This window comes from Ruegeria sp. CDSA034 (assembly GCF_059612275.1).
In genome coordinates, this window is record NZ_JBXWQH010000008.1 from 111968 (window position 1) to 166308 (window position 54341).

Annotated in this window: 59 protein-coding genes (2 of these 59 running past the window's edge); 26 read left to right on the forward strand and 33 right to left on the reverse strand. The window is 58.0% G+C overall.

Annotated elements, in window-relative coordinates; translation table 11 throughout:
• Positions 1–627, reverse strand: partial view of a YggS family pyridoxal phosphate-dependent enzyme gene (locus AC2FLJ_RS14380; RefSeq protein WP_496706413.1) — the 5' portion only. It extends 33 nt beyond the left edge of the window; the window shows 627 of its 660 coding nt (coding positions 1–627); its start codon is at positions 625–627; the stop codon falls past the left edge of the window.
• A 101-nt stretch (positions 628–728) separates the two neighbouring features.
• The gene (locus tag AC2FLJ_RS14385; RefSeq protein ID WP_496706414.1) at positions 729–1754 is read right to left on the reverse strand and encodes a porin; all 1026 of its coding nucleotides are present in this window, start codon (positions 1752–1754) and stop codon (positions 729–731) included.
• A 283-nt stretch (positions 1755–2037) separates the two neighbouring features.
• On the opposite strand from AC2FLJ_RS14385, the gene AC2FLJ_RS14390 reads away from it, so the two are divergent.
• The 4 genes from AC2FLJ_RS14390 (at position 2038) to holA (ending at position 6654) form a co-directional block, all read left to right on the forward strand.
• On the forward strand, positions 2038–2526 hold the full coding sequence (locus AC2FLJ_RS14390; protein ID WP_108861114.1) for a DUF3576 domain-containing protein: 489 nt from the start codon (positions 2038–2040) through the stop codon (positions 2524–2526).
• A 72-nt stretch (positions 2527–2598) separates the two neighbouring features.
• Positions 2599–5151, forward strand: a complete 2553-nt coding sequence (leuS, locus tag AC2FLJ_RS14395; protein ID WP_496706415.1) for a leucine--tRNA ligase — start codon at positions 2599–2601, stop codon at positions 5149–5151.
• Complete coding sequence (gene lptE / locus AC2FLJ_RS14400) at positions 5138–5629, forward strand: LPS assembly lipoprotein LptE (RefSeq protein WP_108861112.1); 492 nt, start codon at positions 5138–5140, stop codon at positions 5627–5629. Before leuS ends, lptE begins: the two co-directional genes overlap by 14 nt.
• The gene (holA, locus tag AC2FLJ_RS14405) at positions 5626–6654 is read left to right on the forward strand and encodes a DNA polymerase III subunit delta (RefSeq protein ID WP_496706416.1); all 1029 of its coding nucleotides are present in this window, start codon (positions 5626–5628) and stop codon (positions 6652–6654) included. Before lptE ends, holA begins: the two co-directional genes overlap by 4 nt.
• Here holA and AC2FLJ_RS14410 read toward each other — a convergent pair.
• Positions 6651–7835 carry a TIGR03862 family flavoprotein gene (locus tag AC2FLJ_RS14410; protein ID WP_496706417.1) on the reverse strand — a complete coding sequence of 395 codons (1185 nt, stop codon included), beginning with the start codon at positions 7833–7835 and terminating at the stop codon, positions 6651–6653. The two genes, holA and AC2FLJ_RS14410, sit on opposite strands and share 4 nt — an antisense overlap.
• Positions 7836–7883: 48 nt before the next feature.
• Here AC2FLJ_RS14410 and AC2FLJ_RS14415 point away from each other — a divergent pair, with 48 nt between their 5' ends.
• Positions 7884–8180, forward strand: coding sequence for an HNH endonuclease (locus AC2FLJ_RS14415; protein ID WP_282120326.1), 297 nt, complete (start codon positions 7884–7886; stop codon positions 8178–8180).
• On the opposite strand, the gene AC2FLJ_RS14420 is transcribed toward AC2FLJ_RS14415, so the two are convergent.
• From AC2FLJ_RS14420 to AC2FLJ_RS14430, 3 genes are read right to left on the reverse strand one after another with little or no spacing between them, the layout of a single operon-like run.
• Positions 8181–8918 (reverse strand): VOC family protein, encoded by a 738-nt coding sequence (locus AC2FLJ_RS14420; RefSeq protein ID WP_496699409.1) that lies wholly within the window; start codon positions 8916–8918, stop codon positions 8181–8183.
• Positions 8915–9523: an enoyl-CoA hydratase/isomerase family protein gene (locus tag AC2FLJ_RS14425; RefSeq protein ID WP_496699411.1), complete on the reverse strand. Its 609-nt coding sequence runs from the start codon at positions 9521–9523 to the stop codon at positions 8915–8917. Before AC2FLJ_RS14425 ends, AC2FLJ_RS14420 begins: the two co-directional genes overlap by 4 nt.
• Complete coding sequence (locus AC2FLJ_RS14430; protein ID WP_496699413.1) at positions 9520–10263, reverse strand: SDR family oxidoreductase; 744 nt, start codon at positions 10261–10263, stop codon at positions 9520–9522. Before AC2FLJ_RS14430 ends, AC2FLJ_RS14425 begins: the two co-directional genes overlap by 4 nt.
• 138 nt (positions 10264–10401) lie before the next feature.
• On the opposite strand from AC2FLJ_RS14430, the gene AC2FLJ_RS14435 reads away from it, so the two are divergent.
• The 5 genes from AC2FLJ_RS14435 to lpxK all read left to right on the forward strand — a co-directional run bounded on the left by AC2FLJ_RS14435 (position 10402) and on the right by lpxK (position 16451).
• Positions 10402–11925, forward strand: a complete 1524-nt coding sequence (locus AC2FLJ_RS14435; protein WP_496706420.1) for a DUF2125 domain-containing protein — start codon at positions 10402–10404, stop codon at positions 11923–11925.
• A 175-nt stretch (positions 11926–12100) separates the two neighbouring features.
• The gene (locus AC2FLJ_RS14440) at positions 12101–13447 is read left to right on the forward strand and encodes a TldD/PmbA family protein (protein ID WP_496706422.1); all 1347 of its coding nucleotides are present in this window, start codon (positions 12101–12103) and stop codon (positions 13445–13447) included.
• Entirely contained in the window at positions 13434–14234 is an 801-nt protein-coding gene (locus AC2FLJ_RS14445; protein WP_496699419.1) for a 3'(2'),5'-bisphosphate nucleotidase CysQ, read from the forward strand. The genes AC2FLJ_RS14440 and AC2FLJ_RS14445 overlap by 14 nt, the downstream gene beginning before the upstream one ends.
• Complete coding sequence (locus AC2FLJ_RS14450; protein ID WP_496699421.1) at positions 14231–15466, forward strand: 3-deoxy-D-manno-octulosonic acid transferase; 1236 nt, start codon at positions 14231–14233, stop codon at positions 15464–15466. The genes AC2FLJ_RS14445 and AC2FLJ_RS14450 overlap by 4 nt, the downstream gene beginning before the upstream one ends.
• Positions 15453–16451 (forward strand): tetraacyldisaccharide 4'-kinase, encoded by a 999-nt coding sequence (gene lpxK, locus AC2FLJ_RS14455; RefSeq protein ID WP_496699423.1) that lies wholly within the window; start codon positions 15453–15455, stop codon positions 16449–16451. The genes AC2FLJ_RS14450 and lpxK overlap by 14 nt, the downstream gene beginning before the upstream one ends.
• 38 nt (positions 16452–16489) lie before the next feature.
• On the opposite strand, the gene AC2FLJ_RS14460 is transcribed toward lpxK, so the two are convergent.
• Both AC2FLJ_RS14460 and AC2FLJ_RS14465 read right to left on the reverse strand, forming a co-directional pair.
• A complete protein-coding gene (locus tag AC2FLJ_RS14460) occupies positions 16490–17152 on the reverse strand; it encodes a DsbA family protein (protein ID WP_496699425.1) in 663 nt (220 codons plus the stop codon).
• Between the two features lie 14 nt (positions 17153–17166).
• Complete coding sequence (locus AC2FLJ_RS14465) at positions 17167–17673, reverse strand: DUF721 domain-containing protein (RefSeq protein ID WP_496699430.1); 507 nt, start codon at positions 17671–17673, stop codon at positions 17167–17169.
• 81 nt (positions 17674–17754) lie between these two features.
• On the opposite strand from AC2FLJ_RS14465, the gene mutY reads away from it, so the two are divergent.
• Both mutY and AC2FLJ_RS14475 read left to right on the forward strand, forming a co-directional pair.
• Entirely contained in the window at positions 17755–18810 is a 1056-nt protein-coding gene (gene mutY, locus AC2FLJ_RS14470) for an A/G-specific adenine glycosylase (protein ID WP_496699432.1), read from the forward strand.
• 59 nt (positions 18811–18869) lie between these two features.
• Complete coding sequence (locus AC2FLJ_RS14475) at positions 18870–20006, forward strand: alkane 1-monooxygenase (RefSeq protein ID WP_282170513.1); 1137 nt, start codon at positions 18870–18872, stop codon at positions 20004–20006.
• Positions 20007–20090: 84 nt separating this feature from the next.
• Here AC2FLJ_RS14475 and AC2FLJ_RS14480 read toward each other — a convergent pair whose 3' ends face one another.
• The 4 genes from AC2FLJ_RS14480 to AC2FLJ_RS14495 all read right to left on the reverse strand — a co-directional run bounded on the left by AC2FLJ_RS14480 (position 20091) and on the right by AC2FLJ_RS14495 (position 24024).
• Positions 20091–21473: an adenylate/guanylate cyclase domain-containing protein gene (locus AC2FLJ_RS14480; protein ID WP_496699435.1), complete on the reverse strand. Its 1383-nt coding sequence runs from the start codon at positions 21471–21473 to the stop codon at positions 20091–20093.
• Positions 21474–21617: 144 nt separating this feature from the next.
• Entirely contained in the window at positions 21618–22721 is a 1104-nt protein-coding gene (locus AC2FLJ_RS14485; RefSeq protein WP_496706426.1) for a site-specific DNA-methyltransferase, read from the reverse strand.
• A 106-nt stretch (positions 22722–22827) separates the two neighbouring features.
• Entirely contained in the window at positions 22828–23445 is a 618-nt protein-coding gene (gene rnhB / locus AC2FLJ_RS14490; RefSeq protein ID WP_496706428.1) for a ribonuclease HII, read from the reverse strand.
• A 111-nt stretch (positions 23446–23556) separates the two neighbouring features.
• The gene (locus AC2FLJ_RS14495; protein WP_113791791.1) at positions 23557–24024 is read right to left on the reverse strand and encodes a hypothetical protein; all 468 of its coding nucleotides are present in this window, start codon (positions 24022–24024) and stop codon (positions 23557–23559) included.
• Positions 24025–24201: 177 nt separating this feature from the next.
• Between AC2FLJ_RS14495 and AC2FLJ_RS14500 the strand changes: the two genes are divergently transcribed.
• The 3 genes from AC2FLJ_RS14500 (at position 24202) to AC2FLJ_RS14510 (ending at position 26838) form a co-directional block, all read left to right on the forward strand.
• On the forward strand, positions 24202–24486 hold the full coding sequence (locus AC2FLJ_RS14500) for a hypothetical protein (protein ID WP_058272591.1): 285 nt from the start codon (positions 24202–24204) through the stop codon (positions 24484–24486).
• Positions 24458–25159: a winged helix-turn-helix domain-containing protein gene (locus tag AC2FLJ_RS14505; protein ID WP_496699438.1), complete on the forward strand. Its 702-nt coding sequence runs from the start codon at positions 24458–24460 to the stop codon at positions 25157–25159. Before AC2FLJ_RS14500 ends, AC2FLJ_RS14505 begins: the two co-directional genes overlap by 29 nt.
• A gap of 107 nt (positions 25160–25266) precedes the next feature.
• Positions 25267–26838 (forward strand): DUF427 domain-containing protein, encoded by a 1572-nt coding sequence (locus tag AC2FLJ_RS14510; protein ID WP_496699440.1) that lies wholly within the window; start codon positions 25267–25269, stop codon positions 26836–26838.
• Positions 26839–26925: 87 nt separating this feature from the next.
• Here AC2FLJ_RS14510 and AC2FLJ_RS14515 read toward each other — a convergent pair whose 3' ends face one another.
• From AC2FLJ_RS14515 to AC2FLJ_RS14540, 6 genes are all read right to left on the reverse strand, one after another.
• Positions 26926–27717: a DUF1217 domain-containing protein gene (locus AC2FLJ_RS14515; protein WP_496706431.1), complete on the reverse strand. Its 792-nt coding sequence runs from the start codon at positions 27715–27717 to the stop codon at positions 26926–26928.
• Complete coding sequence (gene flbT / locus AC2FLJ_RS14520; protein ID WP_109310643.1) at positions 27717–28115, reverse strand: flagellar biosynthesis repressor FlbT; 399 nt, start codon at positions 28113–28115, stop codon at positions 27717–27719. The genes AC2FLJ_RS14515 and flbT overlap by 1 nt, the downstream gene beginning before the upstream one ends.
• The gene (gene flaF, locus AC2FLJ_RS14525; protein WP_496699444.1) at positions 28115–28489 is read right to left on the reverse strand and encodes a flagellar biosynthesis regulator FlaF; all 375 of its coding nucleotides are present in this window, start codon (positions 28487–28489) and stop codon (positions 28115–28117) included. The genes flbT and flaF overlap by 1 nt, the downstream gene beginning before the upstream one ends.
• Positions 28490–28566: 77 nt before the next feature.
• Positions 28567–29778, reverse strand: a complete 1212-nt coding sequence (locus AC2FLJ_RS14530) for a flagellin N-terminal helical domain-containing protein (RefSeq protein ID WP_282120390.1) — start codon at positions 29776–29778, stop codon at positions 28567–28569.
• A gap of 211 nt (positions 29779–29989) precedes the next feature.
• Complete coding sequence (locus tag AC2FLJ_RS14535; RefSeq protein WP_282120342.1) at positions 29990–30349, reverse strand: flagellar biosynthesis protein FlgN; 360 nt, start codon at positions 30347–30349, stop codon at positions 29990–29992.
• Positions 30333–30614, reverse strand: coding sequence for a rod-binding protein (locus AC2FLJ_RS14540; RefSeq protein WP_282170519.1), 282 nt, complete (start codon positions 30612–30614; stop codon positions 30333–30335). Before AC2FLJ_RS14540 ends, AC2FLJ_RS14535 begins: the two co-directional genes overlap by 17 nt.
• Positions 30615–30725: 111 nt before the next feature.
• Here AC2FLJ_RS14540 and AC2FLJ_RS14545 point away from each other — a divergent pair, with 111 nt between their 5' ends.
• From AC2FLJ_RS14545 to AC2FLJ_RS14555, 3 genes are read left to right on the forward strand one after another with little or no spacing between them, the layout of a single operon-like run.
• A complete protein-coding gene (locus tag AC2FLJ_RS14545; protein WP_496699447.1) occupies positions 30726–31937 on the forward strand; it encodes a flagellar hook-length control protein FliK in 1212 nt (403 codons plus the stop codon).
• Positions 31934–32605 carry a flagellar hook capping FlgD N-terminal domain-containing protein gene (locus AC2FLJ_RS14550; RefSeq protein ID WP_496699449.1) on the forward strand — a complete coding sequence of 224 codons (672 nt, stop codon included), beginning with the start codon at positions 31934–31936 and terminating at the stop codon, positions 32603–32605. Before AC2FLJ_RS14545 ends, AC2FLJ_RS14550 begins: the two co-directional genes overlap by 4 nt.
• Positions 32606–32659: 54 nt before the next feature.
• Complete coding sequence (locus AC2FLJ_RS14555) at positions 32660–33526, forward strand: phosphotransferase (protein ID WP_496699451.1); 867 nt, start codon at positions 32660–32662, stop codon at positions 33524–33526.
• Here the strand turns inward: AC2FLJ_RS14555 and AC2FLJ_RS14560 are convergent.
• From AC2FLJ_RS14560 to AC2FLJ_RS14580, 5 genes are all read right to left on the reverse strand, one after another.
• Positions 33523–34833, reverse strand: coding sequence for an NAD(P)/FAD-dependent oxidoreductase (locus AC2FLJ_RS14560; protein WP_496706435.1), 1311 nt, complete (start codon positions 34831–34833; stop codon positions 33523–33525). The genes AC2FLJ_RS14555 and AC2FLJ_RS14560 overlap by 4 nt on opposite strands.
• Positions 34830–35648, reverse strand: a complete 819-nt coding sequence (locus AC2FLJ_RS14565) for an ABC transporter permease (RefSeq protein ID WP_058272596.1) — start codon at positions 35646–35648, stop codon at positions 34830–34832. The genes AC2FLJ_RS14560 and AC2FLJ_RS14565 overlap by 4 nt, the downstream gene beginning before the upstream one ends.
• On the reverse strand, positions 35645–36535 hold the full coding sequence (locus AC2FLJ_RS14570) for an ABC transporter permease subunit (protein ID WP_108861206.1): 891 nt from the start codon (positions 36533–36535) through the stop codon (positions 35645–35647). Before AC2FLJ_RS14570 ends, AC2FLJ_RS14565 begins: the two co-directional genes overlap by 4 nt.
• Positions 36535–37662: an ABC transporter ATP-binding protein gene (locus AC2FLJ_RS14575; protein ID WP_109310740.1), complete on the reverse strand. Its 1128-nt coding sequence runs from the start codon at positions 37660–37662 to the stop codon at positions 36535–36537. Before AC2FLJ_RS14575 ends, AC2FLJ_RS14570 begins: the two co-directional genes overlap by 1 nt.
• Positions 37663–37731: 69 nt before the next feature.
• Complete coding sequence (locus AC2FLJ_RS14580) at positions 37732–38817, reverse strand: polyamine ABC transporter substrate-binding protein (protein ID WP_113791802.1); 1086 nt, start codon at positions 38815–38817, stop codon at positions 37732–37734.
• Positions 38818–38957: 140 nt separating this feature from the next.
• On the opposite strand from AC2FLJ_RS14580, the gene AC2FLJ_RS14585 reads away from it, so the two are divergent.
• On the forward strand, positions 38958–39641 hold the full coding sequence (locus AC2FLJ_RS14585) for a GntR family transcriptional regulator (protein ID WP_496699456.1): 684 nt from the start codon (positions 38958–38960) through the stop codon (positions 39639–39641).
• A gap of 76 nt (positions 39642–39717) precedes the next feature.
• Positions 39718–41115 carry an aspartate aminotransferase family protein gene (locus AC2FLJ_RS14590; protein WP_496706438.1) on the forward strand — a complete coding sequence of 466 codons (1398 nt, stop codon included), beginning with the start codon at positions 39718–39720 and terminating at the stop codon, positions 41113–41115.
• Between the two features lie 390 nt (positions 41116–41505).
• Here the strand turns inward: AC2FLJ_RS14590 and AC2FLJ_RS14595 are convergent, their stop codons facing one another.
• The 3 genes from AC2FLJ_RS14595 to AC2FLJ_RS14605 form a co-directional block, all read right to left on the reverse strand.
• Complete coding sequence (locus tag AC2FLJ_RS14595) at positions 41506–42690, reverse strand: lytic murein transglycosylase (RefSeq protein WP_496706492.1); 1185 nt, start codon at positions 42688–42690, stop codon at positions 41506–41508.
• The gene (locus AC2FLJ_RS14600; RefSeq protein WP_233493530.1) at positions 42650–42796 is read right to left on the reverse strand and encodes a hypothetical protein; all 147 of its coding nucleotides are present in this window, start codon (positions 42794–42796) and stop codon (positions 42650–42652) included. The genes AC2FLJ_RS14595 and AC2FLJ_RS14600 overlap by 41 nt, the downstream gene beginning before the upstream one ends.
• 71 nt (positions 42797–42867) lie before the next feature.
• Positions 42868–43581, reverse strand: coding sequence for a helix-turn-helix transcriptional regulator (locus tag AC2FLJ_RS14605; RefSeq protein WP_496706440.1), 714 nt, complete (start codon positions 43579–43581; stop codon positions 42868–42870).
• Between the two features lie 82 nt (positions 43582–43663).
• Between AC2FLJ_RS14605 and AC2FLJ_RS14610 the strand changes: the two genes are divergently transcribed.
• Together AC2FLJ_RS14610 and AC2FLJ_RS14615 are read left to right on the forward strand one after the other, a co-directional pair.
• Positions 43664–44362 carry a glutathione S-transferase family protein gene (locus AC2FLJ_RS14610; protein ID WP_496706442.1) on the forward strand — a complete coding sequence of 233 codons (699 nt, stop codon included), beginning with the start codon at positions 43664–43666 and terminating at the stop codon, positions 44360–44362.
• The gene (locus AC2FLJ_RS14615; protein WP_496706444.1) at positions 44359–44745 is read left to right on the forward strand and encodes a DUF1801 domain-containing protein; all 387 of its coding nucleotides are present in this window, start codon (positions 44359–44361) and stop codon (positions 44743–44745) included. Before AC2FLJ_RS14610 ends, AC2FLJ_RS14615 begins: the two co-directional genes overlap by 4 nt.
• On the opposite strand, the gene rnr is transcribed toward AC2FLJ_RS14615, so the two are convergent.
• From rnr to dapE, 3 genes are read right to left on the reverse strand one after another with little or no spacing between them, the layout of a single operon-like run.
• Positions 44736–46997 carry a ribonuclease R gene (rnr, locus tag AC2FLJ_RS14620; protein ID WP_496706446.1) on the reverse strand — a complete coding sequence of 754 codons (2262 nt, stop codon included), beginning with the start codon at positions 46995–46997 and terminating at the stop codon, positions 44736–44738. The two genes, AC2FLJ_RS14615 and rnr, sit on opposite strands and share 10 nt — an antisense overlap.
• Positions 46998–47043: 46 nt before the next feature.
• Positions 47044–47619: a TIGR04282 family arsenosugar biosynthesis glycosyltransferase gene (locus AC2FLJ_RS14625; RefSeq protein ID WP_282152933.1), complete on the reverse strand. Its 576-nt coding sequence runs from the start codon at positions 47617–47619 to the stop codon at positions 47044–47046.
• A gap of 3 nt (positions 47620–47622) precedes the next feature.
• Complete coding sequence (gene dapE / locus AC2FLJ_RS14630; RefSeq protein WP_496699463.1) at positions 47623–48762, reverse strand: succinyl-diaminopimelate desuccinylase; 1140 nt, start codon at positions 48760–48762, stop codon at positions 47623–47625.
• Positions 48763–48971: 209 nt separating this feature from the next.
• Between dapE and AC2FLJ_RS14635 the strand changes: the two genes are divergently transcribed.
• Positions 48972–50030, forward strand: a complete 1059-nt coding sequence (locus tag AC2FLJ_RS14635) for a transporter substrate-binding domain-containing protein (protein ID WP_496699465.1) — start codon at positions 48972–48974, stop codon at positions 50028–50030.
• Here the strand turns inward: AC2FLJ_RS14635 and AC2FLJ_RS14640 are convergent.
• Positions 50027–50371, reverse strand: a complete 345-nt coding sequence (locus tag AC2FLJ_RS14640) for a DUF8846 family protein (RefSeq protein WP_058279829.1) — start codon at positions 50369–50371, stop codon at positions 50027–50029. The genes AC2FLJ_RS14635 and AC2FLJ_RS14640 overlap by 4 nt on opposite strands.
• 114 nt (positions 50372–50485) lie before the next feature.
• On the opposite strand from AC2FLJ_RS14640, the gene AC2FLJ_RS14645 reads away from it, so the two are divergent.
• Positions 50486–50821, forward strand: a complete 336-nt coding sequence (locus tag AC2FLJ_RS14645) for a cupin domain-containing protein (protein ID WP_109310629.1) — start codon at positions 50486–50488, stop codon at positions 50819–50821.
• Positions 50822–50878: 57 nt separating this feature from the next.
• Here the strand turns inward: AC2FLJ_RS14645 and dapD are convergent, their stop codons facing one another.
• From dapD to AC2FLJ_RS14660, 3 genes are all read right to left on the reverse strand, one after another.
• Entirely contained in the window at positions 50879–51706 is an 828-nt protein-coding gene (dapD, locus tag AC2FLJ_RS14650) for a 2,3,4,5-tetrahydropyridine-2,6-dicarboxylate N-succinyltransferase (RefSeq protein ID WP_496699468.1), read from the reverse strand.
• A 109-nt stretch (positions 51707–51815) separates the two neighbouring features.
• Positions 51816–52415 (reverse strand): GntR family transcriptional regulator, encoded by a 600-nt coding sequence (locus AC2FLJ_RS14655; protein WP_058279708.1) that lies wholly within the window; start codon positions 52413–52415, stop codon positions 51816–51818.
• A 44-nt stretch (positions 52416–52459) separates the two neighbouring features.
• Positions 52460–53377 carry a threonine/serine dehydratase gene (locus tag AC2FLJ_RS14660; RefSeq protein WP_496699470.1) on the reverse strand — a complete coding sequence of 306 codons (918 nt, stop codon included), beginning with the start codon at positions 53375–53377 and terminating at the stop codon, positions 52460–52462.
• Between the two features lie 79 nt (positions 53378–53456).
• Between AC2FLJ_RS14660 and AC2FLJ_RS14665 the strand changes: the two genes are divergently transcribed.
• Entirely contained in the window at positions 53457–54299 is an 843-nt protein-coding gene (locus tag AC2FLJ_RS14665; RefSeq protein WP_496706450.1) for an LOG family protein, read from the forward strand.
• Positions 54300–54302: 3 nt separating this feature from the next.
• Positions 54303–54341, forward strand: partial view of a cystathionine gamma-lyase gene (locus AC2FLJ_RS14670; protein ID WP_496706452.1) — the beginning only. Its footprint extends 1062 nt past the window's final position; 39 of the gene's 1101 nt are visible here — the first part of the coding sequence; it begins with the start codon at positions 54303–54305; its stop codon lies off the right edge, out of view.

The window sequence follows — 54341 nt, forward strand, 5'->3', positions numbered from 1 at the left end:
CGCGGACCCCACGCGCACATGGGTGGCCCCCAACGCGATCGCCTGCTCGAAGTCACCGCTCATCCCCATCGAGAGCCCTTCTAAACCGTTGCGTTCGGCGATCTTGGCCAGCAACGCAAAATGCAGCGAGGGTTCCTCTTCAACCGGCGGGATTGCCATCAGACCCTGAACCGGCAAATCCAGTTCGCGGCACTCGGCGATGAAGGCGTCCGCATCAACCGGCATGATCCCTGCTTTTTGCTCTTCTTCTCCGGTATTGACCTGAATGAACAGATCCGGGCAGTGGCCAACCTCTTGCGCCAACCGTGCCAGCGTTTTGGCAAGCTTGGGCCGATCCACCGAGTGAATCGCGTTGAACAGTTCAATTGCCTGCCGGGCCTTGTTGGTTTGCAGCGGTCCGATCAGATGCAGGTCTATCCCTGAGAATTGCTCCTTAAAGCCCGGCCACTTTTCGGCCGCTTCCTGCACGCGGTTTTCCCCAAAACAGCGGTGGCCTTGGCTCAGCACAGCCTCAACACGTTCATTCGGCTGGACCTTTGAAACCGCGATCAGCTTTGTCGAACCCGCAAGTCGTCCGGCGGCGGATTCGGCCTTGGTGATGCGGGCAGTGATGTCGTGCAGCGACATGGATTTCCTCTCTCTGCTTTGGGGCAGGAAAACACCAAGTCCGCGCAAAAGAAAAGGGCAGGTCCGAAGACCTGCCCTTAAACTTTGTGGTTTAGCTCAACTTAGAAGTTGAACTGAGCACCGAAGTCGGCACGTACACGGCTGTCGCCGTCGCCGCGCTTCTCTTGGCCGAGACCACCGCGCAGCGATGCACCGCCGCCCAGGTCGTACTTAACGCCGATACCATACTGCTGCAGGTCGTCGTCCGCCGAACCGTCACCGTAAGCAGCGGTCAGAGTGGTTGCCGCGCCCAGGTTGTAGGCCAGCGACAGACCGTATGCGGTGCCGTTGCGATCGTCGTTTACAACGTCATCGTCAGCTACAAACAGAGTACCCGAGAAGTCACCGAATTCTGCACCCAGGGTCAGAACGGTCAGCGACTGCTTTTCGCTCGCGCTGTTCACGTTCGCCTTGGTCTGACCATAGGCCAGTGCAGCGGTGATGTTGTTGAAGTTGTAAGTTGCGCTGATGTCCCAGCGGTCTGCGTCCTGCGCAACACCGTCAAAAGCAATAGTTGCTTGGTCATATGACGCGCCGAATGCGAAATCGCCAACTGCGTACTGGAAGAACACAGCGTTCGAACCCGAACCGGTCGACGAGTAACCCAGGAAGCTATAGTCAACGCCCGAGTACTGGCCGATGAAGGATTCCAGGCCAGGCTCGTTACCGTAGTAGTTTGCCAGGTTGTCGAAGGAACCAGCAACGTTGCCAGCGTCAACACGCAGACCACCGTAGATGACCGAGAAACGTGCGCCGTTCAGGCCAGCCGAGTTGGCTTCGCCGTTGCCGGCATTTTCGTCAGCCTGCAGACGAACACGAGCCGAGAACTCAACGCCGCCATCGGTTTCTGCGGTGCCGTCGATGTTCAGACGGAAGCGCGAGACCAGGATGGTGTTGTCGGTGTCGACAGTCGCGGTGCCATCAGCAATGATGTCGCCGTTTGCATCTGTGGTGAAGTTGTTAACAGTACCGGTACGATCTTCGTAGTAGCCAATACCAAAACGACCGTAGCCGCTGAATTTAACGTCGGCCGCTGCAACACTTGCGGTTGCGATCAGAGCGGTCGATGCGAAGAGAACTTTTTTCATCTTGTTTCCCTCGGTTTCAAAAGTTTTTCTACTCGACACATGCCTCAGCACATGTCTCAGCACGGGAACCGTTTCGCTCGAATTACCCCCTTCACGCAAGCTTGCCTTAAATGTGAAGGGTGCATTGGCCCCAAATTGGTGCAAGGATGCCACAGTCGATAATCGGGGGCTAATCTGCCGTCCACACTGACATGTGTAACAAGAATAGGGTTGTTGCTGAACTGGACCTTGTCTAGGAGTAACACGTAATAGAGTAGACCAAGTGAAACAGGACCAGTCGACAATGCGCCTGCAGACGATTTTCGGTTTGATCATAATGACTGCTGCCGTGTCGGCCTGCGGACAGAATCAGAGTGCGGCTCCGAATCCCGCGTTGCTGTATACAGATAGCACACGCACAGAAGAACGAGAGCTGAACGATCCAGAACGCACGACAATCTGGGACGTGTTCAACCGCGGGAATGCTGAACAGATCGTCAATGTGAACCGGTATTTGTGGGCGGCCTCACTGGATGTACTGAATTTCCTCCCAATTCAGGAAGTTGATCCATTTACTGGCGTGATCGTAACAGGTTACGGCACGCCGCCTGGTGGCGGGCGTTCTTATCGCGCGACCGTGCATATAAGTGACCCGGCCCTGGCGGCGCGGTCGCTTTCGGTGGCACTGCAAAGCAGCGGAGGCGCTCCGGTCAGCGCTGCAACGGCCCGGGCGGTCGAGGATGCGATCCTGAACCGCGCACGCCAGTTGCGCATTGCGGACAACAAACTCTAGCCACCCGCCGAAAATCACAATATTACCACGCCGGGTTCACGCCCGGCGTTTTCATTCACGAAGGACCGCACAATGTCGCGCTACTCGGCCACCGAAATCGAAGCAAAATGGCAAGAGGCCTGGGACAGGGCCGGGATCTTCACCGCCGACCATAAGGCGGACAAGCCAAAATACTATGTGCTTGAGATGTTCCCCTACCCGTCAGGGCGAATCCATATGGGGCATGTGCGCAACTATACGATGGGCGACGTCATTGCGCGTCACAAGCTCGCGACGGGGCATAACGTGCTGCACCCGATGGGCTGGGATGCCTTCGGGATGCCCGCAGAGAACGCCGCCATGGCCATTGGCGGCCACCCGAAAGACTGGACCTATAGCAACATCGCCGACATGCGCGGACAGATGAAGCCACTGGGCCTGTCGATTGACTGGTCCCGCGAGTTCGCCACCTGTGACCCCGAATATTATGGCCAGCAACAGGCTCTGTTCCTCGATATGCTCGATACTGGGTTGGTTTACCGCAAGAACGCCGTGGTGAACTGGGACCCGGTCGACATGACCGTTCTGGCCAATGAACAGGTGGAAAATGGACGTGGCTGGCGCTCGGGCGCGCTGGTGGAACGGCGCGAGCTGACCCAGTGGTTCTTCAAAATCTCGGACTATTCCGAAGAATTGCTGGATGCGCTTGATACGCTGGAGAACTGGCCCGCCAAAGTGCGGCTGATGCAGGAAAACTGGATCGGCAAGTCGCGCGGCCTGCAATTTGGCTTCGAACGTACTGATGGTGGTGAGCCCATCACCGTCTATACGACTCGGCCCGATACGCTGTTGGGCGCGTCCTTTGTTGGTATTTCGCCGGATCACCCGATTGCCAAGCAGCTTGAGGCCGAAAACCCCGAAGTTGCTGAGTTTGTTGCCGAATGCCGCAAGGGTGGCACCACGGAAGAGGCCATCGAGACGGCCGAAAAGCTGGGCTACGACACCGGCATTCGCGTGCGTCACCCGCTGGACCCGAATTGGGAACTGCCTGTCTGGATCGCCAATTTCATCCTGATGGATTACGGAACTGGCGCGATCTTTGCCTGCCCCGCGCATGACCAGCGTGATCTTGATTTCTGCCGCAAGTATGGCCTGCCGGTCATCGACACCTTCTTTGCACTGGATGACGATAAGCCGGTCGACAAGATCGCCTTTGTGCCGCCGAAAACTGAAAAAGTCCGCTGGGTGGACCACTTCGCAGGCCTGACCGAGGCCACGGGGGATGAGGCGATCAACGCCACCGTCGATTTCGCGGAAAAAGCAGGTTGGGGTGAAGGCGTCACCAAATATCGCCTGCGCGATTGGGGGCTCAGCCGTCAACGCTATTGGGGTTGCCCGATTCCGGTCGTGCATTGCGACAAATGTGGCACCGTGCCCGAGAAGAAAGAGAATCTGCCGATCGAATTGCCTTACGACGATGGCAATGGCAAACCCATCGACTTCTCGATCCCCGGCAACCCGTTGGACCGCCATGCCAATTGGCGTGACACCCCTTGCCCGTCTTGCGGCGCGCCTGCCAAACGCGAAACCGACACGATGGACACCTTCGTCGATTCGTCGTGGTATTTCGCCCGTTTCACCGCACCACGCGCTGACACACCCACCGATCTGGCCGAGGCCGAATACTGGATGAATGTCGACCAGTATATCGGCGGGATCGAGCACGCAATTCTGCACCTGCTATATTCGCGCTTCTTCGCGCGGGCGATGAACATCACGGGTCACCTGCCTAAGAAAGCCATCGAGCCGTTCAATGCGTTGTTCACGCAAGGCATGGTCACGCATGAGATCTATCAGACACGCGACGCCAACGGTCGCCCGGTTTATCACCTACCCGAAGATGTGACCGACGGAAAACTGGCCGACGGCACCGAGGTTGAGATCATCCCTTCGGCCAAGATGTCTAAATCCAAGAAAAACGTGGTTGACCCGGTCAGCATAATCTCGGCCTTCGGCGCGGATACTGCGCGTTGGTTCGTCCTGTCCGATTCGCCGCCTGAACGGGATGTGGAATGGACCGCATCCGGGGCCGAGGCTGCGTTCAAGCACCTCAGCCGTGTGCATCGGATCGCGACGGAAATCGCCGAATCGGATGTTCCGGCCAATGCCGAGGATGAAACCCTGCTGCGTGAGATGCACAAAGCCATCCATGACGTCACAGGCGGTGTCGAGTCTTTCGGTTTCAACGCCTCAATCGCCAAGCTTTATGCTTTCACCAACACGCTGGCCAAATCCAAGGCGGGCACCGCAGCCAAGCGCGAGGCCGCCAAAACGCTGGCACAGCTGATGTCGCCGATGACCCCACACCTGTCCGAGGAGCTTTGGCAGCTGCTGGGTGGCGAAGGACTGGTTGCCACGGCACCATGGCCTGTTGCGGATGCAGCTATGCTGGTGGACGACACCGTCACCCTGCCGATCCAGATCAACGGCAAGCGCCGCGCGGAAATCAGCGTGGCCAAAGATATGCCCAAGGACGAGGTTGAAAAAGTCGCGCTGAGCACCGAAGCTGTGCAAAAGGCGCTAGATGGCGCCACACCCAAGAAAGTGATCGTTGTACCGGGCCGGATTGTGAATGTCGTCGTTTAACCGCAGAACCTTTTTGCTGATGCCGCTGGCCCTTGCCGCCTGCGGGTTTGAACCTGTGTACGCTCCGGGCGGATCGGGCTCGGCGCTTTTTGGTCGCGTAGAAGTGTCGGCGCCAAACACGGTCACCAGCTTTCTTCTGGTCGAAGATCTGGAACAAAAGCTTGGCCGTAGCGCAACATCCGGCAGTGAATACAGTCTGGACGTTTCCGTCGTGACCCAGACGGTGGCGGCATCGATCACCTCAACGAACGAAACCAACCGTCTTATCATCAACGGGACTGCCAACTATTCGCTTAGATCGAAAGCGACTGGGCAAGTTCTTGCCTCGGGCTCGGTGACGGACTTCGTGGGGTATTCGGCTGCCGGTTCCACCGTATCCACCCTGGCTGATGAGCGGGATGCAACGCAGCGCCTGATGGTGATTCTGTCCGATCAGATCATCAGTCGGCTGTACGCCACGCCGGGCCTGTCCGCATGAAGCTGAGCCCGCGCGAGGCCGAGGGATATTTCTCGAGACCCGACGCGGATAAGACCGGGTTGTTGATCTACGGTGCGGATGCGATGCGCGTGGCGCTAAAGCGGCAACAGGTTTTGGCCGCTCTGCTGGGCGCCAATGCCGAAGAAGAGATGCGGTTGACCCGCCTGCCCGGAAGCGATCTGCGTGGCGATCCGGCTTTGTTGCTGGACGCGGTCAAGGCGGTCGGGTTCTTTCCCGGACCACGCGCTGTATTCGTCGAAGACACAACCGACACGGCCGCCCCCGCAATCCTTGCCGCACTGGAGGATTGGGTGGCTGGCGATGCCCAGATCATCGTCACCGCCGGACAGCTAAAGGCCAGTTCCAAGATTCGCAAAGCGTTCGAATCGCACCGCTCGGCCTATGCGGTAGGTATCTATGACGACCCACCATCCCGGGCCGAAGTCGAACGAATACTTTCTGAGGCCGGTTTGCAGAACATCCCGCGCGATTCGATGGCCGCGATTGCTGAACTGGCAACCGGTATAAGCCCCGGTGACTTTACCCAAACGATTGAGAAACTGTCGCTTTACAAGCGCGATGACAGTTCCGAGCTGACCATTGAAGACGTCGAAGCCTGCGCGCCCCGCTCGACCGAGGCCGCACTGGATGATGTGCTGAACGTGGTTGCCGATGGTCGCGCGGGTGAAATCGGCCCGCTGATCCGACGTTTGCAATCACAGGGAACCAATGCGGTCAGCCTGTGCATCGGCGCGACAAGGCACTTCCGCACTTTGTACGCCTGCGCATCCGATCCGGGCGGAGCAGCACAGGGCATCGGAAAGCTGCGCCCCCCGGTTTATGGGAAACGGCGCGACCGCATTCTGCGTCAGGCCCAAGGGTGGGGTGCGCCAAAATTGCAAACTGCGTTGACGGTTCTGACAGATACGGACCTGTCGCTGCGCTCGGCCGGGCAAACGGCACCGGCCATGGCATTGGTCGAACGTGCCATGATCCGTTTGGCGATGCTGGCGCGGACCCGCTAACCGCTTTGATCCAACCAATATGCCGCCGAACGCCCAGCCCAACGGCCGGTCGCTAGGCAGGCTGTCAGAAGGTACCCCCCGGTCGGGGCCTCCCAATCCAGCATCTCGCCCGCGCAAAACACTCCGGGACATGCAGTAAGCATGAGCCCCTCATTAAGCGCCGAACGTGGCACACCTCCTGCTGTGGAGATGGCCTCGTCCATCGGGCGCAGGCCCGAGTGTCTGATCTGCAGATGCTTGATCACGCTTACGTCTAGCGATGGAAACTGGCCATCGCGCTTGGACATTTCATGAAACAGGGCGACCTTTTGCGGAGACAGGTGCAGAGATTTCTTCAGCCACTGCGAAAAGGTCGTTTTCGATTTCTTTGACGCAAAACGACTTCGCAACGTATCGGCATCCAAATCCGGAACCAAATCGACAAAAAGCGGTGCTCTGTCACGCAAGGCCGGGGTCAGTGAGTACAATCCACCCCCTTCCAAACCTTTCGCCGAAACCGCAGCCTCGCCGCGACTTTCCAACTCTCCGGCCCTCCATCGCACCGATTTCAAAGCCGCGCCAAAATGCGGCTGCATATGGGGGCTCCATTCCACGGAAATGGCTGAGTTTGCGGGTGCGAAAGGTGCGAGGGGCACGCCTTTACCCGTCAGCACCGATGCCCATGCTCCGTCTGATCCCAACCGCGACCAGCTTGCCCCGCCCAGCGCAAGAACGGTCACATCGGGGAATAGCTTCTGCCTGCCATCAGCCGTGTCGAATACGGCTTGGGCACCGTCCCAACCAACCCACCGCCAGCGTGTTCTGACCTGAACGCCAGCCTCTGCCAGCCGTGCCAGCCACGCCCGCAACAGCGGAGAGGCCTTCATCGATGTCGGAAACACCCGCCCGGTCGAGCCTGTGAACAGCTCTTGCCCCAACCCTTGCGCCCATGTTTGCACGTTCGAGGCATCAAACTCGGCAATCATTGGTCGCAACCAGGTCGCAGCCTCACCATAGGATCCCAGCAAAGTCTCAAGCGGCTCGTCCTTGGTCAAATTCAGCCCGGACTTCCCGGCCATCAGGAATTTTCGCGCCACCGAAGGCTTGGCCTCGGCCACAACAACAGAATGCCCGGCTTTGGCTATTTCCTCGGCCGCCATCAGGCCTGCGGGTCCGCCGCCGATCACCAGTGCCTTTGCCATCCCTGCCCTCTTGCCTTTCGCGCCACCTGACGCAACCTTACCCTCGTCATGACGAACCGCGATCCGACCTGCCCGCTCTGCAACCGCCCGATCCCGGACGGGGGCGGAAGCCTGCACCATCTGATCCCAAAACTCAAAGGGGGCAAGGGCGGACCCACCGTCCTGCTGCACCAGATCTGCCATAAAGAGGTGCATGCGACCCTGACCGAGGCGGAATTGGCCCGTGAATTCAACAGCGTCGAGGCCCTGCGCGCCCATCCGAGGTTGGAGAAATTCCTGAATTGGGTTCGCAAACGCCCGCCCGGCTTTCGCTCGAAAGTTCCGGGCAAGCGTCGAGGTCGTTGATCAGCCGGGATTAACCGGGTCGCCAAACGCGTCCCGCGTCGGCGCGGCAAGCCCCTGAAACTCCAACCCGCGATAATCGGGTACATTGGCAAACCTGACGCCTTTGACGTGTTGGAACTCCAACGTTGTGTAGGGGCGTTTCCACAGCCATTCGCGATTTCCTACTGACCAAGGGTCTGGATTTGGCGGAGCCTCGTCGGTGAACGCGTAAAAATGCAGATCAAAGCCGTATTGCCCAATGTCCTGCATCGAAAGCAGGCGCATGCCCTTGCCCCGGCAGAATTCATCCTCGGCTTCTATATTTCCGGTGCGCAGGGTGATCTGGCCGATACAAGCCTGCGCAAACGGATCGCTCGGATCTGCTGCGTTTAGCGGCCGGTTGCCTTCGAAATCATGCTGAAGCAGCTCGATCACGAACCCTTCGGGGTCTTTGAGATGGCACATATACCCGATGTTCAGAAACTGCTTCGGGTCCGAAACCTCAATTCCCTTTTCGCGCAGGAAAGCGGCCGCCAGATCGACATCCGGAACGGTGATGCCGATCTTCCAATAGCGTTGTCCTGTGTCATGGGTGTATCCGCCGCCGCCAGGCATCAGCAGCAAATCGGCGTCCTGCCCCGGATAGCCGATGCGCAGGCTCACCCCCTGGGCCTGAACCGGCATCCCAAGGACATCCGTATAGAATTTGCCCAGTTGTTCAGGATCGGCGACGCGTAGTCGCAGGCCAGACAGCCTCATCCGCACAGCCCGGCAATACCGGCAGCGATCTTGGGGTCGGCGGCGGTGCTATCAGCGACCAGTTCACGCGCTGTCTGCATCAGCGCATCCGGTGCCACCACCCGGTCCACCAGACCAAAGGTATAAGCCTCATCCGCGGTGATCTTTTGCCCGGCCATCAGGATCATCTTGGTGCGGGATGGTCCGATCAGGGCTGACATGCGGGCGGGATCAGACGGTTGCGGTAAAAACCCCAGTTTCATCACGGGATAGAAGAACTTGGCGGACGGGACTGCAATTCGAATATCGCAGGCCAGCACCATACCGTTCGCTCCCCCAGCCAGGGTTCCATTCAACGCGGCGACCGTCAGGCATGGCAGGGCGGCGATTGCGCCCGACAAACGCTCCCATACATCCGAAGTTGCAAGCCCCGCGCGTGCCTCAGCCAGATCCGCCCCGGCACTGAACACACTGCCCGTCCCGGTCAGGATCAACGCGCGTGCCTCAGTGGCGGCTTCGGCAATTTCGGCCAGCTCAGTCAGCATCGCCCCGGTCAGCGCGTTGGCTTTGCCGGGGTTGTTCAACGTAACAATCCACAAACCGTCTTCTTTGTTTAGTTCGATCACGTCAGCCCAACCCTTTGTCGAATATCTTCACGCCGCAACGAGATTTCGGATCCCAAAAATTCATCCGCATCGGACGTGCACATCCACAGCAGCGCTTTGGCTGGCCAATCGGCGGGAATATGATCGCTCCAATCCAACTGGCTGACGGCGTTGATACCGCTTGTCTTGATTACCCGCTGCATATCCGTCGCCACGGTGCCCGGGGACAGACCCATGGCGCGGATACCGTGCAACGATTCCTCAAGATGGAGGCATTCCGTCAGCATTTTTGCACCAGCCTTGGAGGCACAATAGTGGCTCCATGCCTCAACCGGGTTCGAGGCCGCGCCTGATGATACGGTCAGCACGGTGCCTCCACCTGCTGCGCGCATGATGGGCAGGGCAGCGCGCATTCCGTAGAACACACCCTTGAGATTTATGTCTATCGCCTTGTCCCAGGCCGCGACATCCGCGTTCGAAAGATGGAAGATCGGGTCAATAACACCGGCATTCCCGATCAGAACATCCAAACCACCAAAGCGGTCGACGCAATCTGCCACAGCCTGTTCAACCTGCGCAAAATCACTGACGTCACATTCCAGTGCGATTGCGTTTTCGCCCAGCGCAGTTGCCAATGCGGCGATCTGATCGCGGCTACGCGCGAGCAGCGCCACGTTCGCACCTGCTGCGGCAAAAAGGCGCCCTGCCTCTGCTCCGATGCCGCGGCTGGCCCCAGTTATCAGTACGGTTTTCCCCTGCATTTGGTTCCTATACCTCCAACGGTTTGAATTTGTGTGAATGCTTACCGCGCGAAGGGGGAAAGGGTCCAGCCCTTGCCCCTTGACGCCCGACGTCACAAGCACGACGATGCCGGCAAAATTATCTAGAAGGGTACTGTAATGTCCGTTTTCCTTCGCCGCAGTTGCGGTGCTGTATTGGCATATGCCGTTATCACACAAGGCGCACTTGCCGACCTGACCTCGCAGGATGTCTGGAATGATTGGAAAACCTATCTGGGTCAGATGGGGTACACCGTTTCGGGCGACGAAACCGTTTCAGGCAATGTAACTACGATTGCCGACATGGCTGTTTCGATGGACCTGCCGGAAGAGGATGCAACCTTCCAGATGGTCGTTCCGGAAATGAGCCTGACGGAAAACGGCGACGGCACGGTCAGCATCGATTTCCCTGACACTTATGTGATGACCGTGTCCGGCCAGGGAGATGGCGAGGAATTCTCGGTCGATATCAACTATTCTGAGACCGGAATGAACCTGGTCGTTTCAGGCTCGCCCGACGAAATGACCTACGACTATTCGGCCGACACGATAGGTATCAAGCTGGATGGTCTGAATGTGGACGGCGAAAAGATGCCCGCTGATGCGCTCGCGCTCAGCTTAAACATGACAGATCTGGCTGGCAGCTCGGTCATGAAAATCGGCGAAAACCGTGACATTGATCAGAAGTTCACCGCGGGTGGGATGACCTATGATATGGCGTTCCAGGACCCGGACAGCGGCGACACGGCTAGGGTTGACGGCTCGATGAGCCAGCTGGCGTTTGAGGGCACAAACGTTATCCCATCCGAATTCGACATCTCGGACCCGCAGGCCTTCTATGAGGCGGGCTTCTCGTTCTCGGGGCTGTTCACCTACGGATCCGGCCAGAACGCGATTGCAGGCACCAGCGAAGGCGAGGCATTCTCGGTCGGAAGCGAGTCTCAGGGTGGCAAATTTGGCGCCAGCATCGACGCAGAGCGTCTTGCCTATGACATCGAGCAGAACAGCGCGAAAGTCGCAGTGACGACGGCCGACCTGCCTTTCCCGATCGAAATCGCGATGGAGAATGCCGGGTTCAAGTTTGAAATTCCGGTGCAGAAATCCGAGGAAATCCAACCGTTTGGGTTCGCCATGAACCTGACCGACTTCACCATGTCGGATATTCTGTGGAGCATGTTCGACCCAGCAGGCGCACTGCCGCGCGACCCGGCGACGATTGCGCTGGACACGACCGGGACCGCCAAGGTTCTGTTGAACATCTTTGATCCTACCGCAGTCGAAAACCTGGATACATCTGACGCAGCACCGGGCGAATTACACTCGCTGAAGATCAACGAACTGCTGGTGTCTCTGGTCGGAGCCAAGCTGACCGGTGAAGGCGATTTCACCTTCGACAACTCCAACGTCTCAGAGTTCGACGGAATGCCCACGCCGACCGGCGTTGCCAAGCTGAAACTGAATGGTGCCAACGAACTGATCGACAAGTTGATCGAGATGGGGCTGGTGTCGGACAGCGATGCAATGGGCGCTCGGATGATGATGGGTCTGATGGCCGTACCGGGTGACGAGCCCGACACGCTGAATTCGGAAATCGAATTCACTGCGGATGGTCAGATTCTGGCGAACGGCCAGCGTATCAAGTAACACTTCGGGAAGGCGGCACCGCTGCCTTCCCAATCCTTCGCCCGTGGTGCGAACTCCGGCACCGGGCGCATCGTGGCGAATTCCATTTCAATAGTTTGCTCAACCTAAAATAGCCGCAGGCCTTGCGAGACCGGCGGTCCAAGGCTAGGTCGAATGCACACAGACCGGAGGCCTCATGACCCGCACACCCGAAGAAATCAGCCATAATCTGCTGGACGCGGCCCGCAAAGCCGGGGCCGAAGCGGCGGATGCCATCGTTCTGGATGGCTCATCGGTATCGGTTGAAGTCCGCGGTGGCGCGCTGGAGCACGCCGAACGGTCCGAAGGCACCGACCTGGGACTGCGTGTGTTTCTAGGCAAGCGGCAGGCGATCGTCTCAAGTTCGGACAGTCGCCCCGAAACGCTGACGGCGATGGCGCAACGTGCAGTGGCCATGGCAAACGAAGCTCCGGAAGATCCTTTTACAGGGTTGGCCACGCCCGACCAGCTTGCAAAAGACTGGGATATCGCGGCGCTGGAACAATTCGACCCGACGCCGGAACCGTCGGCGGATACGCTTTTGCAGGATGCACTGGCTGCCGAAGCTGCCGCTTTGGCCATAGAAGGCGTGTCCCAAGTATCAGACGCCGCGGCCGCTTATGGCACCCACCGCGTGCATCTGGCTGCCACAAATGGCTTTTCCGGCGGGTATTCCCGCAGCAGCCGCTCGACCTCTTGCGTTGCTATCTCGGGCCAAGGCACAGGGATGGAACGCGACTACGACGGCGACAGCCGCACATTCCAGAGTGACCTGCGCAGCCCTGATGAGATTGGCCGCTCGGCAGGTGAACGCGCCGTTGCGCTGATTGGGGCACAAAAACCCGCGACAGGCACATTCCCTGTCCTGTTCGACGAGCGGATTTCGTCTTCGCTGATCGGTCATCTTTTGGCCGCCAGCAACGGCGCCGCCATTGCCCGAGGTGCGTCATGGCTGAAGGACAGCCTGGGAGAGCAGGTCCTGCCTGAACACCTGTCACTGATCGAAGACCCGCATCGCCCGCGTATCTCGGGCTCTCGCCCCTTTGACGCCGAAGGTTTGCCAACACAGCGAAGGGCCGTTGTTGAAAACGGAGTACTGACCGGGTGGACCCTGGATTTGGCCAGCGCACGAAAACTGGGCATGACCTCGACCGGGAATGCGGCGCGTGGCGTGTCCGGCCCCCCGTCGCCCAGCAACTGGAACCTGAGCCTGACCCAAGGCACGCACAGCCGGGACGATCTGCTGCGTGACATGGGAACCGGCCTGCTGGTGACCTCGATGATCGGATCGACGATCAACCCCAATACCGGCGACTACTCACGTGGGGCATCAGGCTTTTGGGTCGAAAACGGGGAAATCACCCATCCCGTCAACGAATGCACGATCGCTGGCAATCTGCGTGACATGCTGAAACGGATTATTCCGGCAAATGACGCACGTGCGTACTTGTCCCGCGTGGTGCCATCGATCCTGATCGAAGGAATGACACTTGCCGGCACCTGACCTGCAACTGCTGATTGACGCCGCATTAGAGGCCGGAAAGATCGCCACTCGGTTTTCGGGGACAACGGCGCAACGCTGGGATAAACCCGACGGGGCCGGCCCGGTGACCGAAGCTGATCTTGCCGTGAACGAGATGCTTGAGCAAATGCTGCCCGCAGCGCGTCCGGGGTATGGCTGGTTGAGCGAGGAAACCGAGGATTCAACTGACAGGCTATCGAAAGACCGTGTTTTCATCATTGATCCCATCGACGGCACCCGCAGCTTTGCCGAAGGCTCGCGGACCTGGGCCCACTCATTGGCTATCGCCGAACAGGGCGAAGTGACGGCCGCTGTGATCTACCTGCCTTTGCGAAACCTGCTTTATGCCGCAGCAAAAGGTCAGGATGCTACGCTCAACGCCGAAAAGATTCGGGTCAGCGAACTCGGTGTGTTAGAAAGCGCCGAGGTGTTGGCCGCGAAACCCAACATGCAGCCGCAACACTGGCGTCAGGGGCAGGTACCCGAGTTCAAACGGAACTACAGGCCATCTCTGGCCTATCGCATGGCCCTTGTTGCACAGGGACGATTTGACGGGATGATGACCCTCAGGCCCAGTTGGGAATGGGACATCGCCGCCGGTGATCTGATTATACGCGAAGCCCTCGGCCGGTGTTCGGACCGCGCGGGGCTGCCTCTGCGGTTCAACAATGAAACTCCGCGTCTGAACGGTGTGATCGCTGCGGGTTCAGGTGTTTATGGGCTACTGTCGGAACAACTCGAACCGGAAAGCCCTGGAATCGCACCATGAGCAAGCCACGCTCGTTAAGCCTTGCCGCCTATCGCGTGCTGTCCTGGGGTATGCAGAATACCGCCAGCAACGGCGATATTGCGCGCCCCGAGGGCGAGGTTCTGTGGTTGCACATAAATGCGTGGGAACGTCACCGCGCTATTGTTGATTTTTGCCAGCGGTTGCAGCAGACGCGCCCCAATCTGTCGGTGGTTCTGACCGCGCCACCCGATGCAGATCTGACAAGGTGGGCCAGCAGCGGATACCCTTTGGTCAACCTGCCCGCCGAACAAACCGGGGCTGCGCGCGCGTTTCTGGACCATTGGCGTCCGGATATCGGAATATGGGTCGGGGGCGGCCTGATGCCTAACGTGATCACGCGCGCCGAGGAACGCGGGATTCCCCTGATGTTGATCGAAGCACAGGCGGACGTGAAAATCGCACGGGGCGGCCGTTGGTTACCCGATATCACAAGATACACGATTGACTGTTTTCAGACGATCCTGTGCACGACACCGGAAATCGCCCGTCAAATTCGGCGGCTAGGCGTCGCTTCGAACAAGGTGCAAGAGGCACCGCCCCTTCATATCAGCCCCAATCCGCGCCCATGGCCCGAGGACGAGCTGATCGAGGTGAACCATGCGCTGTCTGGCCGACCGGTCTGGTTAGCGGCGTGGGTCCAGGACAAAGAATTCATCTCGGTCCTCAGCGCCCATAGACAGGCAATGCGCATGCTGCCGCGTTTGGCGTTGGTATTGCAAGTGGCCGATGTTGCCGAAGCCGGACCGCTGCATCGGCGGCTTGAAGCGATGGATCTGCGTTGCACCAACTGGGATGAAAGCGGGACGATCGAGGATATGACACAGGTGATCCTCTCCGCCGTGCCCGAGGATCTGGGTCTTTGGCAGCGGGTATCGCCCGTTACCTTCATGGGCAGCTCTCTGGAACGCGGCGCCGGGGGGGCGGACCCGCTGATCGCCACGGCGCTGGGCTCTGCTTTGATCCACGGACCATTTGTGCACAGCCAACAACAGCTTTACGATCAGCTCGACAGGGCGGGGGCCGCGCGCACAGTCAGGTCCGCCACCGAGCTGGGCGATGCAGTGGTCGAGCTGTTGGCGCCGGATCAGGCCGCCAATATGGCACTGGCCGGGTGGCAGATCGTAACCGAAGGTGCGCCTCAGGCGGATCACCTGATCGACATGATTCAGGACTACCTGGACCAGCGGAGTGCAGACGATGCGAGCACCTGATTTCTGGAAAACCGCGCCAGATCGGCTGGACCTGCGCGCTCGAATGCTGGCACCGCTTGGGCGGCTCTATGCTGGCGCTACGGCGCGTCGGGTCGCCTCGGAACCCGGCATTAACCCGGGTATTCCTGTCATTTGTATTGGCAACCTGAACGCGGGCGGCACCGGCAAGACCCCGACTGTGATCTGGGTAATCGAGCAATTGCGCGATGCCTGGCATGAGACACATGTGGTCACGCGCGGCCATGGCGGCTCGCTCGAAGGACCGGTGCGCGTGGACCCCGGCAAGCATACCGCGGCGCAGGTCGGGGATGAGCCCCTGTTGCTGGCGGCTTTTGCCGATGTCTGGGTCGCCAAAGACCGCGCTGCTGGAGCAAAGGCAGCCGCCGCGGCGGGTGCCACAGTCGTCGTGCTGGACGACGGGTTTCAAAACCCCTCGGTTGCGAAGGATTTCTCGGTCATTGTGGTGGACGCATCGCGCGGATTTGGAAATGGGCTGTGCTTGCCGGCTGGCCCCCTGAGGGAACCGGTGGAAGTCGGATTACGGCGCGCTGATCTAGTGCTGTCCCTTGGCGAAGCTGATTCCCAAATCGAGTTTGCCGAACGTTGGGGAAAAAAACTGTCCGTCCCACATACGACCGGCGCGGTTGAGCCGCTGCAAACCGGCATGGATTGGAGCGATACGCCCGTTCTTGCCTTTGCAGGCATCGGACACCCCGAGAAGTTCTTCGCCACTTTGCGCCAACAAGGCGCGACCTTGCTGCGAGCCGAAGCGCTGGATGACCACCAGCCGCTGACACCCGCCTTGATGACTCGTCTTGAAAACGAAGCCCGCTTGTTGCGCGCGCAAATGGTCACCACGGAAAAAGACGCCGTTCGCCTGCCCGCTGCGTTTCGCAGCAAGGTCATCACGCTTCCGGTTCGTTTGAAGGTCGATGAGGCAGACAAGGTCAGGCAGATGCTTTTGCAGGTCGCACCGTCGCCCTGAAGGACGACCGGCCCGGATTGAGCCGGTCGTAAAAGCAATTAGCTGCCCAGTTCGTCTTCGATCAGCTTTTTGAAGCCGTCATAGGACTGATTCTCAACCGACTTGCCATTCACTATGAAGGATGGGGTCGCCTGAATACCGTCGCGCTCGGCGTTTTCCTGATACCAGGCGACCAGCGTCTGCGCGCGGGTTCCGTCCTGCAAGCAGGCTTCAAGCTGATCATTGTCGATACCAGCCAGACGCCCGATTTTGCGCAGCTCGTCCACGATTTCAGCGGGACCACCGGCTTTGGTCCACTCGGACTGGCCTTCGTAGATCAGGTCGGAGATGCCAAAGAACTTTTCGGGCCCGCCGCAGCGCGCAACCATTGACGCCCACAGGCCATAGCGGTCAAAGTAGACCTCGCGATAGATGAACTTCACCTTACCTGTGTCGATGAAATCTTTCTTGAGCTGCTTGTACGCTCCCGTGTGGAAATTCGCACAATGCGGGCAGGTATAGGACGCATATTCGATGATCTCGACCGGTGCGTCTTCGGCACCCAGAGTCATCTCGACGATGGTCGAGGTGTCCAGATCGGCCTCTTGCGCCTCGGCGCTGCTAATCAGCGGATAGGCGGGGTTGGAATTCGACAGCGACAGCCAATAACCGCCAGCGGCCACGGCGACGGCCGCACAAATTCCGGTTGCAATACGGCTCATTTCTCAGCCCTTTCTCAGCGTTTTTGCTTGGATAAAACGTTACGGCCCAGACGTTCAAGGGCTGCGCGCAGATCACCATCGTGAACTTCTTGCGCAGCCCGGTCCGCCTCGGCTGCTATTTCTGGTTCGATCTTGGGTTTCGCTTGTTTCGGCTTGTGGTCGAAACTGGCCTGCCCCTCGGCAAATCCTGTCGGAGCGGTCTGGGTGATGCGTACCCGGCTGATGGCGTTATAGCCATAAACCGCGTTCACCTTGCCGCGCAATTGTTCCTTCTGCATCTCCAGCATCGGAGCCTGCGGGCCAGTGGTCAGTACCGTCAGCGTGGCGCCAATGCCACCCTTCCCGTAACCCACTTTTACCGGTCGCGCGATAGCGGCCATATCCTGTCCAACGATCTCGGACCAATGGGTCAGCAGGCGTGATACGGCAAAGCCCCGGCTTTCACCGGCGCGCCTGATCTGGTCGTTCAGCAATGTCGCGGTGCGTTTGAACCCGCGGGTCGAAGAACGTCTGCGCTGCATCTGGTTTCCAACTCCTGCGCCGCTATTGTAAAGGGCAGGACAACAGGCGCCAGCGAAACCCGACAGAGAGATAGATAAAACTTGCGTGACTCCGGTGAATTTGACGTGAGCAGTGCGCTGCTGGATTGGTACGACCGCCATGCCCGCGAGATGCCTTGGCGCGTAGCTCCAGCCGATCGGGCTGCGGGTGTGATGCCCGACCCCTACCGCATTTGGTTGTCCGAGGTCATGCTGCAGCAGACCACTGTTGCGGCTGTGCGCGACTATTTCGTGCGATTCACAACCCGTTGGCCGACAGTTAAGGCACTGGCCGCTGCCCCGGATGATCAGGTTATGGGGGAATGGGCAGGGCTTGGCTATTACGCGCGTGCGAGGAACCTTCTGAAATGCGCCCGGGTTGTGGCCGAACAGCATGGTGGAACGTTCCCCGATACCTATGACGCGCTCCTCAATTTGCCGGGAATCGGTCCCTACACCGCCGCTGCAATTTCCGCCATCGCCTTCGACCGGCCCGAAACCGTGTTGGACGGCAACGTGGAACGGGTTATGGCCCGACTTTTCGACGTTCACGACCCTTTGCCCGGTTCAAAACCGCAACTGAAAAAGCATGCGGCTGCACTTACGCCTGCCACGCGACCGGGTGATTATGCGCAGGCGGTCATGGATCTGGGGGCAACAATCTGCACACCAAAATCTCCGGCCTGCGGTATCTGCCCGGTGCAAGCCCCCTGCGCCGCTCGCGCCGCTGGAACGCAATCCGATTTGCCACGCAAGACTCCAAAAAAGCCCAAATCCACGCGATACGGCCATGTTTATATAGCCCAAGGCGATAACGGAGCCTTTCTGATGGAACGTCGTCCCGACAAGGGCCTGCTGGGTGGCATGCTGGGCTGGCCCGGATCAGAATGGTCAGACGGCCCGGCCGAGGCACCGCCCTTTCCGTGCAAATGGCAGGTGCTGCCGGGTGAGGTACGCCACACCTTTACCCATTTCCACCTGATCCTGCGCATCTGGACGACCACGCTGCCGGTCGGCTGGTCGCATGACGATCTGATTGTAATGGAAAAACACGCTTTCCGCCCCAGTGACCTACCTACTGTTATGCGCAAAGCGTATGACCTCTGGCGCTCTACGTAACCCATTGTGTGGCATTGCCGGGTGAGGCTAGTCTGCCCACAGTTTCTCGGAGCGAAGCGATGATCGCATCAGACAGTCTGTCACGCTGGCAAGCGGCATTGCCCTTCTGGGTGTCCTTCCTGCTGATCCCCGTCATTTGGCTTACCGCCGTTGCCGGAGGTTGGTGGGTCTTGCTTGTGCCTCTTTCGACTTGGTGGGCGTTTGCAGTTCTGGATCGGTTAACGGGGCTGAACCTTGAAAATGCCGATCCGGCCACGCCGGACGGCGGTCTCAAATGGTACATTCTGCTGACCAAGGCATGGGCCCCGGTTCAGTTTCTTACGCTGTTTGGGTTGCTCTGGTACGCCACACATACCGATCACCTGTCTGTTTTTAGCAAGATTGGATTGTTCTTCGGGATGGGTGTGATCTCGGGCACCATCGGGATCAACTACAGCCATGAACTAATGCACCAGAAAGGGCGGTCGGAACGTTGGCTGGGTGATATTCTACTGGCCATGGTGTTGTATTCTCACTTCCGGTCAGAGCACCTGCTGGTTCACCATCGCTATGTCGGAACACCACGCGATCCGGTCACTGCACGGTACAATGAAGGGTTTCACCGCTTCTATCCGCGCGTTCTGTGGCAATGCCTTGCGTCCGCCTTCCACGCAGAAAGGGACAAGCTGGGGCGCAAGCAACGTCCGTGGACCGACCCCGCGAACCCGTTCTGGCGCTATTGGGCGCTTCAGGCGGGTATGCTGGCGTTGGCTTTCGTGGTCGGGGGATGGCCGGGCGTTGCCCTGTTCCTGGTGCAGGCGGGCGTCGCCATATGGCAGCTGGAACTGGTGAACTACGTCGAACATTACGGCCTGACCCGCAAACACCTTGGCGATGGCAAGTACGAGCATGTCCAGCCGCGCCATTCGTGGAACGCCTCGCAAAAAGCGTCGAACTGGCTGCTGATCAACCTGCAGCGTCACTCGGACCATCACTACAAACCCAACCGGCGCTTTCCGCTGCTGCAGCATCATTCGGAAGATGCGGCCCCGCAACTGCCCTATGGCTATCCGGTTATGACCGTCGCTGCGATGGTCCCACCGCTTTGGCGGCGCGTCATGAACCCCCGCGTTCGGGCCTGGCGGCGGCAATATTATCCCGAAGTCACTGATTGGAAGCCGTACAACAGATCTCGCAACCCGTTGCCGCGTTCGTGACCGCAGCGCGCGCCCGCGCGCAGCCCGGCCCAACGGAATGACGCGCATCTTTGATGCGTGGCCGACCGGCGGGAGCTGCCCGTCCTATTGCGCCCAGATATCCATAGTGCCCTGCACCCCGCGAACCGGCTGGTTTTCATGCTTCACAAAACCTGCTGTCAGGTCGGCGGCGTTATTGCCCTCCTGCATCACCTGTGCCCGGACCGCGTCACTCAGCACCACGCGAACACCAAGGTCACGCGTCATCGCTTCGAGCTTGGCGGAGACATTCACCGCATCCCCGATAACCGCAAATTCCAGTCGGTTCGCTCCGATATCTCCCAATACCACCGAGCCATAGTGAACCCCAATTCCTACACGAATTTGCGGCTCACCTGCCCGTCGCCGCTCCAGGTTCCAGCGATCAATCACATCCACCATATCGCGCGCGCAAGCCACCGCGTTACTGGCATCCAATGGGGTCGTCACCGGCGTACCGAATGTGGCCATCAAACCATCCCCAAGATATTTGTCCAACGTGCCATGATGGCGAAACACTTCGGTTTCCATTCGCGCGTGAAACCCACGCAAAACTTCGATGACTTCATACGGGTCGCGCCCGGCCGCGAATTTGGTAAACCCCACGATGTCGATGAACAAAACGGCGATGTCTTCTTTGCGAACCTGCTTGAGCGGCTCATCATTCTGGCTGAGTTCGTCCACGACATTCGGAGAGAAATATCGCGACAGGTTTGCACGCTCCCTCTCAAGCCCGGCATTTGTCATCAACAATCGATTGAGCCGCCGCATCGAGATACCAAGCGTAACCGCGACCATTAGGAATACGATCACCTGCTGAATACGCTGAGGGACCATGAAACTGTTGGGGTCCAGCAACTCCGCAACATCCGGATACCCGGCCAATGCCTCGTACACGCGCTCACTGATGCCCGGGATTGGCGTAGCCACCCACCAGGCGATGATCCAGCCTACCGTCCACATCGCCGCCGTCCACGTGCCGATAGCCACGACTGTGCGCCACGAATAGGCCAGAGTTCCCGCGGCCAGAATGATGAAGAAATACTGGAAGTTGTCGAACCGGTATTGCATTGCCAGCGGTCGAACATCATCGCTGAACGGGTTCGGCACGATCATCCCCAAAGTCATAATCAGCAAGTCGACGAAGATCAGTAAAAGCTCGACCCGTGACTGGCCCACGCTGCCAGCCCGCCGGATCAACCAACCATTGGCGCAAATCAATAACAGGATGAAGTGATACCACAGAACGTCCCAATGGGGGTTCAGGTAGATCAACAAAATGCCGGTAAGGCCCATCGCCACCCAGCGGGCGCGGACGGCAAGTTCCAACCCTTCGCGCTTGTGCCGTTCCAGCGCAGCCTCGGTGTACTTGTTGTCCAGATCATACTTGTCTGGCTGTGTCACAAAAAACCGCCCAAATCGGGATTCGCTGGCTGTGGTATCCGACATTGCCAAGGTTCCTTCCGTAAGCAGCAGGACAAGGAATCTCATATCGGAACTGAATGAAGAATAAAACAAAAGACCCCGCCGAGATCGGCGGGGCAAGGCGTAGTGCCTTGTGTCAGGCCACAGGCACCGGCGGTATTCTTGAAATCAGTTGTGTAACTCGGCCCGGATCTGCTGACGCAAAACGTCGATCGGCACCGTTTTCCCATCGCGTTTAAAGCACCAGTAAGTCCAGCCATTGCAAGAGGGCGCGTTTTCCAGATGCGCGCCGACCTGGTGGATCGAACCTTTGACGTTGTCGCCCACCAGCGTTCCGTCAGCCCGAACCTTGGCCTTGTGGCGTTGATTCATCGAATAAAGCTCTTCACCCGGGCGCAGCATGCCACGTTCGACCAGCTGACCGAAGGGCACGCGCGGTTCAGCGCGCTTGCTGGCGCTGACTTCCAGCGCCTCACGGTCGAACTTGCGGACTTTGGAAATCCGCTTCTCGGCGACCTTGCGATAGCTTTCCTCGCGTTCGATCCCGATGAATTCGCGGCCCAGCATCTTGGCGACAGCACCAGTGGTACCCGTGCCAAAGAACGGATCCAAAATAATATCACCGGGGTTGGTCGAACCGATCAGGACACGGTGCAACAGGGATTCCGGCTTTTGTGTCGGGTGCGCCTTGTCGCCGTTTTCATCCTTGAGGCGCTCATGCCCGGTGCAGATTGGCAGAACCCAATCGCTGCGCATCTGCACACCTTCGTTCAGCGCTTTCAGGGCTTCGTAGTTGAAAGTATACTTAGCACCTTCGCGCTTTGAGGCCCAAATCATCGTCTCATGCGCGTTGGTAAACCGCTTGCCGCGGAAATTCGGCATCGGGTTCGATTTGCGCCAGACAACGTCGTTCAGAATCCAGTATCCGGCGTCCTGCAGGGCTGTACCGACGCGAAAAATGTTGTGGTAGGACCCAATCACCCAAATCGCGCCATTGGGCTTGAGCAGACGATGCGCCGCTTTCAGCCATTCGCGGGTGAACTGGTCATAAACACCAAAGCTTGAAAACTGATCCCAGTGATCGTCGACCGCATCAACCTGGCTGTTATCGGGGCGGTGCAACTGGCCTTTAAGCTGCAGATTATACGGGGGATCCGCGAAAATCAGGTCAACCGACTCCGCGGGCAGACTGTTCATCACATCGATGCAGTCCCCGGATAGAATCGTGTTTAAAGGGAGCGCTGTTGCGCCCTTTTTGGTTGTCGTTGTCATATCTCTGCCTCAAGTTCCACGGCGCTTTTGCGCTCATTTGGTTGAGACAAGGATGAGTCAAAGTCGATTCGCCGTCAATTTCTTTTTTGAATCAGCGGCTTACGATTTACTCTTGATACAAGATATTGTGTACCGGCTTGAACGAACGCCTATGATGTGGGGTCACACCAAGTTTTTGCAGCGCTTCCCTGTGTTGTTTTGACGGATAGCCTGCGTTCTTCTCCCATCCATAGCCTGGATGCTGTTGCGCCAAATCCACCATCAGTTGATCGCGCCAGTTTTTGGCAATGATCGAAGCCGCCGCAATCGAAACGGAATGCGCGTCACCTTTGACCACCGCCTGCGCCGGGATCGTCAAACCCCGTGGGATCATGTTTCCGTCGATCAGCAGATAGTCGGGCGGCGGATCCAGGGCCGCGACAGCACGTTCCATCGCGAGATGCGAGGCACGCAAGATGTTGTGTTCGTCAATCTCGGCAACCGAGGCTTCAGCTATCGCAAATTCAGCCCGGTCCCGTACGGCGATATCCAAAACAGCCCGTCGTTTCGCCGTCAGTTTCTTGGAATCGTTCAACCCCTCGGGAAAATCTACGGGGTTCAAAATCACGGCGGCCGCGACCACTGGCCCGGCCAATGGCCCACGGCCGACCTCATCCACACCGGCAATGCGTACGTACCCTTGCGCCACTGCCGCCTGTTCAATCGAATAATTTGGCGTTGTCATACCAACCGAAAACCGCGATTCGCGCCCCACCGCAAGACAAAAAAGAGAGGGCGGCTTGCGCCACCCTCTCCTACGCGGCGCTTCTGTGGCACCGCTCCTGCTCGAAAGAGATTACTTGTAAACGACGCGGTATCCCTTCTGGCGCAGGCATGCGGGTTCATATGCCCGGTTCACCTTATTGCCGTTCCAGAAACCGACCTTGCACTCTTGCGGCAGGCTGTTGGCATGTTTGTAGTGCTTCTTGAGGCATTTCGGTGCCAGAAGCGGGTGATTGTTCGAATAGGCGCTAAACTTGCGCAGGCATTTCTGCGGCAGATCATATCGCGCGACGTGTTGCGGCAAGGGGCGCACTGGGTAACTGGGCTGGGCCACATAAGGCTGAGGCGTATAGGTCTGATGACGCGTCGTCCGGTCCTTGCGTTTTTCCTTGTTGTAGTAGTGGACCCCGGCACCGATGATCGCGATGGCGGCAAGCCCGCCAAGGATGTCCTTGGCATCCGCCGCGCGCGCCTGCGAGGCTGAGACGCCGGTGATGGTGATAGCGGTGGCAACGATAAGGGCGATGAACTTCCGGTGCATGATGCGTGTCCTTCCTGGTGTTTCGGGGCGATCCGACACAGACCGCAAACGTGATGCCCCAACACTGGGTCCGCTCCCTTCAGACAAGCAATAACGGGCGGGTGTTATCCGATATCACCCCCCTCAAACCCCTTATGTTATTGAATATCGTGCAAACCCATGCGCAGGATGCAGCCTATGAAACCAATCCTCTCTTCTCTGGCCGTTGCGGCCCTGATATCGCTTGGTACTGCTGCGTCGGCAGAGTGCTATGCGGATTACAAGGCCAAGCAGGACAATCCGCTGCGACTGCATTACGGCGTGATGCAGGTTTCGGCCTGTGACAAAGGCCAGGCTCAGCAAGAAGCCTCAAAACGCCTCAGCGCGTCGGGCTGGACATTGTTGAATGTCATGTCTGTCTTTGGGCCAGAAGGGTTGGATAAAAGGAAGGCCAATGCCGGACAATTCTATCTCCGTTACTGATACCCGGCGATCTGGCACAAGACTGGTCGGCGCAGGCATAGTGGCGATCGTACTGATCCTTGTCACTGCCGCCGTCTTTCTGTTCTGGACCTTGCCGGACGCCAACGCCTTTAACGCGCGTGTTGAACGGCTGTTTGTCGAAAGCGATTTGACCTCGCAGACCGAAATTCGGCTGTTGGAGATTTTGGCCCAATCCGGCACCGCCTTTGCCGACACCCTATCCAGCTATCGGATGGTGATTTTCGTATTGTTGGTCTTTGCCAGCGCCATGCTTGTGACGGCCCTAGTGTTTCTGGTGATGCTGGTCATGCTGAACCGCCGGATGGCACAGATCGAACGAACTGGCATTCAGGTTACCTCGCTACTGATCAGTCGCGAGGAAAACACCGTCTATCTGAACAACATGGACTTCAAACTGACCCCAGCTGCGATGGAGACCCTGTCAGTCCTTGCCGAATCCCGACTGGATGACGAGGTTCTGTCCGGCGTTCAGATCGAAGCGGTGATTTCGGGCAAAAGCGCCGCCGATTGTGACGAAGCTGCTGGTGCGACGCGGATAAAACGGCTGCGTGACGCTTTGGGTAATCAGATGGTCAGCGAATTGCTGGTCAAGAACATCGCCAAGAAAGGTTATATGTTGTCCATCGAAAAGGACGTAATCCAGATGGTCTGATCCACTAGGACCGCACAGCTATCGTGCAGAAGAATGCCGAGGCTGCCCCTTGGAAAACCTCTTCACAAGGCCCATCCTATAGGGACCCCGCGCCAGGGAGGATGAGGATGAACGTCCACGCCACAGCAAGACCAAAAGGCTATGGAATCTCGGTCGAACGGTTAGATGGTAAGATTGCGATTTACCGGGACCAGACCCTTTTAGCCGAAAGCAGCAACGCCAAAGTCATGTACGAAACACGGTTGCCGCCGACGATCTACATTCCGCGCGAAGACGTGCTGGTGGATCTCAGCGACGAAACCGAGCTGCAGACTTTTTGCCCCTTCAAGGGCACCGCAACCTATCACGACGTCATTCTTGGCGACGAACGACTCGCCAATTCCGTTTGGGCCTACGAAGAAGCTCTTCCCGAAAGCGCTGCCATTCAGGGGCATATCGGGTTTTTACCCAATGCTTATTCCCGGATCGATTTGGGCGACAACCAACTGCGGGAACCCCAAGACGGCAATATCAGTGGCCCTTTGATCGATTGGCTGATGCGTGGGGCATCCGCAAACAACACGCCTGAGGCGTTCACCAAAGCGCTGGCCGAGAAAATGCTGGAACACGGGATTGCCATTCAACGCCTCAGCATTCTGACATGGTCCCTGCACCCTTTGATCGCCGGCAAACACTATATTTGGGAAAAGGGCGAGGCTGAGATCTCGACCAATGTTCCGACCTATGAAATCCACGACCACCCGGCATACATCAACAGCCCTTTGCGCCATGTGTCGAACGGGCTGGGCGGAGTGCGTCAGCGGTTGAACGCCGAAAACCCCCACAACAGCTTTCCGATCATGGAAGACCTGCGGGAAAAGGGGGCAACCGACTATGTCGCCATGCCGTTGCCGTTCTCGGATGGGCGGACCAACGTTCTGACCCTGACCTGTGATCACCCGGACGGTTTCACAACCGAAAACCTTGGGCTGGTGTTCGAATGTTCGCTGGTCATCGCCCGGTTCTATGAGGTTTTCATGCAGCGCGAAAACGCGCAGGTCCTGCTGGAAACCTATGTCGGAAAACGATCGGGTGCGCGCGTACTTGGGGGTGAAATCCGGCGCGGTGACGGCGATGAAATTGATGCTGCCATCATGTTCTGCGACCTCCGCAATTCGACCAGTCTTGAGGAACAGCTTGGGCGTGAGGCGTATATCAATCTGTTGAACGACTTTTTCGAAACCGTTTCTGGCATCGTGCATGAAAATGGCGGCGAGGTCCTAAAGTTCATAGGCGACGCTGTCCTTGCCGTGTTTCCGGCAGGCGAGGATGCAAAAGCCGCCCGCGATAATGCCCAGCGCAGCGCCATCGATATCGTCGAAAGACTGGGAGAGCTGCGCCAATCAGGGTCCGATGCGCATTGCGATTGCTCTATCGGCGTTGCCTATGGGCGCGTGACCTACGGCAATGTCGGCTCGCGCGAACGGCTGGACTTTACCGTGATCGGACAAGCCGCGAATATCGCTGCGCGTCTGGGTGAATACGGAAAAACCAAGAACCACAGGATCGTCGTGTCTGCCGATATTCTGCCTGCTTGCGCGAATGCCTTGCCGCTTGGCGACGTCAAGCTGCATAACGTGTCGCAACCGGTCGAGTCATATGCTCTCAGAACTTCCGCGGATGCCGTTCTGAACGCTTGAATTCCGCAATCGGTTTGCATTTTTCAAAGCGCTGAGTGTTGGGGTTTCTGATCAAGGTTCGGGTGCGTGACCAATGGTTTCCATGCCTTACCCGCCCAGTAGGATCAGCGCGGTCTGCGCCGGGGAAATGATGCTTTCAAGCTGGGCGATCTGACTGCGGGCAAGGAATTGATCTGTCAGCCGCCCGACTGCGGCCTCATCCTTGAACTGGGTCAGGTCGTCGGACCCAGTCAGCCCTGACAACCTGTGTTTGAATACTTCCAACTGTCTGTCGATGTTCAACTGGCCAAAGCTGGACGGCAACCCAAGTGCCGTCTCCATCATGCGCCGCAGCGGTGGCAGGCTCATCAAATCGAACCATTTGGTATCTTTGCTGCCCGCCTTTTGCGCCAGATCACCCAGCGCATGCTGGGCATACAAAGCGATACGCATCGTTTCATCTGACTCGCCCACCGCGATTTCAAAACGCGACACGACATTGTCGTGCGCAATGTCCTCCATGTTGATGATCAGCCCGGTTTTGCGAACCTCGCCCGGCCCCAGCCCAAACGCCTCGGAAAATTGCCGATACCTTTTGTCGGACAGACGGTTGGATAGCGCATCCTGGGCTTTTGTTCCGTCGGACAGGATTTTCTGGATGAAATAGCGATTGTCCAGGTCAGACTCCAACCCAAAGGTGCCCAGCGCGACTTGCAACAACCGGCGGTCGGACACCAGATCCTCTGCCGTTTGGACCTTTTTGATGTTTTGCAGAAAGTACTCGCTGTCCCTTTTGTTGACGGAGGATGAGGAAAAGCTGTCGATCTGGGCGTCATATGTACGCTGCAGAAACCGCCAACCGACAATGCCGCCCGAAGGTATGACCGGCTGGAACGTCATTACTGGTAGGCCATCAGCCGCTCTTCGCGCGGCAGCAGCGCGCGCAGAGCCTTGAGGCATTTGTAAAATTGCTGGTCCAGCAGTGCTTGGGTTGCCTCGGACAAAACCCGGCGGCTATCGGCGTCGGTAAAGACCTGGCTCAGCTCTTCGACGCGGCGCAACAATTGTTGGCGGGCCTGATCAGGTTCCATATCGCCAGACAGCACCAGCTGAGCGGCGTAGCAGACGCGTCGAACCGGCGTATTTACCTGATCCGGGTGAATCGCATCCCGCAGGCGCAATACGTTTGCCTCGGGCGTCATGATCGAAAACCGGCTGCGCCGGTCGCCATTTTCAACGACTACGCCATTGATCAAAACCCGCTCTTTCGGTGCCAATTTCAAAACCAATCCTGCCATCAGGTCGCCCCCATTTGGCGAAGGCCGCGCAGGACTGCCATGTTGATCTCTAACAAAGGTTCAACCGATGCTTTGTTCCCTAGTATCTGACTGCTGTGCTGTTCGGTAAACTCGGCCAGATAGAATATCCGCGCACGCAGATCATTGGGCAAAGCATTGTCAGAGTCGGTGACACCACTGGCCAATACAGTCCACAGGCGCCGGTTTTCATGCAGAGCCTGCACAAATGCGCCAAAATCGGACTGCTGACCGGCCGCAGCGGCCTTGAGCCTGCGTGTGATTTTCGAAATCGCTTCGTATTCAGTGTCTCGCGGGGTACGCGTTGGCGCGGCGGTCTGTGCATATGCGCGTTGTGCAAGGGCTTGCGGTGTCACGTGAAATCCTTCCGGTAATCCGCCATTTGGCGGTTAGTATCGGGGCGCGTCGCCGCGCCCCGACCATTGTCCTGAACTTAGCGGAACAGAGACAAAATCGACTGCGGTGCCTGATTGGCAATCGACAGCGACTGGGTGGCCAGCTGCTGCTGAACCTGAAGAGCCTGCAGGCGTGCCGAGGTCTCCTCCATATCCGCATCGACCAACGCGCCGATCCCGGATTTGAACGAATCCGCCAGGTTCGAAATGAACTCTTTCTGCGTCTCGATCCGACCTTGCGAAGAACCAAAAGCGGCCGATGCGTCGATCGATGTGTCGATCAGCGTTTCGATTGTGGCCAACGCGGCCGTTGCCCCTGCACCGGTCGAAACGTCAATGCCGGTCAACGCGCCAAGACCACCCGAACCCGCGTTCACGTACTGGGCCGAGAACGAGATGTCTGTGCCGGTCGCATTGGCAACGGATAAGGTGCCTGCCGTACCCGAGTCATAGTCGACCGTCAGACCCGAGATACCCAGCTCTTCAATCTTCGCCTTCAGGCCAATGGCAACAATATCACCCGTGGTCGCGGCAGCCGCATCCGTTGCAGAAACCGTGTAGGACACGACCTGATCGTCGATCGCCACGACAACTTTGTCACCGGCCGCAAACGCACCACTGGATTCATCCGTAACCAGCGCAGTTGCCGAAGTTGCGCCGTTGTCAATCGTTGCACCCACACGGTCGTTGCCGGTGGAAGATCCGGTCGATCCGTCAAAGACCTGAGCCGCCGTGTACCCACCGGTCGAAAGGTCCTGACCCGCAACAGTGATGGAAGACGCGGTTACGTTGCCTGCATTGTCCCGGTCAAGGGACGCGAGGATCGAAGCGGATCCGGCTGAACCGTTAACCAGGTTGAGACCGTTGAATTGCGCGGCGTTCACCACCGAGTTGATCTGGTCCTTCAACGCGGTAACATCGTCGTTGATTTTGTCGCGATCTACGTTGTCTTCCTGTGCTGCAACGATCTTGCTTTTCATCTGAGACAGCAGATCGGTGACCGTTTCGGACGCGTTACGCGCAACCGCCACGGTGGATTCACCCAGGGCCAGGCTGTCCTTGATCGCATTGAAGCCTTTGACATCCGATTCCATGACCTTGGAAATCGCCCAGACGGCCGAGTTGTCTTTCGCAGTCGCAACGTCCTTACCCGTCGAGATCGCGTTCCGCGTTGCCCCAAGATCCTTGTTGACCGACTTGAGAGTTTGCAGCGCAACCATGGCGCCATTGTTTGTCAGAATGCTGGACATTAGCTTTCTTCCTTTTCCGTTCGGGCCCTTTGCGCCCATGCTCATCCCGCCACTGGTGCGGGCTTTGACGTCTTTCTGATCGGTGCGACCCGCCGTCGGGCTGTTCGCGCCACCTGATTTGTCCAGGTGCCCGAACACCTTTGACGTCGATCCCCTAACGGAGTGCTAAAGCGCGAAGGTCAGAAACCTCGGATTTGAATCAAACCCTTATCTATGCCCGTTTTTCCAGCTTGGCTTGATGGCGGACGGCAAATTCGCTGCGCTGCCCGTCCGCACCATAGGTGGTGAATTCTTGCCGCACGCGCCGTAACTCGGCCATGCGGTTGGCCACCGCGCGAATCCCTTCGGCGGCGCTGTTTAGTAACGCCTGGTTCCGCTCGACCTTTCTTTGCAGGCGGATCAGTTCATCACTATCAAAGACGTCAAGATCATTAATCGCACCTATCAGTTTTTCCTTTTCCGGAGCCGTGTTATGCAGACGATCCAGATCGCCCTGCACCAGCGCGTTTCGCTCAAGCTCAAGAACGTCTTCGAGTGATTTTACAAGGTCGGCTTCAGACGTCTTTGGCATCGGTTTTCTCCATCATGGATTGGAACAGGATTTCGGACAGCCCAACGCCACCGGATCTGGCCAGCGCACGGGCCTGATGCTGAACAAGAAATGAGGCAAACTGATCTTCGCCTGCACCGCCGCCAAAGGATTGGCGCGCTTTGCCCAGCCCGGCCGATTTCAGCATCTCACTCAGAAACGCAGCCTCTAGTTCTATGGCCGCCTCCCGCAATTTCTGGGAATAGGCAGGGGGTTGAGATGGGGAGAGAGGCGGGGAAACCTTCACTGCTTTCTCCAAAAATTGCATCGAACTTTTTCGATCAAAAGCGAAAGCAGTTAAAATAAACGTAACTTCCTGCAGGCAGGTTTCCGGTCACACAACCGGAGTCGGAGCAAAATGCCCAACCCTCTTTCAGTGACGTCATCCTCGCCGACCGCAACCACAAAACCCCACGGGATCAATCCCGAGCAGGGGGATGAAAACGGCGCGACGTTTGAGGCCGTGCTCAATCAACACAAAGGTGAGAACAAGCAAGAAGCAGCCGCTCTTAAAGGCGCTGAACCTGAACAGGACGTCGACGTTGAAACGGACGAGGCTGTCTTGCTTGAAGATTCAGAAGTGTCCGCTGATCGCAACCAGAGTGAGCTGACACCCCTTTTGGACACGCGTCTTGAAGTGAGCACAAAACGCGATCCTGCCGAAACACCCGTGTCAGCTGCGTTACCCGACTCGCGCAGTCCGAAAGTGCCTGAAACCGAGCAAACCGGCCAGGCCAACACGGTCGATAAACCGGATGCAGGCATCAAAGATTCGCGCAAAGTCACCCCGGATTTTCGGCACAGCTCGGCTTTGAGACCCGCGTTACAACCAATGGCAAGCCGGGGGCAGGCGGACCTCGCGACTTCTGTGTTGCAACCTGTGGGTATATCCCCAAAAGAGACCGCAGACCTGACCGTTCATCCAGAGCGGCACCAGCGTGAAACGCAACGTCCGCCGCAAAGCAATCTTGCACCTCAACAAACGACCAACCCGGATCGCGCACCAAGCATCGCTCAATTGCAGATGTTCGCGCCGGAAAAAACCCGCGCTCAGACTGACGCGCCAGCATTTTACGAGGTGGAAGACGTTCACGCCCTCAGGGCAGATTCGCCCGTTTCGGCGGGTCGGGATTCGGTATCTTCTGCGCAAGTCATGGCACAGACTGCCCGGTCCGAGACAGCGCGCGCCGTCGCCGGGCAAATGGCGGCCGTCATCAATACTCAGCCGAAACCCGGTTCAGTTGAGATCGCGCTGAACCCCGAAGAACTGGGGCGAGTGTCCATCATGTTGAACGGTCGCGATGACGGATTGCATCTGACAATTTCCGCCGAGCGCCCGGAAACCCTCGAGATGATACGGCGTCATTTGGCGGTGCTGGAAGAAGAGTTCAAAAATTTTGGCTTGGGCGATCTGTCAATTGACCTTGGGACATCCGAAGACGCCGAGCAGAACCAGGCCGGCCAGCAAGAAGGATCGCGTGCTGAGACCGCGCAACTCACCGATTCCTCTTCAAACGCGTCACCCATTCCCAAAACCGGCCCCGTTGGCCGCATCGACATGAGGTTGTGAAATTGATTACCCCGACCCAACCCAACGCCCAACCGTCAGCCACAGCGCAATACAAAGACGTGCCAAAGCAAACAGGTCTGGCATCAGACTTTGAGACATTCCTTACAATGCTGACCGTACAGGCCCAGAATCAGGATCCTTTGAAACCATTGGATGCCTCAGAATATGCATCGCAACTGGCGCAATTCTCGATGGTCGAACAACAGGTTCAGACAAATGATTTGTTGGCGACACTTGGACAGGCGCTGGGTGGCGCAAATCTGGACAAACTCGGCAAATGGATCGGGATGAACGTGCGAGCGCCCGCGGCTTTCCAATATGAGGGCGAGCCTGTGACGCTGTTTGCCACACCTGCACCCGAGGCTGACAAGGCGGTCATGGTCATCCGCGACAGCGACGGTGCCGTTGTCGATCGTGTGGCTGTTTCCACGACCGACAACAAAACAGTTTGGACTGGTCAGGGAAGCGATGGGCAGCCTCTGGTGGCGGGAAGTTACTCGGCCACACTGGAAAGTTATGATGGCGACGAGCTGTTATCGACACAGCTGGCAGAGACCTATGGCGAGGTTGTCGAAGCTCAGGTTTCGGACAATCAAGTTATGCTGACCCTCGAAAGCGGGCAGGTTGTCGCTGCCACGACGGTAACCGGGGTCAGAGCCGGAACTTGATCTGCCGGGCAGGACAGTTCAAACCTTGGCAGATTCGACTCGCTAACTGCATTGGTGAAACTCCTGCCTGCCCCAACCCACCCCCCTTCTGATCTGATCGACGATCTGCGCGCCCGTGGCCTTGTTCAGCCCGGCGCAGAGTTTCAAACGTTGTATGGCGGGCGAACAAATCAGGTCTGGAAAGTACTGGGTGGCAGCGGTGACAAGGTTCTGAAGCAGTATCGCGCGACACCGCGCAATCCGTTATTTCGCAACGACCCGGAACTCGAAGCGCTATGCTTGCGCGCCCTTGAGCCTACCGGATTTGTTCCCCGCCTGCGTGCGACCGGAACACATGATACAGGTCATTGGGTGTTCTACGATCATGCCCCGGGATCACCGTGGCAAGAAGGGCCTGAAGGTGTCGCCGGTTTGCTGCGTGAACTGCACAGGCTTGATGTTTCGGTCCAAGCGCCGGATGGCTGCAATGGCAGCTGGGATTTGGCTGAACATGCCGAACGTATTCTCAGCGTCTGCACCTCTGATACACGCGCACGGCTCGCAAAGCTGCGCCCCAAAGGCCATGTGCCCGCGACCGCACACACATGCCTGATCCATGGCGATACCGTGGCCGGAAACATCCTTGTCGCGCCGACTGGCATGACCCTGATCGACTGGCAGTGCCCGGCTTGGGGCGATCCGTGTGAGGACATTGCGATGTTCCTGTCCCCGGCCATGCAACGGCTTTATCGGGGCGCATCCCTAAGCGTGACCGAGGAAGAGCGGTTTCTGGCTGCATATGGTCACGATGAAACTGTCGCGCGATACCGGGATATGCGCCCGTGGTATGCATGGCGCATGGCTGCCTACTGTTTGTGGCGGATCGAAAACGGAGCTGCGGATTATGCCCAAACGCTCGAACTGGAAATCGCCGCGCTTTAGAGCGATAACCGATCCGCGATTGCCATCGCGGCATAGGCGGGCGGCATCAAGGCGCGCCGCCAGAACCCAAGGGGAAACCGTCCCGGTGGCTGTGCAATCGGCGCGGGCAACTCGGTCTGTTTATCCAAAACCACGCGGGCAAGAGCGCCTCCGCAATACGTCCCCATGGCAACGCCGTTCCCGTGATAGGCAAAGGCGGCAAACATTCCGGGTTGATCGGGAACCGGCCCGACATAAGGCGTCAGCTTGCGCGACAGGCACACCATTCCGGACCACATATGGGTCACATCCACATCTTTCCATTCTGGAAACATGGCCTGAAAGTCCCGACGCATTGTCCGGCGAATGGCGGCCTCGGCCCGAGGGGACGACTGTAACCCTCCGCGCATGCCGAACAGGAACCTCCGATCAGGCATCAGGCGGAAATAGTGCAGCAGGTTTCGGGTGTCATAACACATCTGCTCCGAGGTCCACCCCTGCGCTTGCAACTCAGCGTCTGTCAGGGGCCGGGTCACCAGAACCGTGGATTGCGTGGGCATGTAGCGTCCCGAAAACCACGGCGGCATATCCTCGCTGGAGTATCCGTTCGTGCAAATCAGAACATTCGTGGCGCGGATGTGACCTGATCCGGATTCAATATCGAACCCGGCCTGAGTTTTCCTGATGGTTTCAACCGGCGATTTCTGGAAAATCTGTACGCCCCGCGCCTTGGCGGCACTTGCCAAGCCAAACAGATACTTTCGAGGGTTAAGAGCGAAACCAACCGGATTTGTATATGCACCATGAAAGGAACCGCCCAGACCCAGGCGCTGCAGGTCATCAGAATCGTGCAAGACACCTGATGCTTCAGCGTTACGACGCAGCTTTTCCATCGCCCGTGCCGAATGAGCCAGTTGGGTTTCCCCTTTCGAATGGGTATCGGCGTCGATCTGATGCTGTTCCAGCAAATCTGCGACAAGCTGAACAGCATCTTCTTCCGCTTGTTCGTAGGACTGCGCAGCCTCAGCGCCAAACCCACGGACCAAAGACCCATGGCTTAGCTTAGACCCTCCGAGACAGCAAAATCCGCCATTCCGGCCCGAGGCACCCCACCCCGGGGTTGCGGCCTCAAGAACCGCAACTTTCACACCTGCCACGGCCAGATGCAGGGCTGCCGAAAGCCCCGTGAAACCGCCGCCGACGATTGCGACGTCAACGTTCAGATCACCTTTATGGGTCGGCCAATCAGGTGCCGAAATTGTCTGATCCCACCAGCAGTTCTGACGGGGTCCAGGCCCATAGGTGTAGTCCGGAAAAAGACGCTTCATTCGGTGCGCGCAGCGGCAAGTTCATCCTGCTTTTGCCGAACCATTGCGCGTTTCGTCACCAGCGAGGCGGTGATAACGCCAACCGTGACGACTGCAATCATGATGGTAGACAGCGCGTTGATCTCGGGGCTGACGCCCAGACGCACCGCCGAGAATATCTTGATCGGCAGCGTTGTCGCCGACGGGCCCGAGGTAAAGGACGCGATAACCAGATCGTCCAGCGATAGGGTAAAAGCCAGCAGCCAGCCTGAAATCACCGCGGGCGCAATGATCGGCAGTGTCACAAGACGGAACGCCTGCGCTGGCGAACATCCCAGATCCAAAGCGGCCTCTTCCAGCGATTTGTCAAAGGTCACAAGACGCGAGGACACGACGACCGACACAAAGCACATCGAAAAGGTTGTGTGGGCCAGAACGATGGTCAGAATGCCCCTGTCCAGCCCAATGCCGATAAACAGCAGCAGCAACGACAGGCCGGTGATCACTTCGGGCATTACCAGAGGCGCGTAAATCATTCCGGAAAACAGTGTCCTGCCAAAAAACCGCCCGCCTCGGACCAGAACATATGCGGCAGCGGTGCCAAGAACCGTGGCCAATGTGGATGAGAACACCGCAACCCGTATTGTCACCCAGGCCGCGTTCAGAAATGCCTCATTCTGGGCAAGCTCACCGTACCATTTGGTCGAGAACCCTGCCCATACTGTGACCAGCTTGCTTTCGTTAAAGCTGAAGATGATCAGGATGACCATCGGGATATAGAGGAACGCAAAGCCCAGTGTCAGAGACACCGCGTTGAACCAACTCAGCCTGTTCATTGCTCGGCCTCCGTCTGTTTCTGCTGGTTGCGCTGGAACAGCACAATCGGGATCACGAGGATAAGCAACAACACAACGGCAACGGCACTGGCCACCGGCCAATCGCGGTTTGAGAAGAACTCTTCCCACAGCACCTTGCCGATCATTAGCGTGCTGGACCCGCCCAACAGCGACGGGATCACGAATTCACCGATCACCGGGATCATCACCAGAAAACAGCCGGCAATGATGCCGGGGCGCGACAGCGGTATAGTCACCAGCCAGAACGCCTTCAGACGGGAACAGCCCAGATCTTCGGCTGCTTCGATCAGGGATTCATCCATGCGCTCCAACGACGAATAAATCGGCAGGATCATGAAGGGCAAATAGGTGTAGACGATACCGATGTAGACGGCAGTGTTGGTGTTCAAAATGGTCAGCGGGGTCGAAATGATACCCAGCCACAACAGAATCTGGTTCAGATAGCCTTCATTGCTGAGAATTCCCATCCACGCGTAAACGCGGATCAGGAACGAAGTCCAGAACGGCAGGATCACCAGCATCATCAGCGTCGGGCGCCATTCGGCTGGCGCACGAGCCATTCCATAGGCAATCGGATAACCCACCAGCAACGTCAGAACCGTCGAGATCAGAGCGATCTTGACGCTGGACAGGTAGGCTTTCCAGTAAAGGTCATCTTCGGTCAGCCAGACGAAGTTTTCGAAATCCAACTGGCTGAAAAAGTCGGTTATCCCAGACCAACCCTGCGACAGATCCAGTGTCGGCGTATATGGCGGGATCGCCAGTTCGACATCCGACAGCGAAATCTTCAGAACGATGAAAAACGGTATCAGAAACAGGGCCAGCAGCCAGACGTAAGGAACAGCGATCAGAAGGGCGCGGCGCATCAGTTTGCCAACAAAACCGCAGCCGTTGCCGTCCACGACAGCCAGACCGGGTCTTCCCATGTAAAGGATCGGCGCGAGATTCGGCGCGTGTTGGCCGATTGCGCCTTGATGATCGTGCCATTCGGCAGTTCCACGTAGTACGTGGACAAGTTGCCCAGATAGGCAATGTCAAGCACCTTACCCTGTACCGCATTGATGGCATCCGCCGGGCGGTCGGCCGAGATCGTCACCTTTTCGGGGCGGATCGCAAGATGGCAGCTTTGCCCGTTCGAGAATTCTGTCGACGAGGTTGCGGTCAGCGGCGATTGCCCCTCGGCCCAGTCGATTTGGTAGGCTTCATCGCCGTTCGCAGTCGCCCGGCCTTCGATGATATTCACATCCCCGATAAAGTCAGCGACATAGACTGAGTTGGGGTTTTCATAGATCCTGTCCGGCGTAGATACCTGCATCAACTTGCCCTGATCCATCACGGCGACGCGGCTGGCAACAGTCATCGCCTCTTCCTGATCGTGGGTCACGATCACAAAGGTGGTGCCGGTCTTTTCCTGAATATCCATCAGCTCGAACTGAGTGTCCTGCCGCAGTTTTTTGTCCAGCGCACCCAAGGGTTCGTCTAGCAACAGCAGTTTTGGCGCTTTTGCCAGTGACCGTGCCAGCGCGACCCTCTGCCGTTGGCCACCCGAAATCTGGTGCGGTTTACGGCGGGCGAATTGCTCAAGCCGGGTCAGGCGCAACATCTCTTCCACGCGGTCTTCAAGATCCCGCTTGGGCATGTTGTCCCGGCGCAGACCGAAGGCGATGTTCTCCCAGATGCTAAGATGAGGAAACAGCGCATAAGACTGGAACATCATGTTCACAGCCCGCTTGTTTGGCGGGATCGGGTCGATGTCCTGCCCGCCCAGCATGATGTGCCCTTCGGTAGGCTTTTCAAACCCTGCCAGCATCCTCATCATGGTCGTCTTGCCGCAGCCGGATGGACCGAGCAAAGCAAAGAATTCCTGTTCAAATATGTCCAGTGACAGGTTGTCGATCGCCGTGAATCCGCCAAAACGTTTGGTCACATTCTGGAATTGGATCAATGGTTTCGCCTGTGGATCTTCCCACGGCGCAAAGACGTTTGTGTTCAAGGCGGCCCCCGTTCGACGGTCTGATTGAAAGGGCAAGGCGGTCGGACCGCCTTGCTCAGATACTTCGGTTCAGGTGCCCGATTTGATTTTGGTCCACAGGCGGGTCACGCTCCGCTGCGTTTTGACGGGATAAGGCGTCGTGATGTAGAGATTCTGCATCGTGGCATCACTCGGATAGATTGCCTGATCACCAATCACGTCTTCCTCAAGGAACTCCTGAGAAGCCTTGTTGCCATTGGCATAGTACACATAGTTCGATGCGGCAGCCATGTTGTTGGCGTCCAGAATGAAGTTCAAGAACTGGTGTGCGCCTTCCGGGTTCGGAGCATCCGCCGGGATGGCCATCTGGTCGAACCACATCAGCGAACCTTCAGCGAATGGGTGGTATTCAATTTCCACGCCATTTTCGGCCTCGGCCGCGCGATCCCGCGCTTGCAGGATGTCACCTGACCAACCGACAGCTACGCAGATATCGCCATTTGCCAGCGCGTTGATGTATTCCGAGCTGTGGAATTTCTGGATATGCGGGCGAACGCCAGCCAGGACTTCTTCGGCTTTACCGATCACATCGGTGTCATGGCTGTCCGGATCTTCACCGATATACTGCAGCACCATAGGAATAATCTCGGCCGGAGCGTCCAGGAAATGGACGCCGCACGAGGCCAGCTTTTCCATATTCTCCGGCTTCAGAACCAAGTCCATGCTGTTCAGAGCAACGTCATCGCCCAGCACTTCCTTAACCTTACCAACGTTAACGCCGAGGCCGGTCGTCCCCCACATGTAGTTGATCGAATAGGCGTTGTTCGGGTCATAGCCTGCGGTACGTTCCTGAATCACGTCCCAAAGGTTTCCTGAATTCGAAAGCTTTGCTTCGTCCAGTTCCTGAAAGGCGCCAGCTTGAATCTGACGCTGTAGAAACGTGCCCGACGGCACAACCACGTCATAGCCTGATCCTCCGGCCAGCATCTTGGTTTCCAGAACCTCGTTGCTGTCAAACACGTCGTAGATCAGGGTCAGCCCTGTCTCTTCTTCGAATTTTTTCAGTAGATCCTCGTCGATATAGTCGGACCAGTTGTAGACGCGCACCTCTTCGGCAAAAGCCGCCGAAGTCCCCAGCGCGACAATCGCTGTCATCGTCAGCGTTTTGATTGACATATTTCTCTCCCTGCAAGTGTACGGGTATTCTCCCGTTTTTTTTGATTTGATCAAGTTTTGCGTTTTCCCCCGATCCATCGTATGGTTTCACGAGGTCAGGCGTCTGGCAAGTCGACACCACGCGAAACAGGGTAAACCACTTGGATTTGATCAAAAATAAAGCATCCAGCTCGAAGGTGGATGAGGGAAAAAGACCGGCGCATGAACAGGTGTACCAAACCCTGAAATCGCAGATCATGTACGGTGATCTGGTCCCGGGACAACCCGTCACGATACAGGGTTTGACCGAATCGCTCGGGGTTGGAATGACCCCCGTCCGCGAGGCGATCCGGCGGCTGATTTCGGATGGCGCACTGGTGTTTCAGGGCAATCGGCGCGTCAGCGTGCCTTTGTTGTCGGGCACCGATGTCGAGCAGATGATTTTTGCCAGAATATCAATAGAATCAGAGCTTTCCAGACGGGCAACCGCGAATCTAAAACCTGCTGATATCGATCAGCTCGAGAGGCTTGATCAGCGATTGGATCAGACAATCACAGACGGCGACGTCAGTGGTTATTTGCGCTTGAACCACCAGTTTCATGAAACGCTCTATGCGCATGCGGATGCCCCGATTCTCAACGATCTGGCCGAGCGGCTTTGGCTGCGGTTCGGCCCCTCACTACGCGTTGTCTGCGGACGGTTCGGAACACATAGCCTGCCGGATCGGCACAAGGACATCATCGCAAGCTTGCGGGCGAAAGATGCGGAAAAGGTCGCGAAAGCAACCGCTCAGGACATTGAGCAGGGTATGGAATTGATGTCGGACGCTTTGATCTCTGCCTGATTCAGGTCGATTCGATTGACACGAAAAAATTTGATCATATTGTGACGGGTAACCGCCTTTTGCAGGAGATTCTCTGATGTCGACCATCACCAATCACATGCCGACCGCCGAATTGCAGGCGCTGGATGCGGCGCATCATATGCACCCGTTTTCGGCCAACGGATCATTGGGCGAGGAAGGTGCGCGCGTCATCACTCGTGCCAAAGGCGTGTACCTGACCGATAGCGAAGGCGAAGAGATTCTGGACGCCATGGCCGGTCTTTGGTGCGTCAATATCGGTTACGGTCGCGATGAACTGGCCGAGGTTGCTGCCCGTCAGATGCGTGAACTGCCCTATTACAACACGTTCTTCAAAACGACCCATATTCCAGCCATCGCTTTGGCAGCCAAGATCGCAGAACTGGCGCCGGGGGATCTGAATCACGTGTTCTTCGCGGCGGGCGGGTCCGAGGCAAATGACACCAACATTCGCCTGGTGCGCACCTATTGGGCTGAGAAGGGTCAGCCGAACAAAAACATCATCATCAGCCGCCACAATGCCTATCACGGGTCCTCCGTTGGTTCGGCCTCACTGGGCGGTATGGCTGGCATGCATGCGCAGGGCGGCATCCCGATCCCGAACATCCACCACATCAACCAACCGAACTGGTGGGCAGAAGGCGGCGACATGGCGCCGGAAGAGTTTGGCCTGGCCCGCGCGCGTGAGCTGGAAGAAGCCATTCTGGAACTGGGCGAAGACCGCGTCGCGGCCTTTATTGCCGAACCCGTGCAGGGTGCGGGCGGGGTGATCGTTGCCCCCGATACCTACTGGCCCGAGATCCAGCGCATTTGCGACAAATACGATATCCTGTTGATCGCCGATGAGGTGATCTGCGGCTTTGGGCGCACAGGCAACTGGTTCGGGTCCGAAACCGTTGGTATCAAACCGCATATCATGACGATCGCTAAGGGCCTCAGCTCGGGTTACGCGCCCATTGGCGGATCCATCGTGAATGACGAGATTGCCGAGGTGATCGGCGGCACCGAGTTCAATCACGGCTATACCTATTCCGGCCACCCGGTCGCTGCGGCAGTCGCATTGGAGAACCTGCGCATCCTCGAAGAAGAAGGCATCGTCGACCACGTCCGCGACGTGGCCGCCCCCTATCTGAAAGAGAAATGGGAGGCCCTGGCCGATCATCCACTCGTCGGTGAGGCCAAGATCGTCGGCATGATGGCCTCGATCGCCTTGACGCCGGATAAGGCCAGCCGCGCCAAATTCGCCTCCGAGCCCGGCACGGTTGGATACATCTGCCGCGACCGTTGCTTTGCCAACAACCTGATCATGCGTCATGTGGGCGACCGGATGATCATCTCTCCCCCGCTGGTCCTGACCCCTGCGGAGATCGACGAGATGTTCGTGCGGATTCACAAGTCATTGGACGAGGCGCAGGCCGAGATCGTCGCGCAGGGGCTGATGAAAGCAGCGTCATAGTCCAGATTTCCACTTTCCGGATTTAAGGGGCGCACTAAAATGCGCCCCTTCTCACTTTCTAAATCGCAATTGCACGTCAATCGATCCAGCTCAATTGCTGAACACAGCTAGATTCAAACAAACCGATCGACAAAAAGAAGTAATCTTGTATCGCGCGGCAACTAAAAATTTATCGCGCGATAAATATCTTGATTTGATGTGTCTCAGATTCAAGTATGCGAATGCGAGTCGGTTATTTGTATTACCTCTACCGGCGTCGCGACCCGCTCTTCTGCTGGGTCCACCTCCCGTCTATCGTAGTGAGTGCCGGTAGTCGGGAGGTTGCACAGCCAATACCTGAGAAAGTATCCGCAGCGCATACCCAGGCAATAGATCAACGCCCCTTCATTGTCACCGCAACGCTTCTAAAAGGTTCAGACTGGCGTATCCGTCTGGCAACAACCCCTGCGCCAATTGATACGCCCGAACAGCTTTGACTGTGTTTGGCCCTGTGCGCCCGTCGACGCCTTGGGTATCAAAGCCAGCCTCGGTCAGGCGGGATTGCAATTCCTTTTTCTCGGTGAAACTCAACACCCGGTCACCACGCGGCCATTCGGTTTGGAACGACCCTCGTCCGGCCAGACGGTCAGACAGGTGTCCTATCCCAATCACATAGGCGTCGGCACCGTTGTATTTCTCAATCACCTTGAAATTGTCGAAGATCATCAGCGCGACGCCCTGCCCTCCGGCGGGTAACAAGATTGCCGCTTGCCCGTGATCCGAAATTTGGGTGCCACTCGCCGCCACCACGCCACGTGCGGCCCATTGTGAGGGCATCAATGTGTGATCCCGCCTTGCGGTGGAGTAGTCGAACCCTTTGGGCAGGGTCACCTCAACGCCCCACGGCCGCCCCTTTGTCCACCCATGCCGCGCCAGATAGGCGGCGGCCGAGGCCAGCGCATCGGTTGGATCGTCCGACCAGATATCGCGCCGCCCGTCCCCGTCGAAATCAACCGCATGGTCCAGAAACGAGGTTGGCATGAACTGCGTATGCCCCATCGCCCCGGCCCAGCTGCCCTTCATGTTGCGCGGGCTGACGTCGCCCGCCTGAATGATCTGCAAGGCAGCGATTAACTGGGTTTCGAAAAACTGGGCCCGCCGTGCGTCATACGCCAAAGTTGCCAGAGATCGGATGGTGTGGTCGTTGCCCCGAAACGTTCCAAACGACGTCTCAAGTCCCCAGATCGCTGTCACGACCTCTTTTTCGACGCCATACTTGGCTTCGATGCGGGTCAGTGCTTCGCGATGACGATCCAACCCAGCGCGGCCGTTTCTGATGCGCGTGTCTGAGACTGCAGAATCCAAATACTCCCAAATGGGTTTCGAAAACTCTGCCTGGTTGCGGTCGCGCCTGATCACGTCCTTATCGTAGGTTAAACCCGCCAGCGACCTGTCCAGTGTAGCGGTGGAAATGCCCTGCTCTACCGCCCGTTCACGAAATGCTCCAAGCCACGCCTGAAACCGCGCGTTTCCTTCCGTCGACACCCGGTACTCCTTAGCTGAGGGTCGTAAAGCTGGCCGGATCGATATCGCCACGCCAGCTGACGCCAGCTGTATGGCCTGTGATCCGCCCAGAGTATTGATAGATTCCGCCTGCACAATGGATGCCCATAATGCGGCGGTCATAACGCCACCTATGCATTTACGCATTCCGAATTTTCCTGGTTACTGCTCGACTTCAGAATACCTCAAAATTCGCGTTTTCCAAAGCGTTCAGCTTGACCCCTCGCGATCTTTTGCTTTGTGTTCCGCACGAATTCCGGCAAGTGCCTCACGCAGTAAAGGGATGCGGTTTGGTCTAAAGCTTTCGCCTGTCACGGACATTTCGCGTATCCGGTCCAGCCGAAAGACGCGAAAATCCTGTCTCAGATGGCACCAGGAAATCAAAACGCTGGCGCGGTCCATATAGACGATACTCAGCGGGTTTACCTTGCGGCGCGTGTCATCGCCCTTGGCATCGGTGTAGGCAAACTCGATCGTGCGTTCGTCCCATGTGGCCTGCCGCAGGTCAGCCACCGCGATGGTGGGCTTGGCTGGTCGATCAAACCGCGTCGCTGTCAACACGGCATGGGTCAGGCGGTGCGACTGGCGCTGGGGTAGGCGTCCCTGAAGTTTTCGTAACGCATTGCCCGCCGCATCCGCTAAACCGGGGTCGCCAATGGCCTGAACCTCTCGCAACCCTAACACCAGCGCTTCAAGCTCATCATCTCTGAATCCAAGCGGTGGCAGTGTTGCGTCTTCGATCAGAGTAAAGCCAAAACCGGCCTCACCGTCGATCACCGCCCCAAGCCCACGCAACGATTCAATATCGCGATGGACGGTGCGCGGCGAGACGCCCAGATCCTGCGCCAGGTGTTGGGACGTCTTCGGCGAAGGACCAGAGCGCAGGGCTTGCATCAATTGGAACAGGCGGGCGGTTCGGGACATAGTGCAGGTTAATCTAAACCTGATGACAGAAACTGTCATCAGGCAAAGCTATTCCTCGGGCATCCCAAATTTGGAGCATCCGATGTTGACCCTTCTGATTTACCCTTCGGCCTTTGGCCTGTTCAGCGCTAGCCCCTTCTGCGTCAAGGCCGCGTATATGCTGGAACACGCGGGCCAGCGTTGGCAGCGGTCTGATATGTTGGACCCCCGCAAGATGCCCCATCAGAAACTGCCGGTTCTGCGCACGCCAGAGCGTCTTGTCCCGGACAGCGATTTAATTCGCGATTGGCTTGAGGCGCAGGGCGCGAACTTCGACACTGGGCTAAGCGACATACAAAAGGCGCAGGCACGAACGCTGATCCGCATGGCAGAGGAACACATCTATTTTCAGGTCGTCCAGGACAGATGGGCCAATGACGACGTCTGGCCAATTCTGCGCAAGACCTTCTTTTCGGTTATTCCTGCGTTGATCCGAACGCCGGTGTCGAACTCAATCCGGAAAAAGGTCGTCCAGGGATTGGTGTTTCAGGGTGTCGGCCGCTTCTCTCCCACTGAGCGTCAGGATCGATTGGAGCGGGACCTTGAAGCGATTTCCGCTTATTTGTGGCAATCGCCGTACCTTCTGGGCGACCGGCCAACATCAGCAGATATGAGCGTTGGGCCCATGTTGGCCGCAATGCGCGCAACACCGGTGGAAACCCCGCTGACCCAGCGGATCAAACAGGATAGGCTGCTCAACGACTACGTGGACCGAATGGAGCAGGCAATACCGCTGCCATGACACCTTTTGACGACCCTGCGGTACAGACCGCCTTTGAAGCGTTTCCCGAAAACACCCGTTCGGGTGTCCTCGTCTTGCGCGAGCTGGTGTTTTCAACGGCCAGGACTTTGCCTAAAGCCCAGCCATTGAATGAAGCACTGCGGTGGGGTCAACCCGCCTACCTGGCGCCCAAAGGGTCTACCATCCGGCTGGGCGGGCACAAAGCGGCATCCTTTGCACTGTTCGTGCATTGTCAGAGCCGACTAATGGGTGATTTCACCACTGCCTTTCCGGGCGAAGATCGGATCGATGGCAACCGGGCCATCTTGTTTGATAACCCGGATCAGATTGATGAAACCCGGCATGGCTGGCTTATCGCACGGGCGCTGACCTATCACCTTTGACGACGTTTGCGTTCGACCTTGCGCTTGATCTTGTCCTTCTTGCGCTTGGTACTGACCGCCTTGCGCCGTGCGCCCCCCCGCTTGGCGGGTCCGCCTCCGCGCGGCAGGGCCTGGTCATCGATGGACAGCAGCTCCAGCTCGAGCCCGCCGGTAACGGGCGTGGCCTCGGTCAGGCGCACGGTGACCCGCTGGCCGATGGCGATGATCAAACCGGTGTCTGATCCCATCAGCGTGCCGGCTTCGCGGTCGAAATGGAAAAACTCGCGCCCGAGTGAGCGCACCGGAACAAGCCCATCCGCGCCGGTTTCGTCCATCTTCACAAATGCACCGAACCGCGCGATGCCGCTGATGCGACCACTGAATTCATTGCCCACACGCTCGCTCAGATAAGCGGCAAAGTATCGATCCGTCGTGTCCCGCTCGGCCATCATCGAGCGACGCTCGGTGTCCGAAATATGCGTCGCCGTTTCATCAAGTCGCGCGATCTCATCCTCGGTCAGCCCGTCATCTCCCCAGCCATGCGCTGTGATCAGCGCCCGGTGCACGATCAGGTCCGCGTAACGACGAATGGGAGAAGTGAAATGCGCATAGTTGCGCAACGCTAACCCGAAATGGCCGAAATTCTCGGGATTGTAATAAGCCTGTGCCATCGAGCGTAGGGTTGAAAGGTTGATCAGCTCTGCATCCTCTGTCCCGGCGGCCGCGTTCAACAGCGCATTCAGGTGTCGGGTCTGCAGCACCTGCCCCTTAGCCAAATTCAACCCAGCAGCCTGAGCAGTCTCTCGCAGGCTTTCCAGCTTCTCTGGCGCGGGTTCTTCGTGCACGCGGAACAGCAACGGGCGGCGTTTGGCAATCAGGGTCTCGGCAGCGGCGACATTGGCGAGGATCATAAACTCCTCGATCAGCTTGTGCGCATCTAGCCGGTCACGGAAGGCCACACTTTGAACCTCGCCCGTGTCGCTGAGAACGATCTTGCGTTCGGGCAGGTCCAGTTCCAGCGGTTGCCGTTCCTCCCGCGCATTTTTAAGCGCGGAATAGGCGGAATAGAGTGGCTTCAACACAGGGTCTAACAAAGGCCCTGTGCGGTCGTTTGGATTGCCGTCGATAGCGTCTTGAACTTCGGCATAGTGCAGCGAGGCGGCCGAGCGCATCAGACCACGTACAAAGCGATGAGCAATCTTGTTTCCATCCGCATCGATCTGCATCCGAACCGCGATACAGGCGCGCGGAACGCCTTCGTGCAGCGAACACAGGTCTCCAGAGAGGCGATCCGGCAGCATTGGCACCACCCGATCCGGGAAGTAGCTGGAGTTGCCGCGCTTGCGCGCCTCACGATCCAGCGCCGTACCGGGCTGCACATAGGTGGCAACGTCGGCGATGGCGACCCAGATCACATGCCCGCCAAGGTTCTTCGGGTCATCGTCGGCATGGGCATAACAGGCATCGTCATGATCCCGCGCATCTGACGGATCGATGGTCAGCAAAGGCATATCCCGCAGGTCTTCGCGGCCTTTTAGACCAACCGGTTTGGCCTTATCGGCTTCGGCAATCACCTTGTCGGGGAAATCATCCGGAATACCGTGCTGATGAATTGCAATCAGTGACACAGCCTTGGGCGCCGATGGATCACCCAGCCGTTCCACAATGCGCGCGCGCGGCAGGCCCATTCGGTTCTTTGGCCCAGCCTGTTCAGCCTCGACCAATTCTCCATCCTTGGCACCTAATACGGCCCCATCAGCAACCAGCCATTCGGTCTGACCGGCTTTGTCGATTGGCACGATCCGACCGCCTTCGGCCCCTTTGCGAAAGATGCCCACGATCTTGCGCGGGTTCGTCCCGACACGTCGGATCAGGCGTGCTTCGTAATTGTGGTCTTCTTCATGCACAACCGTGAGGCGGGCCAGAATGCGGTCGCCCTCGCCCAGCGCAGGATCGCTGGCACGGGTGATGAGCAGAATGATCGGCTCGACCCCTTCGCCATGCCATTCCAAGGGCCGTGCGAACAGGTCGCCATCCGCATTCGGAGCCTTCACCTGCAGCACGCTGACCGGTGGCAGGCGGTCCGGGTCGCGATAGCTGCGCTTGCGCTTTTCCAGATGCCCTTCGGCCTCTAGCTCTTTGAGGATACGCTTCAGGTCAATCCGATCCGCGCCCTTGATACCAAAGGCTTTGGCGATATCGCGTTTCGAGGTCAGGGTGGGGTTCGCCGAGATCCAATCGAGGACCTCCTGCTTGGTAGGTATGCGAGTCATACCTCCGGCCTATCACGGGTATGCGACCGCGTCATGACCAAAAAGTTCAGGGCGTCAAGTCAGCCACCGTATCAACGTCGCGCAGATGGTCCAGCAATCCTACGCGGCACCCCGGAACTGAGGCCAGAGTGTCAGCCAGCGCAGTTTCAGTAGACCAGCGTACATTACGGAACAGGCTTTTCGGCAACGCCTTGTACCGCTGAGCCCCTACCAACCAATAGCCACCGTCCGGCGCAGGGCCAAATACAAATTCCGACTGTCCCAATTCCTTGAAGGCTCGTGCGATATGCTGGGATGTGATCCCGGGAATGTCCGCGCCGATCAGACAAACCGGTCCCTGCGGCATGCCGCGCAACATGCGCCCCATGCGGTCGCCCAGATCGCCTCGCCCTTGCGCCGCGCGGGGCAGATCAACGGGCCAGATGCGGCTGGTCAGACCTTCCCGATCCGGGGCGACGGCAAGCACTATCTGCCAGCGTGGGTCCCGCAAACGCCGGATCAGCGCGCGTGTCTGATGGCGAAACCACCATGCGGCACCAACCATGCCGATGTCTCGCCCCAGCCGCGTCTTGACCCGACCCGGGCGAGGTTCTTTCACCATGATGACTAATGTGCGTTGCATGGTTCAGGCGAAATAGTCCCGAAGGATGCGCGCGTAGATCGCCTTGAGCTGTTCGATCTGCGCCACCTCGACGCATTCATCGACCTGATGCATCGTTCTGCCGACAAGGCCGAACTCAACCACTGGGCAATGGTCTTTGACAAACCGCGCATCCGAGGTGCCACCTGTTGTCGACATCTCGGGGCGTACACCGGTTTCGGTCTCGACCGCTTTCGCGACCAGATCAGACAGGGGGCCGGGTGGAGTCAGAAAGCTCTCGCCTGAGATCTTGATCCGGACGTTGACCGCGACATCGTAGGATTCAGCCACGGCTTTGGCTTCGGCCTGCAACCACTCACTAAGGCTGGCGCCCGAGTGCAGATCGTTAAAGCGGATGTTCACCGCTCCGGTACATTGCGCCGGGATCACGTTGGTTGCTGCGTTGCCTGTGTCAATACTCACAACGGCCAGGGTTGAGGCATCGAAATGGTCCGATCCCTGATCCAGTTCGTGGCTGGCCAGTTGATGCATCAAACGCGCCATGGCGGGCAGAGGGTTTTTGGCCCGGTGCGGATAGGCCGAATGCCCCTGCTCACCGGTCGCCGTGAACCAGGCGGTCATCGAACCACGCCGCCCGATTTTCATCATCTCGCCCATTGTGTTTGGGCATGTCGGCTCACCCACCAAACAGGCAGACATGCGTTCTCCGGCCTTGGACATGTAATCAAGCAGTGCCGTAGTGCCATCCACTGCGTCCGCCTCTTCATCGCCCGTGATCGCAAGAATAATCGCCCCGTTCGGGGGGGAGTCGCGCACGAAATCCACAGCGGCCGCCGCAAAGGCCGCCACGCCGGATTTCATGTCTGTGGCCCCGCGCCCATACATCACACCTTCGCGGATTTCTGCACCGAACGGGGGCATCGTCCAGGCCGCTTCGTCTCCCACCGGGACAACGTCTGTATGCCCGTTGAACCCAAAGCTGCGCGGATGGGCTATCGGCCCCCAGCGCGCGTACAAATTGCTGACATCGCCCCGGTCCACGCGGGTGCAGTCGAAGCCTGCGTCGGACAGAAGCTTCTCCAACAACACAAGCGCGCCACCTTCCTCAGGTGTGACTGATGGGCAACGGATCAGGTCCGCCGTCAACTTCACCGGATCTGTCATTTCTGGGCCCTTTTGGTTGGTTCAATCGCGGGATCGTGCACAGATTCAACGAATTGGACCAATTGCCAACCCCTCGCCACCGGATTCCGGGCGCTTTTTTTCGCGAGTCTTGAAATGACACCCCAATAAAACATGGCGGTTTACCTTGCGGCCACCTTGCCGTGCCTTTCAAATCTGCGTTAGAGGGCCGCGAAACAGGTGAATTGACGATGATACGTGCGCTTCTCGTTTGGATCTGCCTGACTTTCGCCGTTCTTGCACAGCAAAGCCAGGCGCAGACGCTTTCGGTCACGACCGTGACCCGCCCCCCGTTTTCCTATGTCGAGGACGGAGCCCAAACCGGTTTTTCAATGGACCTGCTGCACGCCTTGTCCGAGGCACTGAATTGGGACTACTCGGTCACCAGGGTCGAGGCCTTCAGCGATATGCTGGGTGCTGTGCAGGAAGGAACCGCGGACCTGGCTGTGGCCAATATCTCGATCACGGCTGCGCGTGAAACGCAGATGGATTTCAGCCAGCCCATATTCGAGGCCGGTCTGCAGATCATGGTGCCATCGGATGCAGCGCGCAGACCATCGCTGCTGCACGCTTTGCTGTCCGTTGAATTGTTCATCGCCATCGGACTGGCCTTTGCGATCCTGCTTGGCGGCGGGATGCTGATGTGGGGATTTGAGCGTCGGGCTCAGCCCTATTTCGACCGCAAGCTGAATGAGGCATGGTTCCCGTCCTTTTGGTGGGCGCTGAATCTTGTGGTCAATGGCGGTTTCGAGGAACGCATGCCGCGCACACCGTTTGGACGGTTGCTGGGCGTGGTACTGGTGGTGTCCTCACTGTTCATCGTTTCGGTCTTCACAGCGCGCATCACGTCGGTCATGACAGTGGATGCCATCAGCGGCAACGTGAACTCGGTCAACGATCTTTATGGCAAACAGGTGGGCACAATCTCGAACTCAACTGCCGCAAACTTCCTGAACCGGCGCGAGATTGAGTTTTCCGGTTATGAAAACCTGGATGATGTGCTGACCGCATTCCAGGATAAGGAGTTGGACGCCGTTGTCTTTGACGCGCCGATCCTGTCCTATTATGCGGCGCATGAAGGCCGTCGGATCGCATCGATGACAGGTGGCGTTTTCCTACGCGAGAACTACGGGATTGCGTTCCCAACCGGCTCGCCATTGGTCGAGGACGTGAACCAGGCTCTGCTCGCGCTGCGCGAAGACGGCACCTATGATGAAATTTACCGCAAATGGTTCGGGGTGCGAAACTAAGCCGGTTCTTCATCCCCGAAAAACGGCGTCATTTGCGCCACGATAACGGCGTTTTCGTCCAAGGCCCGCTGCATCAGGTCGCGTTCGTCCGGGTCGATGTCGTGCCCCTGCGCCTCACGCTCGGCCAGAGTTCCATAACCGGTGACGTCCAGTGGCGCAGTGTCGGCCTGTTTCAGGATCGCCACGGTTTCACGCACCGCTTCAGCCTCATCCACGCCGCTAGCAAAACACATCAGCGCTGCTCCGGTCGCACCTTCGGGCAGACCGTCGCCTTCTTTGCGGCCAATCTGAACGAGCAATGTATAAACTTGCTGACGGGACGGTTTCTTTTGCTTTTCCATGCAGGGGGCCATAGCCGCGCGCCTGTCCGTGGTCAAGCAGCCGGGAATTGCGGGAAGCCCCCAGCACGTCCATAGTACCCGCGAAAACCCATTTCAAACTGCAAAGGATTTTTCATGGCCTACCCAGATTTCATCACAGACTTCCCTAGCCTCGACGTCCCATTCCCCGAGGACGTGGTGCAAACCGCCGTCATCCGGTCAGATGCGGGTTTGGTCGCGTTCTTCACCTTCCTCAAGGATTTCGAACTGCCACCGCATTCACACAAGGCGCAATGGGGCACGGTGGTCGAGGGCGAGGTTGAACTGACAATAGGCGGAGAAACTAAGACCTATCGCCCCGGCGACAGTTACTCGATCCCGTCTGGTGTTGAACACGGCGGGAAAATCAAAGCCGGAAGCCGCGTGATCGACGTGTTTGAGGAACCCGACCGCTATCCAGTCAAAGGATAAACAAAAAAAGGGCTGCAGCGAGATACGCTACAGCCCCGTTTCAAATCCGCACTTGATTTAGTCGCGCAGCAGTTCGTTAATCCCGGTTTTCGAACGAGTTTTCTCGTCCACGCGCTTTACGATCACGGCGCAATACAGGTTGACGTTGTTCTTGGACGGCATCGAACCCGCGACAACCACCGAATATGGCGGCACTTCGCCGTAAGTGACTTCGCCGGTTTCGCGATCCACGATCTTGGTGGATTTGCCAATAAAGACACCCATGCCCAAAACCGAGCCTTCGCGCACGATGCAGCCTTCGACCACTTCCGAGCGTGCGCCGATAAAGCAATTGTCTTCGATGATGGTCGGGCCGGCCTGCATCGGTTCCAGAACGCCGCCGATGCCAACACCGCCTGACAGGTGTACGTTTTTACCAATCTGCGCGCAGGAACCAACGGTGGCCCATGTGTCCACCATAGTGCCTTCGTCGACATAGGCGCCCAAATTCACGAAGGACGGCATCAGAACCACACCGGGTGCGACATAGGCCGATTTGCGAACAACACAGTTCGGCACCGCGCGGAAACCGGCTGCGCGCCACTGGTTTTCACCCCAGCCGGCGAACTTGCTGTCCACTTTGTCCCACCAGCCGCCATCCTGTGGACCGCCGGTCTGGATTTCCATATCCTTGATGCGAAAGCCCAGCAGAACTGCCTTCTTGGCCCACTGGTTCACATGCCAATCACCGTTATCCAGCTTTTCAGCAACCCGCAGCGAACCGCTGTCCAACGCGGCCAGCGTATCCTCGATCGCCTCGCGTTGTTCGCCGGTGGTGGCGGGCGTAATGGTGTCGCGCGCCTCCCAGGCGGCTTCGATAGCGGTTTCCAGTTGCGCGTTGGACATCGGATGGCTCCCTGCAGAATCTGTTCACGTTTGTTTGGCCTATACGCAACTGCACCTCGCGGTGCAATGCGACGCAGGAGGTACGATTTGCGGCTAGGTTGACCTGTGATCAGCTTGCGCGGCGGATATGGCGCGTCAGAATGGCCGTCGCCGTGGCCGCGTCCTTGCGCTTGAGCGCCTGAACGATGGCTGCGTGGTCACCATCCGCACGGTGTACCCACTTGGGGCGCCAATGGGCAAACAGGTGGCGCGCGCCGGCGATATGCAGGTCATCAATCGCATGCAGTAGGCGTGGCAACCCGCACGGCGTCAGGATCGAGCGATGAAAGGTACGGTTGCACGCTTCCCACTCGGGCATCGTTTGCGCAGCATCACAGGCGATCCGAGCATCATCCGCCTCTTTAAGCGCGCCAGGCGTCATATTCTGTACCGAATGCTGCAAGGCCAGGGATTCCAGCGCAACGCGCATTTCAACCACTTCGCGCACTTCTGCCGGGTCCAGCGCCGAAACACGCATACCGCGGCGCGGCTCACTTTGGGCCAACCCGTGCGCTTCCAGACGTAGCAATGCCTCGCGCACCGGTACATGGCTGGTCTCAAAGGCCCGCGCGATGTGATCCTGACGTAGCTTTTCACCGGCAAGCAATTCGCCCGTGATAATCTTCTGTCTAAGGTTTTGGTAAATTGTGTCGGCGATCGTAGTGGTCATAGATTATCGATAAAATCCTTAACCACCTTCCACAAGTCGATAATTCACCCCATCAGCGGGTCCGGGGCAATATTTCCCCCGCACACCAGAACCGCCACGCGTTCGTCTGGTTCTGGCTTGTAAACACCTGAGGTCAAAGCCGCCAACGCGGTCGCACCGGCCGGTTCGACCAATATGCGATGGGTCTGCCACAGCGCCTTTTGCGCGGCTGCAATCGCCTCGTCTGAGACAAGAACAGATGTCATTCCTTGCGCAAGATCGAAACAAATCCCTCCGATCCGCCGCGCGCCCAGCGCGTTGGCTGCTATACCCGAGACCGAGACATCCACCGGTTCACCCGCCTGCAGCGCCGCGTTCAGCGCGCAGGAGGTTTCCGGTTCGACTGCTACGACCTTGCGCGTGCCATCAAACCAACCCAAAGCCCCGCCAATCAGGCCACCGCCGCCCACTGCAACCAAAATGGTGTCAGCCTGCAGTCCCTGCGCCTCCCATTCGGCAAAACACGTGCCCTGCCCTGCTACGGTTGCGGGGGCATCATAAGCGTGGATTTGCATCGCCCCGGTCGCAGCCTCATGCGCTCTGGCCTCGCTCAGTGCGTTTGCGTATTCACCTTGCACCACCGTCAAATCCGCGCCCGTCTGTTCAATCAGGGCGATCTTGGATGGTCCGGCAAGGTCTGGCACGAAAATCTTGGCCGGATATCCCAGCGTTTGTGCCGCATACGCCGCCGCCGCACCGTGATTGCCGCCCGAAGCCGCCACAACGCCAGCCTCGGGCACGTCCAAGCTGAGCAGCGTATTAAACGCCCCGCGCGCTTTGAAACTGCCCGTGTGCTGCATATGCTCCAGCTTCATTTCGACCGGATAATCCAATCCGGGCACGCGGCTTTCAATCACCGGGGTCACCTGCGCATACCCATTGATCCGTTCGGCGGCGGCCGAAATTTCACTCTTCCAATTCATTCTTGTTCTTCCGTGACTGGCACTCTGCCTGCGAACCCTATAGCTGTTTTATGAACACGCAAGCAGGGAACCATCACCCATGAGAGAAGACCGCCTCAGCCCTTTCCGCGACGCCCAGACAGACCGCTCGACCGCGAGCGAGGTGCCGGACACGCCGCAGACGCGCTCACCCGCCTATCGCCTTGCCTTTGCAGACGATGATTTCCTGTGTCGGGATGAGCTACGCCCCGTGCGTTTGCAGCTGGAGTTGCTGAAGCCCGAGATGATCATGACCGAACGTGAGATCACCTCGACCATCGTCATGTTCGGTGGCGCACGCATTCCTGAGCCGTCGCAGAAACACACTGCGCGAACCCAGACGCTGGCCAACCTGTCGCAATATTACGACGAAGCGCGGGAATTCGCCCGTCTGATGACCGAAAAATCCAATGAAACCGGCTGCCGCGAGAACGTGATCGTCACCGGCGGTGGCCCAGGCGTGATGGAGGCCGGAAATCGCGGTGCCCAGGATGCTGGCGGTTGTTCGATTGGCCTGAACATTGTGCTGCCGCACGAGCAGGCGCCGAACCTGTATGTAACGCCCGAGCTCAGCTTTAACTTCCACTATTTCGCCATTCGCAAGATGCATTTCCTGATGCGCGCCCGCGCCATCACCATCTTCCCCGGCGGCTTCGGCACGATGGACGAGCTGTTCGAGTCGCTGACGCTGATCCAGACTGGCCGGATGGAACGTGTACCGTTTCTGCTGTTCGGTCGCGATTTCTGGGAAAAGGTCATCAACTGGGAGGCGCTGGCTGATGCGGGGACCATCTCGGACGAGGATCTCGATTTGTTCCGCTTCGTGGATACCGCGCAAGAGGCGGTGGATATTATTGAAAACTGGGAACCGGCCCCACCCCGCGACGAAATTCCGGGGCGCTGAGACATGAAGCCACCTAAGACCGGTGAGATGTTGCACCTGCGC

Bases quoted from the DNA above. Each gene is read 5' to 3' on its own strand.
- AC2FLJ_RS14385 (WP_496706414.1), bottom strand. From the start codon at position 1,754: ATGAAAAAAGTTCTCTTCGCATCGACCGCTCTGATCGCAACCGCAAGT.
- AC2FLJ_RS14390 (WP_108861114.1), top strand. From the start codon at position 2,038: ATGCGCCTGCAGACGATTTTCGGTTTGATCATAATGACTGCTGCCGTG.
- leuS (WP_496706415.1), top strand. From the start codon at position 2,599: ATGTCGCGCTACTCGGCCACCGAAATCGAAGCAAAATGGCAAGAGGCC.
- lptE (WP_108861112.1), top strand. From the start codon at position 5,138: ATGTCGTCGTTTAACCGCAGAACCTTTTTGCTGATGCCGCTGGCCCTT.
- holA (WP_496706416.1), top strand. From the start codon at position 5,626: ATGAAGCTGAGCCCGCGCGAGGCCGAGGGATATTTCTCGAGACCCGAC.
- AC2FLJ_RS14410 (WP_496706417.1), bottom strand. From the start codon at position 7,835: ATGGCAAAGGCACTGGTGATCGGCGGCGGACCCGCAGGCCTGATGGCG.
- AC2FLJ_RS14415 (WP_282120326.1), top strand. From the start codon at position 7,884: ATGACGAACCGCGATCCGACCTGCCCGCTCTGCAACCGCCCGATCCCG.
- AC2FLJ_RS14420 (WP_496699409.1), bottom strand. From the start codon at position 8,918: ATGAGGCTGTCTGGCCTGCGACTACGCGTCGCCGATCCTGAACAACTG.
- AC2FLJ_RS14430 (WP_496699413.1), bottom strand. From the start codon at position 10,263: ATGCAGGGGAAAACCGTACTGATAACTGGGGCCAGCCGCGGCATCGGA.
- AC2FLJ_RS14435 (WP_496706420.1), top strand. From the start codon at position 10,402: ATGTCCGTTTTCCTTCGCCGCAGTTGCGGTGCTGTATTGGCATATGCC.
- AC2FLJ_RS14440 (WP_496706422.1), top strand. From the start codon at position 12,101: ATGACCCGCACACCCGAAGAAATCAGCCATAATCTGCTGGACGCGGCC.
- AC2FLJ_RS14450 (WP_496699421.1), top strand. From the start codon at position 14,231: ATGAGCAAGCCACGCTCGTTAAGCCTTGCCGCCTATCGCGTGCTGTCC.
- lpxK (WP_496699423.1), top strand. From the start codon at position 15,453: ATGCGAGCACCTGATTTCTGGAAAACCGCGCCAGATCGGCTGGACCTG.
- AC2FLJ_RS14460 (WP_496699425.1), bottom strand. From the start codon at position 17,152: ATGAGCCGTATTGCAACCGGAATTTGTGCGGCCGTCGCCGTGGCCGCT.
- AC2FLJ_RS14465 (WP_496699430.1), bottom strand. From the start codon at position 17,673: ATGCAGCGCAGACGTTCTTCGACCCGCGGGTTCAAACGCACCGCGACA.
- AC2FLJ_RS14475 (WP_282170513.1), top strand. From the start codon at position 18,870: ATGATCGCATCAGACAGTCTGTCACGCTGGCAAGCGGCATTGCCCTTC.
- AC2FLJ_RS14480 (WP_496699435.1), bottom strand. From the start codon at position 21,473: ATGTCGGATACCACAGCCAGCGAATCCCGATTTGGGCGGTTTTTTGTG.
- AC2FLJ_RS14485 (WP_496706426.1), bottom strand. From the start codon at position 22,721: ATGACAACGACAACCAAAAAGGGCGCAACAGCGCTCCCTTTAAACACG.
- rnhB (WP_496706428.1), bottom strand. From the start codon at position 23,445: ATGACAACGCCAAATTATTCGATTGAACAGGCGGCAGTGGCGCAAGGG.
- AC2FLJ_RS14495 (WP_113791791.1), bottom strand. From the start codon at position 24,024: ATGCACCGGAAGTTCATCGCCCTTATCGTTGCCACCGCTATCACCATC.
- AC2FLJ_RS14500 (WP_058272591.1), top strand. From the start codon at position 24,202: ATGAAACCAATCCTCTCTTCTCTGGCCGTTGCGGCCCTGATATCGCTT.
- AC2FLJ_RS14505 (WP_496699438.1), top strand. From the start codon at position 24,458: ATGCCGGACAATTCTATCTCCGTTACTGATACCCGGCGATCTGGCACA.
- AC2FLJ_RS14510 (WP_496699440.1), top strand. From the start codon at position 25,267: ATGAACGTCCACGCCACAGCAAGACCAAAAGGCTATGGAATCTCGGTC.
- AC2FLJ_RS14515 (WP_496706431.1), bottom strand. From the start codon at position 27,717: ATGACGTTCCAGCCGGTCATACCTTCGGGCGGCATTGTCGGTTGGCGG.
- flbT (WP_109310643.1), bottom strand. From the start codon at position 28,115: ATGGCAGGATTGGTTTTGAAATTGGCACCGAAAGAGCGGGTTTTGATC.
- AC2FLJ_RS14530 (WP_282120390.1), bottom strand. From the start codon at position 29,778: ATGTCCAGCATTCTGACAAACAATGGCGCCATGGTTGCGCTGCAAACT.
- AC2FLJ_RS14535 (WP_282120342.1), bottom strand. From the start codon at position 30,349: ATGCCAAAGACGTCTGAAGCCGACCTTGTAAAATCACTCGAAGACGTT.
- AC2FLJ_RS14545 (WP_496699447.1), top strand. From the start codon at position 30,726: ATGCCCAACCCTCTTTCAGTGACGTCATCCTCGCCGACCGCAACCACA.
- AC2FLJ_RS14560 (WP_496706435.1), bottom strand. From the start codon at position 34,833: ATGAAGCGTCTTTTTCCGGACTACACCTATGGGCCTGGACCCCGTCAG.
- AC2FLJ_RS14565 (WP_058272596.1), bottom strand. From the start codon at position 35,648: ATGAACAGGCTGAGTTGGTTCAACGCGGTGTCTCTGACACTGGGCTTT.
- AC2FLJ_RS14570 (WP_108861206.1), bottom strand. From the start codon at position 36,535: ATGCGCCGCGCCCTTCTGATCGCTGTTCCTTACGTCTGGCTGCTGGCC.
- AC2FLJ_RS14580 (WP_113791802.1), bottom strand. From the start codon at position 38,817: ATGTCAATCAAAACGCTGACGATGACAGCGATTGTCGCGCTGGGGACT.
- AC2FLJ_RS14590 (WP_496706438.1), top strand. From the start codon at position 39,718: ATGTCGACCATCACCAATCACATGCCGACCGCCGAATTGCAGGCGCTG.
- AC2FLJ_RS14600 (WP_233493530.1), bottom strand. From the start codon at position 42,796: ATGCATAGGTGGCGTTATGACCGCCGCATTATGGGCATCCATTGTGCA.
- AC2FLJ_RS14605 (WP_496706440.1), bottom strand. From the start codon at position 43,581: ATGTCCCGAACCGCCCGCCTGTTCCAATTGATGCAAGCCCTGCGCTCT.
- AC2FLJ_RS14610 (WP_496706442.1), top strand. From the start codon at position 43,664: ATGTTGACCCTTCTGATTTACCCTTCGGCCTTTGGCCTGTTCAGCGCT.
- AC2FLJ_RS14615 (WP_496706444.1), top strand. From the start codon at position 44,359: ATGACACCTTTTGACGACCCTGCGGTACAGACCGCCTTTGAAGCGTTT.
- rnr (WP_496706446.1), bottom strand. From the start codon at position 46,997: ATGACTCGCATACCTACCAAGCAGGAGGTCCTCGATTGGATCTCGGCG.
- AC2FLJ_RS14625 (WP_282152933.1), bottom strand. From the start codon at position 47,619: ATGCAACGCACATTAGTCATCATGGTGAAAGAACCTCGCCCGGGTCGG.
- dapE (WP_496699463.1), bottom strand. From the start codon at position 48,762: ATGACAGATCCGGTGAAGTTGACGGCGGACCTGATCCGTTGCCCATCA.
- AC2FLJ_RS14635 (WP_496699465.1), top strand. From the start codon at position 48,972: ATGATACGTGCGCTTCTCGTTTGGATCTGCCTGACTTTCGCCGTTCTT.
- AC2FLJ_RS14640 (WP_058279829.1), bottom strand. From the start codon at position 50,371: ATGGAAAAGCAAAAGAAACCGTCCCGTCAGCAAGTTTATACATTGCTC.
- AC2FLJ_RS14645 (WP_109310629.1), top strand. From the start codon at position 50,486: ATGGCCTACCCAGATTTCATCACAGACTTCCCTAGCCTCGACGTCCCA.
- dapD (WP_496699468.1), bottom strand. From the start codon at position 51,706: ATGTCCAACGCGCAACTGGAAACCGCTATCGAAGCCGCCTGGGAGGCG.
- AC2FLJ_RS14655 (WP_058279708.1), bottom strand. From the start codon at position 52,415: ATGACCACTACGATCGCCGACACAATTTACCAAAACCTTAGACAGAAG.
- AC2FLJ_RS14660 (WP_496699470.1), bottom strand. From the start codon at position 53,377: ATGAATTGGAAGAGTGAAATTTCGGCCGCCGCCGAACGGATCAATGGG.
- AC2FLJ_RS14665 (WP_496706450.1), top strand. From the start codon at position 53,457: ATGAGAGAAGACCGCCTCAGCCCTTTCCGCGACGCCCAGACAGACCGC.